Source organism: Neoroseomonas terrae, from assembly GCF_018129025.1.
In the GTDB taxonomy this organism is placed as follows: Bacteria; Pseudomonadota; Alphaproteobacteria; order Acetobacterales; family Acetobacteraceae; genus Neoroseomonas; species Neoroseomonas terrae.
Genome location: NZ_JAAEDI010000036.1, coordinates 1 through 54,057, shown reverse-complemented (window position 1 = coordinate 54,057; position 54,057 = coordinate 1). Strand labels below are relative to the sequence as shown.

At 70.4% G+C, this 54,057-nt stretch carries 51 protein-coding genes and 1 pseudogene; 28 read left to right on the top strand and 24 right to left on the bottom strand.

All coding sequences use genetic code 11. The features are described from left to right. Positions 1 to 605: pseudogene (locus GXW78_RS25015) on the bottom strand (thiol reductant ABC exporter subunit CydC); the annotation flags it as partial. After that, positions 602 to 2,284 (bottom strand): thiol reductant ABC exporter subunit CydD, encoded by a 1,683-nt coding sequence (gene cydD / locus GXW78_RS25010; RefSeq protein ID WP_211871638.1) that lies wholly within the window; start codon positions 2,282 to 2,284, stop codon positions 602 to 604. The pseudogene GXW78_RS25015 and the gene cydD, both read right to left, overlap by 4 nt. 104 nt (positions 2,285 to 2,388) lie before the next feature. Here cydD and GXW78_RS25005 point away from each other — a divergent pair, with 104 nt between their 5' ends. Both GXW78_RS25005 and GXW78_RS25000 read left to right on the top strand, forming a co-directional pair. Next, on the top strand, positions 2,389 to 3,282 hold the full coding sequence (locus tag GXW78_RS25005; protein WP_211871637.1) for a polysaccharide deacetylase family protein: 894 nt from the start codon (positions 2,389 to 2,391) through the stop codon (positions 3,280 to 3,282). A gap of 1 nt (position 3,283) precedes the next feature. Beyond that, positions 3,284 to 3,817, top strand: coding sequence for a lipocalin family protein (locus GXW78_RS25000; RefSeq protein ID WP_211871636.1), 534 nt, complete (start codon positions 3,284 to 3,286; stop codon positions 3,815 to 3,817). A 35-nt stretch (positions 3,818 to 3,852) separates the two neighbouring features. On the opposite strand, the gene GXW78_RS24995 is transcribed toward GXW78_RS25000, so the two are convergent. Together GXW78_RS24995 and GXW78_RS24990 are read right to left on the bottom strand one after the other, a co-directional pair. Continuing rightward, on the bottom strand, positions 3,853 to 5,361 hold the full coding sequence (locus GXW78_RS24995; protein WP_211871635.1) for a hypothetical protein: 1,509 nt from the start codon (positions 5,359 to 5,361) through the stop codon (positions 3,853 to 3,855). 93 nt (positions 5,362 to 5,454) lie between these two features. Next, on the bottom strand, positions 5,455 to 6,303 hold the full coding sequence (locus GXW78_RS24990; RefSeq protein ID WP_338147843.1) for a GNAT family N-acetyltransferase: 849 nt from the start codon (positions 6,301 to 6,303) through the stop codon (positions 5,455 to 5,457). A 79-nt stretch (positions 6,304 to 6,382) separates the two neighbouring features. Between GXW78_RS24990 and GXW78_RS24985 the strand changes: the two genes are divergently transcribed. Continuing rightward, on the top strand, positions 6,383 to 6,820 hold the full coding sequence (locus tag GXW78_RS24985) for a PaaI family thioesterase (RefSeq protein WP_211871634.1): 438 nt from the start codon (positions 6,383 to 6,385) through the stop codon (positions 6,818 to 6,820). Here the strand turns inward: GXW78_RS24985 and cysQ are convergent. Next, positions 6,792 to 7,565 (bottom strand): 3'(2'),5'-bisphosphate nucleotidase CysQ, encoded by a 774-nt coding sequence (gene cysQ / locus GXW78_RS24980; protein WP_211871633.1) that lies wholly within the window; start codon positions 7,563 to 7,565, stop codon positions 6,792 to 6,794. The genes GXW78_RS24985 and cysQ overlap by 29 nt on opposite strands. 123 nt (positions 7,566 to 7,688) lie before the next feature. On the opposite strand from cysQ, the gene cysD reads away from it, so the two are divergent. Next, positions 7,689 to 8,612, top strand: coding sequence for a sulfate adenylyltransferase subunit CysD (gene cysD / locus GXW78_RS24975; RefSeq protein WP_338147842.1), 924 nt, complete (start codon positions 7,689 to 7,691; stop codon positions 8,610 to 8,612). Position 8,613: 1 nt separating this feature from the next. Then, positions 8,614 to 10,479, top strand: a complete 1,866-nt coding sequence (gene cysN / locus GXW78_RS24970; protein WP_211871632.1) for a sulfate adenylyltransferase subunit CysN — start codon at positions 8,614 to 8,616, stop codon at positions 10,477 to 10,479. A gap of 252 nt (positions 10,480 to 10,731) precedes the next feature. Here cysN and GXW78_RS24965 read toward each other — a convergent pair whose 3' ends face one another. From GXW78_RS24965 to rpsD, 5 genes are all read right to left on the bottom strand, one after another. After that, complete coding sequence (locus GXW78_RS24965; protein ID WP_211871631.1) at positions 10,732 to 11,691, bottom strand: hypothetical protein; 960 nt, start codon at positions 11,689 to 11,691, stop codon at positions 10,732 to 10,734. Between the two features lie 10 nt (positions 11,692 to 11,701). Then, on the bottom strand, positions 11,702 to 12,550 hold the full coding sequence (locus GXW78_RS24960; protein ID WP_211871630.1) for a hypothetical protein: 849 nt from the start codon (positions 12,548 to 12,550) through the stop codon (positions 11,702 to 11,704). Then, positions 12,547 to 13,437, bottom strand: coding sequence for a DMT family transporter (locus GXW78_RS24955; protein ID WP_211871629.1), 891 nt, complete (start codon positions 13,435 to 13,437; stop codon positions 12,547 to 12,549). Before GXW78_RS24955 ends, GXW78_RS24960 begins: the two co-directional genes overlap by 4 nt. A 74-nt stretch (positions 13,438 to 13,511) precedes the next feature. Further along, positions 13,512 to 14,036, bottom strand: a complete 525-nt coding sequence (locus GXW78_RS24950; protein WP_211871628.1) for a cysteine dioxygenase family protein — start codon at positions 14,034 to 14,036, stop codon at positions 13,512 to 13,514. A gap of 198 nt (positions 14,037 to 14,234) precedes the next feature. Beyond that, positions 14,235 to 14,852 carry a 30S ribosomal protein S4 gene (rpsD, locus tag GXW78_RS24945; protein ID WP_211871627.1) on the bottom strand — a complete coding sequence of 206 codons (618 nt, stop codon included), beginning with the start codon at positions 14,850 to 14,852 and terminating at the stop codon, positions 14,235 to 14,237. A 201-nt stretch (positions 14,853 to 15,053) separates the two neighbouring features. On the opposite strand from rpsD, the gene GXW78_RS24940 reads away from it, so the two are divergent. Continuing rightward, a complete protein-coding gene (locus GXW78_RS24940; protein ID WP_211871626.1) occupies positions 15,054 to 15,254 on the top strand; it encodes a hypothetical protein in 201 nt (66 codons plus the stop codon). Here the strand turns inward: GXW78_RS24940 and GXW78_RS24935 are convergent. Further along, positions 15,251 to 16,141, bottom strand: coding sequence for a glycosyltransferase (locus GXW78_RS24935; protein WP_211871625.1), 891 nt, complete (start codon positions 16,139 to 16,141; stop codon positions 15,251 to 15,253). The genes GXW78_RS24940 and GXW78_RS24935 overlap by 4 nt on opposite strands. Before the next feature lie 133 nt (positions 16,142 to 16,274). On the opposite strand from GXW78_RS24935, the gene lexA reads away from it, so the two are divergent. Further along, on the top strand, positions 16,275 to 16,997 hold the full coding sequence (lexA, locus tag GXW78_RS24930; RefSeq protein WP_211871624.1) for a transcriptional repressor LexA: 723 nt from the start codon (positions 16,275 to 16,277) through the stop codon (positions 16,995 to 16,997). A gap of 15 nt (positions 16,998 to 17,012) precedes the next feature. Here the strand turns inward: lexA and GXW78_RS24925 are convergent, their stop codons facing one another. Continuing rightward, a complete protein-coding gene (locus GXW78_RS24925) occupies positions 17,013 to 19,178 on the bottom strand; it encodes a ComEC/Rec2 family competence protein (protein ID WP_246522615.1) in 2,166 nt (721 codons plus the stop codon). Positions 19,179 to 19,297: 119 nt separating this feature from the next. Between GXW78_RS24925 and gltX the strand changes: the two genes are divergently transcribed. Both gltX and GXW78_RS24915 read left to right on the top strand, forming a co-directional pair. After that, positions 19,298 to 20,707, top strand: a complete 1,410-nt coding sequence (gltX, locus tag GXW78_RS24920; RefSeq protein WP_211871623.1) for a glutamate--tRNA ligase — start codon at positions 19,298 to 19,300, stop codon at positions 20,705 to 20,707. Between the two features lie 16 nt (positions 20,708 to 20,723). Then, complete coding sequence (locus GXW78_RS24915) at positions 20,724 to 21,038, top strand: antibiotic biosynthesis monooxygenase family protein (RefSeq protein WP_211871622.1); 315 nt, start codon at positions 20,724 to 20,726, stop codon at positions 21,036 to 21,038. 271 nt (positions 21,039 to 21,309) lie between these two features. Here the strand turns inward: GXW78_RS24915 and GXW78_RS24910 are convergent, their stop codons facing one another. Beyond that, on the bottom strand, positions 21,310 to 22,275 hold the full coding sequence (locus GXW78_RS24910) for a Bug family tripartite tricarboxylate transporter substrate binding protein (RefSeq protein ID WP_211871621.1): 966 nt from the start codon (positions 22,273 to 22,275) through the stop codon (positions 21,310 to 21,312). 83 nt (positions 22,276 to 22,358) lie between these two features. Here GXW78_RS24910 and GXW78_RS24905 point away from each other — a divergent pair, with 83 nt between their 5' ends. Next, positions 22,359 to 23,435, top strand: a complete 1,077-nt coding sequence (locus GXW78_RS24905) for a mandelate racemase/muconate lactonizing enzyme family protein (RefSeq protein WP_211871620.1) — start codon at positions 22,359 to 22,361, stop codon at positions 23,433 to 23,435. A gap of 100 nt (positions 23,436 to 23,535) precedes the next feature. Here the strand turns inward: GXW78_RS24905 and urtE are convergent, their stop codons facing one another. The 7 genes from urtE to GXW78_RS24870 all read right to left on the bottom strand — a co-directional run bounded on the left by urtE (position 23,536) and on the right by GXW78_RS24870 (position 29,882). Beyond that, positions 23,536 to 24,228: an urea ABC transporter ATP-binding subunit UrtE gene (urtE, locus tag GXW78_RS24900; RefSeq protein ID WP_211871619.1), complete on the bottom strand. Its 693-nt coding sequence runs from the start codon at positions 24,226 to 24,228 to the stop codon at positions 23,536 to 23,538. A 1-nt stretch (position 24,229) separates the two neighbouring features. Next, the gene (gene urtD / locus GXW78_RS24895) at positions 24,230 to 24,967 is read right to left on the bottom strand and encodes an urea ABC transporter ATP-binding protein UrtD (protein WP_211871618.1); all 738 of its coding nucleotides are present in this window, start codon (positions 24,965 to 24,967) and stop codon (positions 24,230 to 24,232) included. Then, a complete protein-coding gene (gene urtC / locus GXW78_RS24890) occupies positions 24,964 to 25,995 on the bottom strand; it encodes an urea ABC transporter permease subunit UrtC (RefSeq protein ID WP_456307090.1) in 1,032 nt (343 codons plus the stop codon). Before urtC ends, urtD begins: the two co-directional genes overlap by 4 nt. Before the next feature lie 59 nt (positions 25,996 to 26,054). Beyond that, complete coding sequence (gene urtB / locus GXW78_RS24885) at positions 26,055 to 27,629, bottom strand: urea ABC transporter permease subunit UrtB (protein WP_211871616.1); 1,575 nt, start codon at positions 27,627 to 27,629, stop codon at positions 26,055 to 26,057. A gap of 39 nt (positions 27,630 to 27,668) precedes the next feature. After that, a complete protein-coding gene (gene urtA, locus GXW78_RS24880) occupies positions 27,669 to 28,913 on the bottom strand; it encodes an urea ABC transporter substrate-binding protein (protein ID WP_211871615.1) in 1,245 nt (414 codons plus the stop codon). Positions 28,914 to 29,161: 248 nt separating this feature from the next. Next, the gene (locus tag GXW78_RS24875; protein ID WP_211871614.1) at positions 29,162 to 29,551 is read right to left on the bottom strand and encodes a hypothetical protein; all 390 of its coding nucleotides are present in this window, start codon (positions 29,549 to 29,551) and stop codon (positions 29,162 to 29,164) included. 4 nt (positions 29,552 to 29,555) lie between these two features. Then, a complete protein-coding gene (locus tag GXW78_RS24870; RefSeq protein ID WP_211871613.1) occupies positions 29,556 to 29,882 on the bottom strand; it encodes an NIPSNAP family protein in 327 nt (108 codons plus the stop codon). A 144-nt stretch (positions 29,883 to 30,026) separates the two neighbouring features. Between GXW78_RS24870 and GXW78_RS24865 the strand changes: the two genes are divergently transcribed. Continuing rightward, positions 30,027 to 30,752, top strand: coding sequence for a transporter substrate-binding domain-containing protein (locus tag GXW78_RS24865; RefSeq protein WP_211871612.1), 726 nt, complete (start codon positions 30,027 to 30,029; stop codon positions 30,750 to 30,752). A gap of 320 nt (positions 30,753 to 31,072) precedes the next feature. Here GXW78_RS24865 and GXW78_RS24860 read toward each other — a convergent pair whose 3' ends face one another. After that, positions 31,073 to 31,666 (bottom strand): glutathione S-transferase C-terminal domain-containing protein, encoded by a 594-nt coding sequence (locus GXW78_RS24860; protein ID WP_211871611.1) that lies wholly within the window; start codon positions 31,664 to 31,666, stop codon positions 31,073 to 31,075. A 96-nt stretch (positions 31,667 to 31,762) separates the two neighbouring features. Here GXW78_RS24860 and GXW78_RS24855 point away from each other — a divergent pair, with 96 nt between their 5' ends. Both GXW78_RS24855 and GXW78_RS24850 read left to right on the top strand, forming a co-directional pair. Further along, the gene (locus tag GXW78_RS24855) at positions 31,763 to 32,503 is read left to right on the top strand and encodes a dienelactone hydrolase family protein (RefSeq protein WP_211871610.1); all 741 of its coding nucleotides are present in this window, start codon (positions 31,763 to 31,765) and stop codon (positions 32,501 to 32,503) included. 11 nt (positions 32,504 to 32,514) lie between these two features. Then, on the top strand, positions 32,515 to 33,672 hold the full coding sequence (locus GXW78_RS24850) for an MFS transporter (protein ID WP_211871609.1): 1,158 nt from the start codon (positions 32,515 to 32,517) through the stop codon (positions 33,670 to 33,672). Here the strand turns inward: GXW78_RS24850 and GXW78_RS24845 are convergent. Then, the gene (locus GXW78_RS24845; protein WP_211871608.1) at positions 33,660 to 34,424 is read right to left on the bottom strand and encodes a class II aldolase/adducin family protein; all 765 of its coding nucleotides are present in this window, start codon (positions 34,422 to 34,424) and stop codon (positions 33,660 to 33,662) included. The genes GXW78_RS24850 and GXW78_RS24845 overlap by 13 nt on opposite strands. A gap of 114 nt (positions 34,425 to 34,538) precedes the next feature. Here GXW78_RS24845 and GXW78_RS24840 point away from each other — a divergent pair, with 114 nt between their 5' ends. The 14 genes from GXW78_RS24840 to GXW78_RS24775 all read left to right on the top strand — a co-directional run bounded on the left by GXW78_RS24840 (position 34,539) and on the right by GXW78_RS24775 (position 49,891). After that, positions 34,539 to 36,710 (top strand): N,N-dimethylformamidase beta subunit family domain-containing protein, encoded by a 2,172-nt coding sequence (locus GXW78_RS24840; protein ID WP_211871607.1) that lies wholly within the window; start codon positions 34,539 to 34,541, stop codon positions 36,708 to 36,710. An 86-nt stretch (positions 36,711 to 36,796) separates the two neighbouring features. Further along, a complete protein-coding gene (locus GXW78_RS24835) occupies positions 36,797 to 38,368 on the top strand; it encodes an ABC transporter substrate-binding protein (RefSeq protein ID WP_211871606.1) in 1,572 nt (523 codons plus the stop codon). Positions 38,369 to 38,372: 4 nt separating this feature from the next. Next, complete coding sequence (locus GXW78_RS24830; protein ID WP_211871605.1) at positions 38,373 to 39,317, top strand: ABC transporter permease; 945 nt, start codon at positions 38,373 to 38,375, stop codon at positions 39,315 to 39,317. Next, positions 39,310 to 40,197: an ABC transporter permease gene (locus GXW78_RS24825; RefSeq protein WP_211871604.1), complete on the top strand. Its 888-nt coding sequence runs from the start codon at positions 39,310 to 39,312 to the stop codon at positions 40,195 to 40,197. Before GXW78_RS24830 ends, GXW78_RS24825 begins: the two co-directional genes overlap by 8 nt. Then, positions 40,194 to 41,165 carry an ABC transporter ATP-binding protein gene (locus GXW78_RS24820; protein WP_338147840.1) on the top strand — a complete coding sequence of 324 codons (972 nt, stop codon included), beginning with the start codon at positions 40,194 to 40,196 and terminating at the stop codon, positions 41,163 to 41,165. Before GXW78_RS24825 ends, GXW78_RS24820 begins: the two co-directional genes overlap by 4 nt. After that, positions 41,162 to 42,145 carry an ABC transporter ATP-binding protein gene (locus GXW78_RS24815; RefSeq protein ID WP_211871603.1) on the top strand — a complete coding sequence of 328 codons (984 nt, stop codon included), beginning with the start codon at positions 41,162 to 41,164 and terminating at the stop codon, positions 42,143 to 42,145. The genes GXW78_RS24820 and GXW78_RS24815 overlap by 4 nt, the downstream gene beginning before the upstream one ends. A gap of 8 nt (positions 42,146 to 42,153) precedes the next feature. Continuing rightward, positions 42,154 to 43,176 (top strand): succinylglutamate desuccinylase/aspartoacylase family protein, encoded by a 1,023-nt coding sequence (locus GXW78_RS24810; RefSeq protein ID WP_211871602.1) that lies wholly within the window; start codon positions 42,154 to 42,156, stop codon positions 43,174 to 43,176. Positions 43,177 to 43,316: 140 nt separating this feature from the next. Then, positions 43,317 to 43,610, top strand: a complete 294-nt coding sequence (locus tag GXW78_RS24805; RefSeq protein ID WP_211871601.1) for a 3-hydroxyacyl-ACP dehydratase FabZ family protein — start codon at positions 43,317 to 43,319, stop codon at positions 43,608 to 43,610. Continuing rightward, the gene (locus tag GXW78_RS24800; protein WP_211871600.1) at positions 43,607 to 44,512 is read left to right on the top strand and encodes an LpxL/LpxP family acyltransferase; all 906 of its coding nucleotides are present in this window, start codon (positions 43,607 to 43,609) and stop codon (positions 44,510 to 44,512) included. The genes GXW78_RS24805 and GXW78_RS24800 overlap by 4 nt, the downstream gene beginning before the upstream one ends. Next, the gene (locus GXW78_RS24795; RefSeq protein ID WP_211871599.1) at positions 44,509 to 45,072 is read left to right on the top strand and encodes a LolA family protein; all 564 of its coding nucleotides are present in this window, start codon (positions 44,509 to 44,511) and stop codon (positions 45,070 to 45,072) included. Before GXW78_RS24800 ends, GXW78_RS24795 begins: the two co-directional genes overlap by 4 nt. Further along, the gene (locus GXW78_RS24790; RefSeq protein ID WP_211871598.1) at positions 45,069 to 47,366 is read left to right on the top strand and encodes an MMPL family transporter; all 2,298 of its coding nucleotides are present in this window, start codon (positions 45,069 to 45,071) and stop codon (positions 47,364 to 47,366) included. Before GXW78_RS24795 ends, GXW78_RS24790 begins: the two co-directional genes overlap by 4 nt. Positions 47,367 to 47,502: 136 nt before the next feature. Next, positions 47,503 to 48,678, top strand: a complete 1,176-nt coding sequence (locus GXW78_RS24785; RefSeq protein WP_211871597.1) for a beta-ketoacyl-ACP synthase — start codon at positions 47,503 to 47,505, stop codon at positions 48,676 to 48,678. Next, entirely contained in the window at positions 48,675 to 49,466 is a 792-nt protein-coding gene (locus GXW78_RS24780; protein ID WP_211871596.1) for a beta-ketoacyl synthase chain length factor, read from the top strand. The genes GXW78_RS24785 and GXW78_RS24780 overlap by 4 nt, the downstream gene beginning before the upstream one ends. Beyond that, positions 49,463 to 49,891, top strand: coding sequence for a phosphotransferase (locus tag GXW78_RS24775; RefSeq protein ID WP_211871595.1), 429 nt, complete (start codon positions 49,463 to 49,465; stop codon positions 49,889 to 49,891). The genes GXW78_RS24780 and GXW78_RS24775 overlap by 4 nt, the downstream gene beginning before the upstream one ends. A 20-nt stretch (positions 49,892 to 49,911) precedes the next feature. On the opposite strand, the gene GXW78_RS24770 is transcribed toward GXW78_RS24775, so the two are convergent. Continuing rightward, on the bottom strand, positions 49,912 to 51,297 hold the full coding sequence (locus GXW78_RS24770; RefSeq protein WP_211871594.1) for a hypothetical protein: 1,386 nt from the start codon (positions 51,295 to 51,297) through the stop codon (positions 49,912 to 49,914). Next, positions 51,294 to 52,691 carry a hypothetical protein gene (locus tag GXW78_RS24765; RefSeq protein WP_211871593.1) on the bottom strand — a complete coding sequence of 466 codons (1,398 nt, stop codon included), beginning with the start codon at positions 52,689 to 52,691 and terminating at the stop codon, positions 51,294 to 51,296. Before GXW78_RS24765 ends, GXW78_RS24770 begins: the two co-directional genes overlap by 4 nt. Before the next feature lie 145 nt (positions 52,692 to 52,836). Between GXW78_RS24765 and GXW78_RS24760 the strand changes: the two genes are divergently transcribed. Next, on the top strand, positions 52,837 to 54,057 hold a 1,221-nt coding region (locus tag GXW78_RS24760; RefSeq protein ID WP_211871592.1), incomplete at its 3' end, for a DUF3300 domain-containing protein.

Genomic DNA, 54,057 nt, shown 5'->3' with positions numbered 1-54,057 from the left:
AGCGCGCCCTGCGCCTCGGCGGCGCGGGTGCCGGCGCGGGCGGCGGCGGGTGCGAGCAGCAGCGGCAGGATCAGGGCGGCGGTGAGCGGCAGAGCGAGGATGGCGGCGAGGCCCGGCTGCGCCACGCCCACCGCCAGCGCCGCGGTCAGCGCCACGGCGAGCGAGGCGGCGCCCGGCACGATGACGCGCAGGTAGAGCCCGTCCAGTGCCTCGACATCCGCGACCAGCCGGCCGAGCAGATCGCCCGCGCGACGCAGGCCGAGCCCGGCCGGCAGGCGCTCGGCGAGCCGCGTGAAGAACCAGACCCGCATGCCTGCCAGCGCGCGGAAGGTCGCTTCATGTGTCACCAGCCGCTCGAGGTAGCGGGCGACGGGGCGCACCAGCATCGTCGTGCGCAGCCACACCAGCGCGGCGAGGCCGGCGCCGGCAACCGCCACTGCCCCGGCCGGGTCCGGCGCCACGGCGGCGGCGATCACGCGCGCGGCCAGCACCAGCAACGCGACGCCCGCGAGCGCCGAGACCATCGCAACCGCGACGCCGGCCGCGAGCCACCCGGCATGGCCGCGCCAGAGACCGAGGATCCGCATCACGTCGCGCCGCATCACTCGCCCGCCATCCGGCTGCCGCCGCCGGCCGCACGGCCGGCCTGGAGTTCCAGCATCTGGCCAAAGGCCTTGCGCGCGGCCCGCGCATGCGTCGCCACGATCGCGGTGCGGCCGATGCAGAGGCGGCGGACCGCATCGAGCACCACCGCCTCCGTCCCCGGGTCGAGATGGGCGGTCGGCTCGTCCAGCAGCACCAGCGGCGTGTCGCGCAGGAAGGCGCGGGCCACGGCGACGCGCTGCGCTTGTCCACCCGACAGGCCAAAGCCGCCCTCCCCCACCTGGGTGTCGAGGCCCTGCGGCAGGGCGGCGGCGAACTCCATCACCTGCGCGGCGCGGGCGGCCGCCTCGACGGCGGCGTCGTCGGCCTCGGGCCGGGCGAAGCGGATGTTGTCGCGGATCGAAGCGCGGAAGATGAAGGCGCGTTGCCCGACATAGGAGCAGAGCCGGCGCAGCTCCGCCGGCTTCAGCAGCATGGCGTCCCGGCCGTTGATCGCGACGCGGCCGCCATCGGGCCGGCGGAAGCCCATCAGGATGCGCAGCACCGTGGACTTGCCTGCGCCGGATGCGCCGGTCAGCAGCAGTGTCTCCCCGGCCGTGACGCGGAGGGACAGGCCGTCCAGCGCAGGCGGCCGGTCAGGCGCATAGCGCAGCTTCACGTCCTGGAAGGTGATGGTGACCTTGGGCGGCACGTCCTCAAGCAGCAGCCCTTCGGCCTCCGGTGCGTCGAGGAGTGGTGCGAGGTCGGCCGCGGCGCCGCGGGCGGCGAGCTGTTCGTGATACGCCGCGGAGAAGGCGCGCAGCGGCGCGAAGAAGGCGGGCACCAGCAGCAGCGTGAACAGCGCCGTCACCGGCGCCGGGTGCGTGCCGCGCACCAGCGCGCCGTGCTGATAGGCGAGCGAGGCGAGCACCGCTGCGATGATCAGCTCCATCGCACCAGCCGAGACGAAGGCGACGCGGAGCACGCGCATGGTGCGCCGGCGCAGGTCGTTCGCGGCGACGCCCAGGCGCTCGGCTTCGGCCTGCTGCTGGTTGAACAGCACGAGTACCGGCAGGCCGCGCATGCGGTCGAGGAAACGGCCGGACAGGCGTTGCAGTGCCGCGAATTGCCGGCGGCTCGCCTGCGCGGCGCCGATGCCGGTGATGGCCTGCATGACAGGCACCAGCAGCCCGCCGGCGAACAGGATCAGGCCGCTGAGCGGATCGGCGATCGCCGCCGCCGCCGCGACCATCAGGGGTGCCAGCACCGCCAGCATCGCGGCGGGCAGCCAGCGGGCGAAATAGCCCTCCAGCGCCTCGATGCGTTCGACGACGAGGGCGCTTTTCTCCCCCACCGCTCGGTCATCGGCCGGGCCGGCGGCGAGCAGGCGGGCGAAGGCGGCGGCGCGGAGGCGCGCCTTCGCGTCTTCCCCGGCCGCGAGCTGAGCGCGTTCCTGGGCAATGCCAAGGGCGGCCATGAGAAGGGCGAGCGCGGCCGCAGCGGCGAGTTCCGCCCAGCCGGCATCGGCCCTGCCGAGCAGCGTTGCCAGCAGCCGAGCCAGCAGTATCGCCTGTGCGATGCCACAGGCGGCGATGCCAAGGCCGAGCAGCACGGGGGACATGAGGCGGGCGCGTTCCGACCGCGCCTCCCGCTTCAGCAGGGACGCGGCCGCGGCTTCCGCGCCCGACGAGGAGGACGCCATGGCGCGGGGGTATAGCCGGGAACGTCCCGCACGGGAATTCCGGCACGCGGCTTGCCCGGCATCCCGCCGCCCCTCATCACGGGCGCGCCGCAGAGGACGACACGATGCTGCCCACCCATGACCGCTACGATTATCACGCCTGGCCGCACCGGGCGGCCTATGCCTGGCCGGGCGGGGCGAGGCTCGCGGTCTATCTCGGCGTGAACCTGGAGCATTTCGCGTTCGGGGAGGGGCTCGGCGCGGAGTTGGCGCCGGGCGGGCCGCAGCCGGACGTGCTGAACTTCGCCTGGCGGGACTATGGCAACCGCGTCGGGGCCTGGCGGCTGATCGAGCTGCTGGAGGAGACCGGCTTCCCCGCGACCGTGCTGCTGAACAGCGCGATGTATGCCTATGCGCCCGCGCTGGTGGCCGCGCACCGCGCCCGCGGCGACGAGATCGCCGGCCACGGGCGAACCAATTCCGAACGCCAATCCGTGATGGCCGAGTGCGAGGAACACGCGCTGATCGCGGATTGCACGGCGGTGATGGCCGCCAATGAAGGGGCCGCGCCACGCGGCTGGCTGTCCCCCTGGATTGCCGAGTCGCGCGTTACGCCCGACCTGCTGGCGGAGGCCGGGTATCGCTACTCGCTGAACTGGTGCGCGGATGACGCGCCGGTGTGGAAGCGGACCCGGGCCGGGCGGCTGCTCGCCATTCCCTATCCGCAGGAGGTCAACGACATCCCCTCCATCGTCGCCCGCAAGGACGCCGCTGCGCAGTTCGCCGACATGATCGTCGACGACTTCGAGGAGAGGCTGCACCAGACGCGAGACGGGCTGCCGCAGGTCATGGGCATCGCGCTGCATCCCTATCTGGTGGGCCAGCCCCATCGGCTGCGGCAGTTGCGGCGGGCGCTGTCGCATCTTTCGTCGCGGCGCGACGTTGTCTGGATCACCACCGCGGGCGGCATCCTGGACCACGTCCTTTCCCTGCCGGCGGGCACCGTTCCGGGGAGCTGACATGCGCCGATTGATCCTTGCCCTGCCGCTGCTGTTCGCCGCCTGCGCGCCGGAGCCCGGCCCCGGCACCCCGCGAACGGTCGGCACCGTGGACCTGCAGCGTTACGTCGGCACCTGGTACGAGGTGGCGCGCTTCCCGACATCCTTCCAGGACGGCGCTCGGCTGCGCTGCGAGGCGGTGACGGCGACCTACACCGCCCGCCCCGATGGCCGGATCGGCGTGGTCAACCGCTGCCGCAACGCGTTGGAGAATGGCGAGGAGAAGGTGGCGGAGGGCGTTGCGTACAGCGCCTCGCCAGGGAACGACCGGCTCCGGGTGTCGTTCTTCTGGCCGTTCTACGGGGATTACTGGGTGATCGGGTTGGACCCGGAGTACCGCTGGGCGGTCGTCGGCGCGCCGGGGCGCGACTACCTGTGGGTGCTCTCGCGGACGCCGCAGATGGCGCCCGCGGCATTCGACGCGGCGGTGGCGATCGCGGCGCGGGAAGGGTTCGATACCGGCAGGCTGCAACGCACGGCGCAGCCCGGCGGGTGATAGGACGGGAGGGGCCAAAGCCCCTCCCCCACAGGTTACCGCGGCGTCAGCACCAGTTCGAACTGCCCGCCCGTGTCGCCGAGGATACCGGCACGCACGAACAGCGGCCCCTTGCCCACTTCGGCGACCTCGATCCGCGAGGCGAAGCCGCCGCCGCCGTCGTCGTCTTCCGCCAGCATGCGGCCGTTGGGGTCGAGGATTTCCAGCACCGTATCCGTGCCGTCGCGCAGGTCGCGCGTCATGACCACCTGCTGGCCGGCCGGCAACATGAAGAACGCCGACTGCCCGCGGCGCAGCCGGATCGATACCGCCTGGCCAGGCTGGAGCATCGGTGCGGCGGCAGCCGCCTCGAGCGAGGTCGGGAAGGTCACGGCCTGCGGTGTGTCGGCCTCGACCGCGAGTTCGAAGGTGCCGGCGCTGTCGCCGAGCAGCCGGATTCGCACGAAGATCGGACGCGCCTCGCCGGCGCCGATTTCGAGGCGGGAGGCGAGGCCGCCGCCGCCGTCATCGTCCTCGCTCATCTCCTGGCCCTCGGCGTCGAGCAGCGTCAGCACGGTATCGACGCCGCGGCCGAGGTTGCGTGTGACGACGGCGATGTCGCCTTCCGGCAGGCGGAACAGCGCGGACTGGCCGCGACGCAGGCGCAGCGGCACCGTCTGACCGACGGTGAGCGCGGGCGCGGCCGTCGCCTCCCGCATCGAGCGAGGGAAGGTCGGGGTGGCGGCGGGGGCGTCGGGCTGGATCACGACGTCGAAGGTGCCGCCGCCGCCGCCAAGCGTGCCGATGCGCAGGAACAGCGGCCGGCGCTGCGCGGCCGGGATCTCGAGGCGGGAGGCGAGCTGCTCCTCCCCGCCATCGTCGTCGGAGGCGAGCTCACGGCCATTGGCGTCGACCAGGGTGAGCACGGTGTCGGTGCCCGGCGACAGCCCGCGGGTGACGGCGATCAGGTCCGGCGCATCGGCCGGTAGAGCGACATAGGCTTCCTGCCGGCCGCGCAGCGTCAGGCGCAGCGGCTCGCCGACCGTCAGGCCCGGGCGGCCGGCAGCCTCGGCGAGGGTACGCGGCGGCGCATCCGCGGCACGCGCCGGGGCGGCTTCGAGCATCACCTCGAAGCGGCCGGCGCCACCATCCAGCAGGCTCGCGCGCAGGATCAGCGGGCCGCGCTGGGTGGCGCTGATGTCGATGCGGGAGGCGAGCATTTCGTCGCCGCCATCGTCATCCTCCTCGAGCAGGCGTCCGTGCGAATCGTAGAGGGCCAGCACCGTGTCGGTGTCGCGCGCCAGGCGACGCGTCAGGGCGGCGATGTCGCCGACATTCTCCGGCAGGCGGAAGAAGGCGGCCTGGCCGCGATTGAGCCGGACCGCCACGGGCACGCCCAGGGCGAGCGGCGGCAGCGACAGAGCGTCGGCCAGCTCGCGCGCCGGTTCCGGGGGAGGCGCCGGCTGCGCGGCGCCTGGCAGAGGGAGGACGACGGCAAGAGCCAGAAGCCCCGCCGCTGCCATCGTGGTGGTGCGCACGGCGCGGCGGGCGGTCGGCCGAAGCATCGCGTTATCCCCTGTTCGGTGCGGGGACAGCGCTACCGCCTGCGGGGCGCGGGGGTCAACCTCGGGAGGCCAACGCTTCCGAAGGGCTTCACACTAACCCAGTTCGAAGCTGGTGATGCCGTAGATGGCGTCCAGCGGCAGGGATGGCGGCGCGCCCGCGTACATCCGGGCGGTCTCGAAGGCCGGCGCCATCCCGGCGTCCCGCGCCATGGCCAGGGCGTCGGCGTTGGGTTCCGGCAGGTCCAGGAAGACCGGGCCGGGCGGCGCGGCCGCGAGCATGTCGGCGAACAGCGCGCGGGCGGTGACGGGGTCCTGGGCGAAGAGCGGGCCGATCTTGGATCCTTCCCGGCAGGGCCGCAGCACGGCAAGGCCGCGCAGGCCGCCCAGGCCCGCCACGGCGCGGGCGACGTGGCCGGGCGCGCCGATCCAGGCGCGCAGGAAGGCGTCGCGCGGCGCGGGGAAGAAGCGCCGGTCGAAGGCCGCTATGGCGTCAAAGGGCTGGGTGCGGGCGTCGAGGACCGGTGGCGCATCGGGCTGGTGCGGCACGCGGGGCGCGGCGGCGGCAAAGCGGATGTTGCGATGCTGTAGGCCGAAGCCCGACCGGCGGTAATTCGCCTGCTGCGCCACCACGCCGTCGAGCCCGACCACCCCCGGCCGCAGCCGCGCCATAGCTGCCCGCCACAGCGCGATGCCATGGCCCCGCCCGCGATGCGCCGGGCGGACGATGTAGAAGCCGAGGAAGCCGAAGCCCTCGCCATAGCGCACCGCGGAGACGCAGCCGATCGGCTCGCCATCGAGTTCAGCGAGCAGGAACCCGTCCGGGTCGGCGGCGAGGAAGCATGCGGCGTCGGAGAGGCCGGGATTCCAGCCCTCCGCCGCCGCCCAGTCGAGGGCGAGCGACAGGTCTTCCGGCCGCATGGTGCGGATGGTGGCGGTGCTCACCGCGTCAGGCTACGCGGCGGCCGCGCCGCGCGCCATGCCGGCCTGTCAGGGGTGGGTTCGCCGCGCTACAGACCGGGACATGGATGACGAAGCTCCCTCCCCCGCGGCGATCGAGGCCATCATGCATCGCGGCGTGCCGCTCGCCGCTGCCTGGGGGATCGAGGTGATCTCGGCCGCCGGTGGCCTCGCCACCTGCCGGCTGCCTTGGCGGGAGGAGCTGCTGCGGCCGGGCGGCACCGTCTCAGGGCCTGCGCTGATGGGGCTGGCAGATGTCGCGATGTGGGCGGCGTTGTTCGGCGTGACCTGCGGGCGGGATGAGAGCCTGACCACCAGCCTGACGATCCACTTCATGCGCCGCCTCGCGCCCGGCCCGGTTATCGCCGAAGCGCGACTGCTCAAGCGCGGCCGCATCATCGTCGGCGAGGTGCTGATCCGCTCGGAGGCATCGGAGGAGGTCGCCGCGCATGTGACGACCTCCTGGGCTGCGGTCAGCGCGGCGCCGCGCCCCAGCCGATGAAGGGGCCGTTTCGCCAGCCGGGCTTGCCGTAGCGGAAGGGCGTGCCGTCGGGGCACAGCACCCGTCCGCCGGCGGCTTCCAGCACCGCCTGGCCTGCGGCGGTGTCCCATTCCATGGTCGGACCGAAGCGTGGATAGATGTCGGCCTCGCCTTCCGCAACGAGGCAGAACTTCAGCGAGGAGCCGACCGAGCGCAGGCCGGACACCGCCTGGGCGGCGAGGAACGCCTCGGTGTCCGCATCGCGATGCGACCGGCTGGCCACGCAGACAACGCCGTCGCCGGCCGGATGGCGACAGCCGATGGTCCGCCATGCGGCCTCCCCGGCGGCACGCATCCGTGCGCCGGCGCCAGCCGCACCGATCCACATCCTGTCGAGCGCGGGCGCCAGCACCACCCCGGCGACCGGGCAGCCTGCCTCGATCAGCGCGATGTTCACCGTGAACTCACCATTACGCGAGATGAATTCGCGCGTGCCATCCAGCGGATCGACCAGGATGAATGCCTCATGCGGATCGGGCGTGCGGTGCGCCGCATCTTCCTCCGACACGACGGGAATGCCGGGACAGTCGCGCGCCAGGCCTTCGAGAATCGTGGCGTGAGCAACGAGATCAGCCTCGGTCACCGGGCTGCCATCGATCTTCGCCGTTGCCTCCGCCGTGCCATACACCGCCATGACCCGCGCGCCGGCCGCGTCGGCGATGACGGCGAAACGCTCGGCGAGCTGAAGGCGAGCGTCGGGGTCCATGGGCACGTGGCGCGTCTCCTGGCGGGGAAAGGCCGGAAACTTGCGCGGAAGAATGCGCCATGGGAAGAGGCAACGCTGCGCCGCACAAGGATTTCGCTGCGCCGCCACCATGTCGAGGGACCCGTGCCGAGCACTTCCACGAAAGCGCCCCTGACGCCGCATCTGGCGCGGCTCGAAGCCGAATCGATCGGTATCATCCGCGAGGTCGCCGCTGCGTTTCGCAAGCCCGTGATGCTCTACAGCATCGGCAAGGATTCCGGCGTGATGCTGCATCTCGCGCTGAAGGCGTTCGCGCCCGGCAAGCCGCCCTTCCCGCTGATGCATGTCGATACGCTGTGGAAGTTCCGCGAGATGATCGCCTTCCGCGACATGATGGCGAAGCAGGTCGGCATGGAGCTGCTGGTCCATACGAACCCCGATGGCGTCGCGCGCGGCATCGGCCCGATCGCCTCGGGCTCCGCACTGCACACGCAGGTGATGAAGACGGACGCGCTGAAGCAGGCGCTCGACAAATTCGGCTTCGATGCCGCCTTCGGCGGCGCGCGGCGGGATGAGGAGAAGTCGCGCGCCAAGGAACGCATCTTCTCCTTCCGCGGCCCCGGCCATTCCTGGGACCCGCGCGCGCAGCGCCCCGAGCTGTGGTCGCTGTTCAACACGCGCATCCGCGACGGCGAGAGCATCCGCGTCTTCCCGCTGTCCAACTGGACCGAATACGACGTGTGGGACTACGTGCTCGCCGAGGACATCCCGGTCGTGCCGCTGTATTTCGCGAAGCAGCGGCCGGTGGTGAAGCGGTCCGGCACCTGGATCATGGTGGATGATGACCGCCTGCCGCTGAACGCGGGCGAGACGCCCGAGATGCGCATGGTCCGCTTCCGCACCCTCGGCTGCTACCCGCTGTCCGGCGCCGTCGAGAGCGAGGCGGCGACGCTGCCCGACATCATCGCCGAGATGCGCGCGGCCAGGACCAGCGAGCGGCAGGGGCGCCTGATCGACACCGACGAGGACGCGTCGATGGAGAAGAAGAAGCGCGAGGGGTATTTCTGAGATGACCCATCACCGCGCGCCGGAGAACCGCGAGCTTCTGCGTTTCCTCACCTGCGGGTCCGTCGATGACGGCAAGTCCACGCTGATCGGTCGCCTGCTCTACGACAGCCAGCTCATCTTCGAGGACACGCTGGCGGCGATCACCAAGGACAGCCGCAAGCACGGCACGACCGGCGACGACATCGACCTGGCGCTGCTGGTGGATGGGCTGGAGGCGGAACGCCAGCAGGGCATCACCATCGACGTCGCCTATCGCTTCTTCCAGACGCCGAAGCGCGCCTTCATCGTCGCCGACACGCCGGGCCATGAGCAGTACACGCGCAACATGGCGACGGGCGCGTCGGGCGCCTCGCTCGCCGTCATCCTGATCGATGCGCGCAAGGGCGTGTTGACGCAGACGCGCCGGCATTCCTACATCTGCTCGCTGCTCGGCATCCGCGACATCGTCGTGGCGGTGAACAAGATCGACCTCGTGAACTTCAGCGAGGACACCTTCGACCGCATCGTCGGCGACTACGTCACCTTCGCCTCCGAGCTCGGCTTCCGTTCCGTCATGCCGATCCCGATGAGCGCGCGGTATGGCGACAACGTCACGTCGAAATCGGGCAACACGCCCTGGTATCATGGGCCGACGCTGGTCGAGCATCTCGAAGGCGTCGACGTCTCGCAGGATCTCGGCGCGAAGCCCTTCCGCTTCCCCGTCCAGTGGGTGAACCGGCCGAACCTCGACTTCCGCGGTTTCGCCGGCACCATCGCCTCGGGGCGGATCGCGGCGGGGGACCAAGTGATCGTCGCGGCCTCCGGCAAGGCGTCGCGTATTGCGCGCATCGTCACCGCCGATGGCGACCTGCCGGTCGCGGAGGCCGGCCAGGCCGTGACGCTGACGCTGGAGGACGAGGTGGACGTCGCCCGCGGCGACATCATCGTCCGCCCCGCCGAACGCCCCGCGGTCGCCGACCAGTTCGCCGGTCACCTGCTGTGGATGGATGAGGAGGCGATGCTGCCGGGCCGCTCCTACCTCATGCGCATCGGCAATGTCTGGACGCCGTGCTCCGTCACCTCGATCCGGCACCGCGTGGATGTAAACACGCTCGAGGAGCATGCGGCACGGCGCCTGTCGCTGAACGAGATCGGCTTCTGCAACTTCTCCGCCGGCCAGCCGATCCCGATCGACCCCTATGCCGAGAACCGCACGACCGGCGCCTTCATCCTGGTGGACCGCTTCACCAACCGCACCGCCGGCGCCGGCATGGTCGCCTTCCCGCTGCGCCGGGCGTCGAACATCCACCACGAGCACTTCACCGTGGACAAGGCGGCGCGCGCCGCCCTGGTCGGCAACAAGCCGATGGTGCTGTGGTTCACCGGCCTGTCGGGTTCGGGCAAATCCACCATCGCGAACATCGTCGAGCTGGCGCTGCATCGCGCCGGGCGGCAGACCTACAGCCTGGATGGTGACAATGTCCGCCACGGGCTGTGCCGCGACCTCGGCTTCACCGCCGAGGACCGCGTCGAGAACATCCGCCGCGTGGGCGAGGTCGCGAAGCTGTTCGTCGATGCCGGGATGATCGTGCTGTGCTCCTTCATCTCGCCCTTCCGTGCGGAACGGCAGATGGTGCGGGGGCTACTGGCCGAAGGCGAGTTCGTCGAGGTGTTCGTCGACACGCCGATCGAGGCCTGCATCCAGCGCGACCCCAAGGGGCTGTATGCGAAGGCGCAAGCCGGGCAGATCAAGAACTTCACCGGCATCGACAGCCCGTATGAAGCGCCGGAAGACCCGGAGTTGCTGGTGCGAACGCCGGGGCGGACGCCGGAGGATTGCGCGGCGGAGGTGCTGGCACAGTTGCGGGCGCGGGGGATCGGCTGCTGAGGTGATGTTGGAGAGGGGCGTCGCCCCTCTCCAAGCCTCTCCCCACCAGGATGCTGGGCATCCTGGACCGCAGCTACCTGGTACCGGGCAGTTGTGTCGTGCAATCCCCCCTAGCGCGCTTCGAGCACGGGAGCGGGTCGAGGCATCGTTCTGCCCTCGGTGCCGGTCGCCAAGTCGAGGTTTGCAAAGGCCCTTCGGCCTTTGCTGGGGAGGCTTGGAGGGGCAACGCCCCTCCAATTCAACAGCGCCGCGTCACGCCGCCCTCGGCCACGCGAACGCCGCCCTCGGGTCCCCCGCAAACGGGTCCGGCCCATCCGCGATCAGCGCCGCCAACCTGGCTTCGGAACCCCGCGCCAGCTGCGCCAGGCTGCGCCGCCATGCCGCCAGCAGCGCCGCGTCCGGCGCCGCGCGCGCCATCGCCTCGTCGAGCCACGCGGCATAGGCATCCGGCAAGGCGGTGAGCAGGCGGGCAAGCAGCAGCGTGTCGCGCGGCGATAGCCCATCGGGAAGCGTGACATCGCCCGCCGCCGACATCGCTGCGCGCAAGGCGGGCAGGCCCGGCGAGGCGATGGCGAGTTCCAGCGCTTCCGCCTCCGCCCGCAGCGCGCAGGCGAGGTGCGCCTGCGGGGTCGGGCCGAGCCGCGCAGCCTCGAGCCGCATGTCGAGCAGGCGCGCCGTGCCATCGGCCAGAAAGGCAAGCCGCGCCCGCCCGGGGGTGACCGGCAGGCGTTCCTCCAGGAAACGCCGCCCGGCGATCAGCGCCAGCGCCCCGCCCGCCGACGCGGCGCCTTCCTGCCTGGGTTCGAGCACGAGCGACGACAGCCGGAAGCCGACCGCTCGCATGCCCTGCCCGGGTGCGGGCAACTGGCGCAGGGCGGCGGCGTGGAACCAGAACTCGGCCTGCCGCTCCCCGGCCATGGCTGCGGCGTCCCAGCCGAAGTCGAGCACCGCCATGGCGCCGAGCCGCCGCGGCGTGGCCACCAGGCGATGGCCGTTCAGGAAGATCGCGACCTCCGGGATCGGCTCGGGATCGACCAGTGCGATGTGGGCCTCGCCGCGGCCGGCGCCCTCTGGAAGCGGCACGCGAAGGATGGAGAAGCGCCCCGGTCCGCTCCAGCGGAAGCCGGTGGCGTCGCGCATGCTCGGCGGATGCCACCCGCTGCCTTCGATCCCGAACAGCATGTCGTGCACGTAGCGCCGGCGCCAGGTCACCGCGTTCCTCTCATTCCATCGTCCAGGCGTTGCGTTCGGCGAGGCGCACGACCTCGATGCCGAAGCGCGTGCCGGCCGTCTCGGCGAGCTGGTCGAGGGGATAGCTTTCCTCCGGTGCCGCCGCCACCGCGGCCAGGAGATCGACGACAGCCTCCGCGACACTGCCCATGCCGAGGCGCGACAGGGCGGCACGGCGGGGCACGACATGCGCCATCATGCCGCGCAGCGCGCCGAGCCATGCGGGTCGCTGCCAAGCGGCGCTATGGCTGAGGTGGCGGATGGCGGCGCATTGCACCACCTCGACCGGGATCCCCTGCATCAGGGCATCGAGCAGGATCCAATAATCCCACCACGGAACGCCGAGTGCGAAGCCACGCATGTCGATGGCGGCGGCGAGGTGGCGCGGCATCAGCACCAGGTCGTAGCCGTAGCGATAGAACGGGCCTTCCGCCTGGCTCGGATGGTCGATCTCCATCCGGTTGCAGGCAAGGATGCGGTCGCGGGCGCGTTCGACGAGCGCGGCGCGCTGCGCAGCGCTGAGGTCGAGCCGGATATCGGCGTTGACGATGCCCACGACCGGCGCGCCGGTCGCGAGCGCCTGCGCCAGCGCGTCGGACACCCAGGTGCCGGGGCGGCCGAAGGCCTCGGCCACGCCGGGCTCGGCGGGGATGGGTTCGATGCCTGCGGGAAGATCGAGGGTGGCAATCTCGGCGGCGGGATTGACCGTCAGAACGCGCCAGCCGGGCGCTGTCCAGGAGGCGGCGCAGGCGGCCCGCCAGCCGGGGCCGGCATCCTCGCCGCCGGGACCGGGACGTCGCATGACAGGCGGGATGGAGGTGGCGAGGGCGAGGTCCGTCACGCGGTCTTCCGGCCGGTGAACAGCACTGCGGCCAGCATGCCGCCGGCGGCAAGGGTCGCGCCGGACACCTGCAGCAGCGAGATCGGCTCGTTCAGCAGAAGGCCGGCAAGCAGCAGGGCGGTCACGGGCACCATGATGGACAGGGTGGCCGCACGCGTCGGGCCGAGCAACTCCACGGCCCGCGCATAAAGGAACATCGCGAGCGTGCCGAGGGCGATGCCCTGCGCCGCGAGTTGCACGAGCAGCGGACCGGTAGGGATCGCGGCCATCTCCGCTGCGCGCCAGGGCAGCCAGACCGGCAGCACGACGCTGGCGGAGATAATGGTGACGGCGGCGGTCGCCGGGATGGCGGGCACCTGCCAGCGGCGCAGCAGCACGGTGAAGACCGACCACGTCGCACCCGCGAGCAGCAGCAGGATGTCGCCGCGCCACGCGCCCGGATGGTCCCCGGCCACGCCGTCCCATCCGATCATCAGCACGCCCATGCCCATCACGGCCAGCGCGACGGCGCGGCCGCGGGACGGCCATTCGCCGATCAGCGGAATGGCGAGCAGGGCGCCGGCGATCGGCGTGACCATCGGCGCTATCGTCCCGCCGTGGGAGGCCGGTGCGTAAAGCAGCGCGCAGACGAACAGCAGCAGGTTCGGCGCCCCGCCGAAGAAGGCGAGCACCAGCAGCCGCCGCCAGCCGATGCGTGCCAGCGTCGCGCGCGCCCGCCAGGCGAACGGCGCCAGCAGCAGCGCGCCCGGGGCGTATCGGAAGGCGGCGAGGTCGAGCGGATGGAATCCCTGCCCGGCCAGCGCCGGACGCGCGACGACCGCATGCCCGCCCCAGATGATGGAACACGCGATACCGAGGGTGAGGCCGAGCAGAATGCCGGGATTCATCGCCCCGGAGACTGCCCTGCCCCGCCGCCGCTGGATACGCTGCGGCGGCGCGGATCAGTCATGCCGCGTGCTGCTCAGGTGGCGAACAGCCGGTTCAGGTCGGAGCAGAAGCGACCATAGGGCAGGCCGTAGGCGTGGATGGAGATGGCCGTCTCGGTACCGAGATTGGCGAGGCGGTGGATGGCGTCCGCACGGGCCGAACCGTGGCTGGTATCGCCCGGCCGGCGCAGAACGGTGCCGGAGAGGACGGGCGCGGCACCCGGCTCGGCCGGCGGGTCGTAGAAGGCCTCCGTCAGCACGCCGCGATGGACGCCGACGGCGCACCAGGCATTGTGGGCATGGACGGGCGACATCTGGCCCGGTCGCCAGACCAGCGCGGCCACGGCCCAGCCGTCCTCCGGATCCTCATGCAGCAGGTGGCGAATGTAGGTCTCGGCTCGGCAGGGGCAGTGGTGGCCGGCCAGGAGCGTCGGGTCGCCGGCATAGAGGCCGAGAACCACGGCAACGGCGGCGGCCGGGTCGGCGGGTGCTTCGCGCAGGGCCTCTGCGATGGAGCCGGCCATGGCATCGACGGTGCGGTGGGCGGCGATGATGTTCATCGGCAGGACCTAGAGAGATGATTGATGCTGCCGAAAGATAGAATGCGAGCATAAATTTCCGCAACGAAATTCTGGCGTGGAAATCATATCTCCTGTCGTCGGGCGAAGGGGATGATCCCTCCCCGCGCGGACCCCAAAAAAGCAGCGCGCCGCGGGATTGCTCCCGCGGCGCGCGTCAGGCTCGAATTGTCAGCCGGATCAGCGGCTGTAGAACTCGACCACCAGGTTCGGTTCCATCTGCACCGGGTACGGCACGTCCGACAGCTTCGGCGCGCGGAGGAACTTGCCGCGCATCGCGCGGTGATCGACCTCGACGTATTCCGGCACGTCGCGCTCGGCGGACTGGGTGGCGTCCAGCACGACGACGAGCTGCTTCGACTTTTCCTTCACCTCGATCTGGTCGCCATCCTTCACGAGGTACGAGGCGATGTTCACGCGCTTGCCGTTCACGGTGATGTGGCCGTGGTTGACGAACTGGCGCGCGGCGAAGGGGGTGACCGCCAGCTTCATGCGGTAGACCACGGCGTCGAGGCGGCGCTCCAGCAGCTCGATCAGGTTCTCCGAGGTGTCGCCCTTACGGCGCACGGCTTCCTCGTAGTACTTGCGGAACTGCTTCTCACCGATGTTGCCGTAGTAGCCCTTGAGCTTCTGCTTCGCCATCAGCTGCACGCCGAAGTCGGTCGGCTTCTGCTTGCGGCGCTGGCCGTGCTGGCCGGGGCCGTATTCGCGCTTGGCGATGGGGGACTTCGCGCGGCCCCAGAGATTGACGCCGAGGCGGCGGTTGATCTTGTACTTCGACTCTGCGCGCTTGGTCATGCGCTGCACCCCGCCGCTTTATGCGAGCGGGCCTCTTCTCTTGCGCCCCGAGGGGCTGTTGTCCCGGTAGGCCCAGCCGGAGAACCCGGCAGGGCGGGCGCGGACCCCGAAGGCCCGTCCACGTTCCCGGAAGGAAGGCGGCGACATAGGTGCCGCGGCGGGGCTTGTCAAACATCGGCCGCGGCGACTAACCGTTCGGCCATGGTATCGCGTTCGGACATCCTTGTGCTCGGCCTGACGGCAGGCGTGATCGGCAGCCTGGTGGGCGGGCTGATGCTCTATGCCGGGCTTGCGATGGTGCTGGGCGGCAACCATGCCGGCTGGATCCTGGCATTGCCGGCGGCGCCGGCAGGCGGCGGGATCGGGCTGCTGCTGGCGCGTAAGCTGGCCCGGAAGCTCTAACGGCGACGCCCCGCGGGCCAGGAGCCTTCGAGGTAGGCGACCACGGCACGATGATAGTCGCCGAGCGCCGGCCGCGAGCCGCCGCCGCCAACCAGCCGGTTCATCGCTCGCCAGCGCCGTAGCACGGCCGCGGCCGCCCCCGCATGGCGCCCGAAGCCAGCGCCGTCCGCGGCGATCAGCGCGAGTGCGCGCGCATATTCGGCATCGAAGCGTCCGCCGTCGGTGTCGGTCGCCTGGCCTGGCCGCAGCTGGTAGCGATAGGTCAGAGCATCCGCGACCGGCACCTCGCCGCCCGCCGCCGCGAGGGCTCCAAGGTCGAACAACACGTCGTCGATCAGCCGGAAAGGCCGGAAGGGCGTGGCGAGATCGCGCCGGGCGATCAAATGCAGGGATGCGAAGGCCGAAGCCCATCCGGAGAAACCAAAGCGCCGCGCGCGCTCGGCCGGAATGCGCCGTACGACCTGCCCGGCCGCATCGTACACGACGGATGGAACCAGGACGGCGCCTGCCTTCCCCATCGTCGCCAGCGCCTGCGCCATGGCATCCTGCGGCCCTTCCAGCGCGTCGTCGCCATCCAGCATCAGCAGATGCGCGCCACGCGCGACAGCCAGCGCCCTGTTGCGCGCGGCATGGGCGCCGCTCGCGACGGGTCCGACCGCCGTGAAGCGCAGCCGGGCATCGGGCGGCAGCAGCGGCGCATAGTCGGTGCCGTCATCGGAGGCGACGACCACCTCCACCGCCACGCCCGCCGCCCGGTCCAGCACCGACGCTACGGCAGCCGGCACCTCGGTCGGCAGGCGGAAGGCGGCGATCAGGACGGAGATGTCGGGGCGGCCCATCGGCCCTCTGTGCCAGAGGCCGGAGTATGGGGCGAGGCTGCCAGTCACGCTGATTTCATCCACAGAGTCATCCACAACCGAAAGCAATTGACTGTGACTGCGGAACCTAAATAGAACGCGGGTGACGTTGCCCATTTGTTCCGACCGAGTCGCGACGCTGGGCACGAGGAGGAGGACTGGAATGCTGACGCGCAAGCAGCACGAGTTGCTGATGTTCATCGACCGCCACCTGCGCGAGACCGGGTTCTCTCCTTCCTTCGAGGAGATGAAGGCGGCGCTGGCACTGAAGTCGAAGTCAGGTATCCACAGGCTGATCACCGCGCTTGAGGAGCGGGGCTTTCTCCGCCGCCGCGCCCATCGCGCCCGCGCACTCGAGGTCATTCGCCTGCCGGAGAATCTCGCGCCGCGCAGCGGGCGGAGCGCCGCCAAGGTCACGGAGGCGCCGCTCGGCCCCAACGTCATTCGTGGTCCTTTCGGCGCCCATGCCCCGGTCCGCCCGGCCGCCGAGACAACGGAGGCGGCGCCGGTCGCCCTGCCGCTCTATGGCCGAATCGCCGCGGGCCTGCCGATCGAGGCGCTGCGCGACAACGGCGCGAGCGTCGACGTGCCAGCCTCGCTGCTGGGCGGTGGCGACCACTATGCGCTGGAGGTAGCCGGCGATTCGATGATCGATGCCGGTATCCTCGACGGCGACACCGTCATCATCAGCCGTGCCGAGACCGCCGAGAATGGCAGCATCGTCGTCGCCCTGGTGGATGAGAACGAGGTCACGCTGAAGCGGATCCGCCGCCGCGGCAATTCCATCGCCCTGGAGCCCGCCAATCCGCGGCACGAGACGCGTATCTTCGGGCCCGACCGCGTGCGGGTGCAGGGAAGGCTTGTGGGATTGCTGCGGCGGTACTGAACGCGCGCCGCGCCATCACTCGACGGGCGCCGGCGGCAGTTCCTCCCGACCGCGCGGCAGGGGTACCGGCGGCACCCACGGTCGCGCGCCGCGCCACGTGCGATCGGAGACCACGCGCACGCCATCCGGCGTGAACCAGGCCGCGTGCGGGCCATCGCGCCAGACCGAAAAGCGATCGATCGCCTGGCTGCCCTCACAGCGCCGGCGCAGCGGCTCGGCCGAGACCACGAGGGCGGCGCGGCCGCAGGCCTCGTCCGGTGGATCGCCGCGCAGCAGGACCGCCTCCGGCCCGCCGGTCAGCGGGCGCAGGAAGCAGGCACCGGCGGTGCAGGCGACCGCGCCGCCGGCCGCCTCGCCGCGTGCCGGCATCGGCTGCCCTTCCGCCAGGGCATGGGCGCGCAGCCAGATGTCCCGGGTGAGGGCCGAGGCCCCCGACTGCCGCTGCAGCCACATCGCGTCCCCGGCGATGACGCCGATCAGCCGCGCATCGCCTGAGACGAACAGGTCGGGCGGCCGATGCAGCGCCGGGCTGGCCAACCCGATCACAATCAGCGGCACGCCGAGCCACCGCCAGCGCATCCGCCACAGGCACAGCCAAGCCATGCCGAAGCCGGTCGCGGCGAGCCCCCAGCCCGGAATGGGCCGCGCCGTCTGGGCCGCGCCCGGCCAGGAGGCGACTTCCCGCGCTACGGCGAGCACCGCCTCGCAGCCCCACCCCATCACCACCAGCGCCGGGCCTTCCAGCCCCAGCGGCATCAGCAGGGCCGCGATCATCCCCGCCGGCATGACGAGCACCGAGGTCAGTGGCACGGCCACCGCGTTCGCCGCCACGCCGTACCATTGCAGCCGGCCGAAATGGGCGAGGCCGAAGGGCGCCGTCGCCAACCCCGCGAGTACCGAGGTCATGATCAGCCCGGCCGCGAAGATCAGCCCGCGCCGCCACCACGCGCCGTCCCCGCGTAGGCGGGCCATCGGGGCCTTCAGCGCCTCCCACCCCGCGATCAGGGCCAGCACGGCGGCGAAGGACATCTGGAAGGACGGGCCGAGCACTGCTTCCGGCGCCAGCAGCATCACCGCGGCGGCGGCCAGGGCGAGGCTGCGCATCGAGATCGCCTGCCGGCCCGTCAGAAGGGCGAGTGTGACCAGCGCCGCCGTGGCGAAGGACCGCTGCATCGGCACCTGCGACCCCGTCAGCACCATGTAGAAGCCGCCGGCGGCGAGGGCGGCAATGCCGGCCCAGGCCTTGCCATCCACGCGCAGCGCCAGCCAGCGCCAGCACGCGATCAGCAGCCGCACCACCCAGAAGCTGGCGCCCATGACGATCGCGATGTGCAGGCCAGAGACGGAAAGCAGGTGTGCGAGGCCGGAATCGCGCATCGCCGCCAGGTCGTCGCGGGGGATCGCACTCTGCCCCCCGGTCAGCAGCGCGGCTGCAACAGCGCCCGACGCGCCCGGCACCACGGCGGCGACGCGCGCCTCCAGCGTCGTGCGCAGGCCCGACAGGGCTCCGCCGCTTCCGGCGGCCGGCGTCACCTCCGCCGGGCCAATGGCGAACCCGGCGCCACCCTGCCCCGCGAAGTATGCGGCGCGCTGGAAGTCCCATGCCCCGGGGAAGGCCGGGGCCATCGGCGCCCGCACCAGCGCGCGGACCGATATGCGGTCGCCCGGCACCGGCCGTGCCGGATCATTGGCGCGCAGCCGGATGCGGAAGGTGCGCGGCTGTTCCGGCTCCCCAGGACCGAAGCGTACCGCGGCGAGCGTCAGCCGCCTTCCCTGGGGCAGCAGATCGACGTCCTGGACGATGCCCGTGGCAATCACCGCGCGGACCGGCGGCGAGGCCGGTGGCGGCGCCGCCCAGGCATGCCATGCCGCCGCCCCGAAACCGAGTGCCGCCGCCCCTGCCAGCCCGATGCACCACCCCGCATGAGGCGCGCGGCGTGCCACCAGCACCGCCAGCAGGATCAGCGCAGGCGCGAGCCCGAGCGTCCAGGCCGGTGGCTCCGCCCGCAAACCGAAATAGCCGAGCACCCCCGCGCCCATCGCCACCGCGAGCCATGGCGCGAGCCGACCGCGTTCCCCCGCCAGCAGCACGCCCGCTTGGTCCGCAGCGGCACGCAGGGCGGTGACGGCGTTGGGCAGGCCAGTGCGCGCGATGGTGCTGGACAGGGGCGGCTTCCGCAACTTCTGCGTTCATACTAGGCCGACCAGCCCGCGTCCTGGGAGTGGGCCGCGCACCGACGGGTTCACCCGGGCCGGCCGATCTGGTCTAACGGGCGCCTTCGCCATCTGGCCCAGGTGACATGACCGTCCGCACCCGTTTCGCCCCCTCCCCCACCGGCTACCTGCATATCGGCGGGGCGCGCACAGCGCTGTTCAACTACCTGTTTGCCCGCCACCACGGCGGCACCTACCTGCTGCGCATCGAGGACACCGACAAGGAACGCTCGACCCAGGCAGCGGTGGACCAGATCCTGGAAAGCCTCGCCTGGCTCGGCCTCTCCCCGGATGAGGCGCCCGTGTTCCAGGCGAGCCGCGAGGCGCGCCATGCCGAGATCGCGCACGCCCTGCTCGCGATGGGCAAGGCGTATCGCTGCTGGGCGACGCCGGACGAACTGACGGAGATGCGCGAGAAGGCCATCGCCGAGGGCCGCCCGCCCCGCTACGACCGCCGCTGGCGCGATCGCGAGCCCGGCCCCGAGCAGGAGGGCAAGCCCTTCGCCATCCGCATCAAGGCGCCGCTCGAGGGCGAGACGGTGGTGGCCGACCTGGTGCAGGGCGAGGTCCGCGTGAACAACGCGGAACTCGACGACATGATCATCCTGCGGTCCGACGGCACGCCGACCTATCTGCATGCCGTGGTGGTGGACGACCGCGACATGGACATCACCCATGTCATCCGCGGCGACGACCATCTGACCAACACCTTCCGCCAGTGCATGGTCTATGACGCGATGGGTTGGCGGCGGCCGCATTTCGCGCACATCCCGCTGATCCACGGGGCCGACGGGGCGAAGCTGTCGAAGCGGCACGGCGCGGTGTCGGTGCTCGACTTCCGCGACCAGGGTTATCTGCCGGAGGCCGTCTGCAACTACCTGATGCGCCTCGGCTGGGGCCATGGCGACGAGGAGATCGTCCCCCGCGAGCGCGCCATCGAGCTGTTCGACCTGAAGGATGTCGGCCGCTCGGCGTCGCGGATGGACTACGCGAAGCTCGGGCATTTGAACGGCGTCTATCTGCGCCAGGCCGACGACGCGCGGCTGACGCGCGAGGTGCTTGAGATCCTGGGCAGGCGCGGCGTGCTGTTCGGCACGGAAGGCGCGGAGCGCGTTGGCATGCTGATGCCCGACCTCAAGGAGCGGGCGCGTACGCTCGAGGAACTGGCCGGTGCGGCCGCCTTTGCCGCGCATGAGGGGCTGCCGGCGATCGATGAGAAGGCGCTGGCCGCGCTGACGCCTGAGGCGCGCGCACGGCTGGTGGACCTCGCTGAGTTCCTCTCGGCCGCGCCGTGGGAGAAGGCGGATCTCGAGCAGTGGCTGCGCGACTACGCCGAGGTGAAGGCCGTGAAGCTGAAAGACGTGGCGCAGCCGCTGCGCGCCGCGCTGTGCGGCAGCCTGACCAGCCCGCCGATCAATTCGGTACTGTGGGCGCTGGGGCGTGACGAAAGCCTGTTCCGCATCCTCGGTGCGGCCAATGCGACGGAAGTGCAGTAGTCAGGGACACCGACCGATGTTCATCGCCACCAACCGCTTCCGCGTCATCCCTTCAGAGGCCGAGGCCTTCGAGCAGAAGTGGCTGACGCGCGACAGCCGGCTGAAGGAAGTGCCCGGCTTCGTCGCCTTCCATCTGCTGAAGGGGCCGCAGGCGGAGGACCATATCCTGTATTCCTCCTTCACTATCTGGGCGTCGAAGGAAGCGTTCGAGGGATGGACGCGCTCGGCGCAGTTCCGCCATGCGCATGCATCGGCGGGCGATGCGAAGCCGACGACGCTGGGGCATCCGCAGTTCGAGGGGTTCGAGGTGCTGCAGACGATCACGGCGTGATCGCGGCGTATGGATTCAGGAAGGGCGCTGGCCCTTCCCGAACCTTACGGCGGCACGGGGTACCCATTCACAGGTGCGAATGAGCCCGCATCGGCCGAAAGGCCGCACGACAGTTCGTCGCCGTGTCATGACGCGCTCCGATGCACAGCAGGACTTCGCGATCAGGGCATGACCTCCGCGCCCAACGCCAGGTAACGGCGGTCCAGGCCATCCATGGCCTGGCGGGGTGAGGTTCGGAGAGGGGCGGCGCCCCTCTCTGACGCTCCGCGCCTCAGTCCGCCTGGATATTGCCCCGCCGGATCACCTCGCCCCACTTGTCCAGTTCGGCCCGCATGAACGCGCCGAAGGCCGCGCGGGAATCGCCGCCCGGGATCGCGCCCTGCCCGTCCAGCGCGCGGCGAATCTCCGGGTCGTTCAGCGCGCCGGCGATCGCGGCGTGCAGTTTTTCCAGGATCGGTTCCGGGGTGCGGGCCGGTGCCACGAAGCCGTGCCAGTTGTTGGCGTCGACGGTGGGCAGGCCGACCTCGGTCATGGTCGGCACGTCCGGGATCCAGGGCAGGCGGCGTTCGGTGCCGACGGCGAGCGCACGGATCGTGCCGGCGCGCAGATGCGGCAGCAGGATCGGCAGGTCGGCGAAGCCGAGCTGCACCTCGTTCTGCAGGAGTGCCGTGGTGAGCGGGGCACCGCCGCGATAGGAGACGTGGGTGACGTCGATGCCGGCCGCGGTGCGGAACAGCTCGCCTGCCAGATGCGGCATGCTGCCCGACCCGGCGGAGCCGTAGTTCAGCTTGCCCGGCTGCGCCTTCGCCGCCGCGATCAGCTCGGCGACGGTGCGGTATGGCGTGGCGGCGGGCACGCAGAGCGGTTCCGGCACCAGAACGCCGAGCGTGATCGGCGCTAGGTCGCGCAGCGGGTCGTAGGGCGTGCCGCGGTCGAGGCGCGGGGAGATGGCAAGGCCGCCGGCGCTGCCGATGCCGATGGTGTAGCCATCGGGCGCGGCCTTCGCGACGACGTCGACCCCCGTGACGCCGCCGGCGCCCGCGCGATTATCCGCCACCACCGGCTGGCCCAGCACCGCCGTCATGCGCGGTGCAAGCAGGCGCACGACGATGTCGGAGGGGCCGCCGGCAGCGAAGGGCACGACGACGCGGATCGGCCGGTCCGGCCATTGGGGCTGCGCCAGTGCCGGCGTCGCGAGAGACGCGGCCGCGCCGCCGATGAATGTCCTGCGCTTCATGCGAATCCTCCGTAGCCGGCTTCTGCCCGCCGGCCCTTGCGGGCAGTATCGGCCGAACGCGCCAGCCGCGAAAGGGAACGCCGATGAAGATCACCAGGGTCACGACGCATCATCACCGCACGGACTTCACCTATGGCGCGGGCAGCGACGGCGTCGGCGGCAACCTGCATCTGAAGGCGATGGACACGCTGCTCGTGCGCGTTGAAACCGACGCCGGGATTCACGGCTGGGGCGAGGGTTTCGGCTTCACGCTGGTGGAGACGACGAAGGATGCGGTGGACCGGCTGATCGGGCCCGCCTGCATCGGCCAGGATGCGAGCGACATTCCGGCGCTGATGCGCATGCTGAACCGGCGGTTCCACAATTTCGGGCGCAACGGGCCCGTGACCTACGGGCTGTCGGCGATCGACATCGCGCTGTGGGACATCCGCGCGAAGGCGGCCGGCAAGCCGCTGCATGCGCTGCTCGGCGGTGCGGCGCGGCGGGAGGTGCCGGCCTATGCTTCCCTGCTGCGCTACGGCGTGCCGGAGGATGTGGCGCGCAACACGCGCGAAGCGATCTCGCGCGGCTATCGCCACATCAAGCTTCACGAATTCGACCTGCGCTGCATCCGCGCGGCGCGCGATGCCGCGCCGCGCGAGGTGCCGCTGATGCTCGACATCAACTGCGTCTGGAACACCGAGGACGAGGCGGTGCAGTTCTGCGAAGATGTGTCAGGCCACAACATCGCCTGGGTCGAGGAGCCGATCTGGCCGCCCGAGGACATTCCCGCCATCGCCCGCATCCGCGCCGCCGCGCCGACGCCGATCTCGGCCGGCGAGTGCAACGGCACGGTCGAGGATTTCTGCCGCATGTTCGAGATGCGCGCGGTGGACGTGGCGCAGCCTTCCGTCACGAAGATCGGCGGGCTGTCGGCGATGCTCGAGATCGCGGAGCTGGCGCGCGAGGCCGGCGTGCGGCTGGTCCCGCATTGCCCCTATTTCGGCCCGGGCTTGCTGGCGACGCTGCATTTCCTCGCCGCGGCGGAGGAGGCCGAGCCGATCGAGATCTACTTCGCGGACCTCATGCGCGCACCGTATGGCGAAGCGCTGGTGCCGAAGGGCGGCGCGATCGCGGTGCCGGACGCGCCGGGCCTGGGGTTGGAGCCCGTGCTCGACTGACCGACCGTCACGGGCCAGGTGAAGTCGTCGGAAGGCCGGCAATGCCCCCGGGCCGCTGCGGTGAGCCCGGGTGCATGAAAGCGGCGTCGTCGAGACGCCGTCATACCGTCAGCAATGGTCGCACCTGGTCTTCCGCGAGGCTTTCCGACGGCCCATGCAGGACCACCTCGCCGCGCACCATCACCGCGATGTCGTCAGCCAGTTCTCGGGCGAAGTCGTAGTATTGCTCGACGAGGATGATCGCCATGCCGCGGTCGCGCGACAGGTGGCGGATGACGCGGCCGATATCCTTGATGACGGAGGGCTGGATACCCTCGGTCGGTTCGTCGAGGATCAGCAGCCGCGGCTGCGCGCAGAGGGCACGGGCCAGGGCGAGCTGCTGCTGCTGGCCGCCTGACAGGTCACCGCCGCGGCGGCGGAGGAACTGCCGCAGAATCGGGAACAGGTCGAAGATGTCGCCCGGCACGCCCGCCCCGCGCGGCGCGGCGGCGAGCGCGGTCTCCATGTTCTCCTGCACGGTCAGGAAGGGGAAGATCTCGCGGCCCTGCGGGACGTAGCCGATGCCGGCGCGGGCCCGCTCGGCGGGGCCGAGGCGGGAGATGTCGCGACCCTCCCAGCCGATGCTGCCGGATTGGATGCGTTCCAACCCCATGATGGCGCGCAGCAGGGAGGATTTGCCGACGCCGTTGCGGCCGAGCACGGCGGTGACCTTGCCGGGCTGGGCCTGCAGGGAGACGCCCCGCAGGCAGCGGCTGGCGCCGTAGGAGAGGTCGATCTTGGCGACGTCGAGCATCTCAGCGCCCCAGATAGACTTCGACCACGCGCGGGTCGTTCTGCACGTGATCGATCGAGCCTTCGGACAGCAGCGTGCCTTCATGCAGCACGGTGACCTTGCAGCCGAGCGCGCGGACGAATTCCAGGTCGTGCTCCACGACGACGACGCTGTGACGCCCTGCGATGCGGGCGAGCAGCCTGGCGGTGTGCTCGGTCTCGGCATCCGTCATGCCGGCGACGGGTTCGTCGACCAGCATCAGGTCGGGGTCCTGCATGAGCATCATGCCGATCTCGAGCCACTGCTTCTGACCGTGGGAGAGGATGCCGGCGCGGTCGTGCGCGCGTTCGGTCAGGCCGATCTCGGCGGCGACTTCCTCGATGCGCGTGCGGCCGGCGCCGGCCAGGTGCCAGCGCAGGCAGGCGACGGGGCCGCGCGGCGCCTTCAACGCGAGTTCGAGATTCTCGAAGACCGTCAGCGCGTCGAAGACGGTGGGCTTCTGGAACTTGCGGCCGATGCCGAGATTGGCGATCGAGGCCTCATCCATGCGCGTCAGGTCGAGATCGCCGAAGGTGACGACACCGGAGGTGGGCCGCGTCTTGCCGGTGATGACGTCCATCATCGTCGTCTTGCCGGCGCCGTTGGGGCCGATGACGGCACGCATCTCGCCCGGCTCGACCACCAAAGCGAGGTTGTTCAGGGCGCGGAAGCCGTCGAAGACGACCGAGACGCCGTCGAGATAGAGGCGACGTCCCCTCATTTGCCGCGCCCCTGGATCAGGCCGACCAATCCCTTCGGTAGGAACAGCGTGACGGCGACGAAGAGCGCGCCGAGCACGAACAGCCAGAGATCGGGCGCTGCGCTGGTCAGCCAGGTCTTGAGGCCGTTCACGCTGAAAGCACCGAGCACCGCGCCGACCAACGTGCCGCGGCCGCCGACGGCGACCCAGATCACGGCCTCGATGGAGTTGCCGGGGCTGAACTCGCCGGGGTTGATGATGCCGACCTGCGGGACGTACAGCGCGCCGGCCAATCCCGCCATCATCGCCGAGGCGACGAAGGCGAACAGCTTGTGGCTGGTGGTGTCGTAGCCGAGGAAGCGGACGCGGTTCTCCGCATCGCGGATCGCGGTGAGCACCCGGCCATACTTCGTGCCGGTCATCCACAGGCAGAACAGGTAACAGCCGACCAGCGTGAGCAGGGATGCATAGAACAGCGTTGCGCGGGCCGCGCCTGTGTTCAGCGGCATGCCCAGCAGCTCCTTGAAGTCCGTGAAGCCGTTGTTGCCGCCGAAGCCCATGTCGTTGCGGAAGAAGGCGAGCATCAGCGCGTATGTCATGGCCTGGGTGATGATCGAGAGGTAGACGCCGGTGATGCGGCTGCGGAAGCACAGCCAGCCGAGCACGAGCGCCAGCACGCCGGGCACCAGCAGCACCATCAGCATGGCGAAGGGGAAGCTCTGGAAGCCCAGCCAGTACCAGGGCAGCTCCTGGTAGCCGAGGAAGACCATGAAGTCCGGGAGCGTCGGATGGCCATAGACCCCGCGCGGCCCGATCAGCCGCATCAGGTGCATGCCCATCGCATAGCCGCCGAGCGCGAAGAACGCGCCGTGGCCAAGCGAGAGAATGCCCGCATAGCCCCAGGCGAGGTCGAGCGACAGCGCCAGGATTGCGTAGCAGATCCATTTGCCGGAGACCGAGACGAGGAAGTCCGACACATGCAGGACATTGTCCTGCGGCAGCATGTTGAGCAGCGGGAAGGCGGCGAGGATCACCACCGCCGCGCCCATCAGGGCACGCAGGCCCAGGCGGGTGCGCGACAGGGGTGGCGCGTGGAGGGTTGTCGCGCTCATGCCTCGGCCGCCCTGCCCTTCTGCGGGAACAGGCCGCGCGGGCGGCGTTGGATGAAGACCATCACCGCGACCAGCACGAAAACCTTGGCGAGCACCGCGCCCGCCCAGGGTTCCAGCATCTTGTTGATGACACCAAGGCCGAAGGCGGCGATCAGCGTGCCGGCCAGGCTGCCCACGCCGCCGAAGACGACGACGAGGAAGCTGTCGATGATGTAGCCGGTGCCGAGATTCGGCGAGACGTTGTCGATCTGCGACAGCGCCACGCCGGCGATGCCGGCGATGCCGGAGCCGAACGCGAAGGTGAGCGCGTCGACGCGGCCGGTGCGGATGCCCATGGCTGCGGCGATCGGCCGGCGCTGCGTGACGGCGCGCATCTCCAGCCCGAAACGGGTGAAGCGGATGGCGGCGACGATCAGCAGGAAGACGACGAGCGAGAAGCAGAGAATCCAGAGCCGGTTCGCAGTGACCGGGATGTCGAAGGGCAGCAGCATCGTGCCCTGCATCCAGGGCGGGGAGATCACCTCCCGGTTCTGCGCGCCGAAGACGAGGCGCACCGCCTGCTGGATCATCATGCCTACGCCGAAGGTCATCAGCAGGGTTTCCAGCGGCCTTCCATAGAGATGGCGCACCAGCCCGCGTTCCATCGCCGCGCCGATCGCCGCCGTGACCAGGAACGCCGCCGGGATCGCGAGCGGCAGCGACCAGGGTGCAAGCGTCGGATGGCCGCGCAGCAGGTCCTGCACGATCACGGTGGTGTAGGCACCGAGCATGACGAATTCGCCATGCGCCATGTTGATCACGCCCATCACGCCGAAGGTGACGGCAAGACCCAGCGCGGCGAGCAGCAGCACGGAGCCCAGCGAGAGACCCTGGAAGGCGGTCTCCGCCACGCGGCGAATGGCGAGGCGCCGGTCGATATCGGCGATGGCGGCGTCGATCTGCCCGGCGAGGTCGGGATTCGCCGCTCGGGATTCGAGCAGCAGGGAGCGCGCCTCGGGCGATGCGCTGCCACCCAGCGCCGTGATGCCCGCCATCTTCGCCGCAGGGTCAGCCGAGACAAGGCGCGACACTGCCAGGGCAAGCGCTATCTGGTCACGGATGCGCGGCACCGTCTCGCGCGCCAGCGCAGTTTCGAGCAGCCCGACATTGTCGGCGCTGCGACTGCGGAAGATGCCCTCGGCGGCAGCAAGGCGCTCGCCGGCATCGGGGGAGATGATCTGCAGCCGGCCCAGCGCGCCGCGTAGCGCCACGCGAACGCGGTTGTTGATGCTGATGCGTTGCGTGTCGGCTTCCGCCGGCGTGGCCGCCGCGCCGGTCGCGGCATTGGTGAAGGCCGCGCCATCGCGGACCAACAGCGTGCCGTCGGACAGCTTGACCAGCCGCCCATCCGACAGCGCGCGCAGCACCGGCAGCGCGCGCGGGTCCCCCGCCGCACCGAGGCGATCGACCGCTTCCGCCTGCGCGGTGAAATTGCCGCCGAGGCCCGGCAGCGCATCAAGGAAGGCATCCTGCGCGCGTGCCGGCAGGGCGGCCGCGGCCATCAGGAGGAGGAGGGCGATGATCCTGGTCATGGTGAGGCGGGCGGGGCGCGTCTGCCCCGCCCCATCCGCTCAGCCGCGGCGACGGTTGGCGTTCTCGGGAATGAAGCGCGACCAGTTCTCGGCCGGCACAGCCTCCGCCGTCTTGTAGACGATGTTGAACTGGCCGTCGGCCTGTATCTCCCCGATCATCACTGGCTTCGACAGGTGATGGTTGGGCAGCATCTTCTCGGTGTAGCCGGCCGGCGCGGCGAACTCCTGGCCGATGACCGCCGTGCGCACCGCATCGACGGCGGTCGTGCGCGCGGCGGCCACCGCCTGGGCCCACATGTTGAAGCCGGTGTAGGTGGCCTCCATCGGGTCGTTGGTCACGCGGCGCGGGTTCTTGATGTAGGCCTGCCAGAGGTTCTTGAACTCGGTGTTGGCCGGCGACTGCACGGACATGAAGTAGTTCCAGGCCGCCAGGTGGCCGACCAGCGGGCGGGTGTCGATGCCGGCGAGTTCTTCCTCACCGACCGAGAAGGCCACGCAGGGAATGTCCTCGGCCCTGATGCCCTGGTTGCCGAGCTCGCGGTAGAAGGGAACGTTCGCGTCGCCATTGATGGTCGAGACGATCGCGGTCTTCTTGCCCTGGTTGGCGAAGGTCTTCACGCGGGTAACGATGCCCTGCCAGTCGCTGTGACCGAAGGGCGTGTATTCCTCCATGATGTCGGCGTCGGCGATGCCCTTGGAGTTGAGGAAGCCGCGCAGGATGCGGTTCGTCGTCCGCGGATAGACATAGTCGGTGCCGAGCAGGACGATGCGCTTCGCGCTGCCGCCGTCATCCGACATGAGGTATTCCACCGCCGGGATCGCCTGCTGGTTCGGCGCGGCGCCGGTGTAGAAGATGTTCTTGCTCTCCTCCTCGCCCTCATACTGGACGGGGTAGAAGAGCATGCCGTTCAGCTCCTCGAAGACCGGCAGCACGGATTTGCGGGACACCGAGGTCCAGCAGCCGAAGGTCACGTCCACGCGGTGGACCTGCAGCAGCTCGCGCGCCTTCTCGGCGAAGAGCGGCCAGTTCGAGGCCGGGTCGACGACCACCGCTTCCAGCCGGCGGCCGAGGATGCCGCCCTTGCTGTTCTGGTGCTCGACCATCATCAGCACGGTGTCGCGCAGCGCGGTCTCGGAGATCGCCATCGTGCCGGACAGCGAATGCAGCACGCCCACCTTGATGGGCGCCGCCTGCGCGAAGGACGGGCGGAAGGCCGGGGCGGCCAGCGCCGTGGACAGGCCCAGGAGCGCCGCGCGGCGCGTGATCTTGTTCGTTTCGGTCATCTGTTCGGACCCTCACCCGTTGGACGGCGCGGAGACGGTCATCGCCGGAGCCCCCGGCGCGCCGCCGCGATGCGCACGAGGTTGCGAGTAGCGAAAGCCGTGCCAGCGCCATGCGCGGGCAATTGGCTGAGGAGCGGGCAGTGGCCGTGCCTCCGCTATCACCCGCATGAGCAAAGGTTAGGCAGTAAGTGCACAGCGCTACGGCTGAGGCTGCCGGAAAGGGCCAGGGCCCCTCCCCCGCGCGTCACTCACGCCACGTCGTACGCCGCCAGCTCCGGCCGCATCGCTTCGATCACGAAGTCCACGAAGGCCTCGGGCACGTCGAGGTAGAATTCCCGGTCCGAGTAGGCGCCAACCGATGCGGCCAGACCGCGCGCCCCGAACCACGTCCTCAGCGCCTCCAGATCCTCCCGCGGCGTCTCGCTAAGGAAGGACACCTGCGACCGCAACTTGTCCGCGTCCCGCCCGGCCGTCGTGCTGCGGCTGAACTGGAGGTCGACGTTGGCGCCCGGCTGGCGCAGCCAAATCGCGCGCTCGGTACGTCGCAGCTCGATGAAGCCGAGCTGCGTGCGCAGCATCTCGACCACCGCCTCGAAATGCCGGGCATCGAGGCGGTTGGCGACGTGGTTGAAGCGCAAGTTGCTACTTCACGGAGGAGAAGGCGGTCGGCTGCAGGAAGGCGTTCGTCACATTGGCGACGATAGCGCCGTCCTTCTCGGTCTCGGCGCGCTTCGCGATCCATTCCGGGTCACTCTGGAAGGCCGTCCACTTCTGCTCGCGCTCAGCCATGGAGTTCCATTCGAGGAGGTAGAACAGATCCTGGCTCGACTCGCCGACGATCGTCGTCCAGAAACCGGCTTGGCGGATGCCGTGGCGCTCCCAGATCTTCAGCGTGATGGTGTCGAAGCGCTTCAACAGCGCCGGCAGCCGGCCGGGCACGCAGCGATAGACGCGCAGCTCGTGGATCATGCAGGGTTTCCTTCCTTGGCTCGGCCGTTGCGCCGATGGGATGAAGGATTGCATGCGCGCCACAGGCTGTCACAGGCGGCGGTGGCCGGCTTGCCGTCCGCGCGCCTGCGCCTTCTACTGCGGCGAACGGAAATGGAATCGCCTATGTCGCCCGAGATCATCGCCCAACTGGCCCCGCGCGGGATGCTGCGCGCGGGCATCAACCTCAGCAACTTCCTGCTCGTCACCGGGCGCGACGAGCATGGCAGCCCGCAGGGCGTGGCGCCGGACATGGCGCGCGCGGTGGCGGAACGGCTCGGCGTGTCGCTGCGGCTCGTGCCCTATTCCTCACCCGGGCTGCTGGCAGACGCGGCCGGCACGGATGCGTGGGATATCGGGCTTATCGGCGCGGAACCCCAGCGCGCGGAAAAGATCGCCTTCACCGCGGCCTATACCGAGATCGAGGCGACCTACCTCGTGCCGGCAGGGTCCACCATCAGCTCCATCGCCGAGGTCGACCGGCCCGGCGTGCGCATCGCGAGCACGGCTCGCGCAGCCTACGACCTCTGGCTGGAGCGCAACATCAAACAGGCGACGCTGCTGCGGGCCGAAGGGCTGGACGGCGCGCTGACGCTGTTCACCGGGGAGAAGCTGGAAGCCCTCGCCGGGCTGCGGCCGCGGTTGCTGAAGGACGTCGAGGCGCTGCCGGGGGCGCGCATCCTGGATGGCCAGTTCAGCGCCGTGCAGCAGGCGATCGGGACGGGGCGGGCGAACGAAGCCGGTGCGGCGTTCCTGCGCGACTTCGTCGAGGAAGCGAAGGCGTCAGGGCTGGTCGCGCGGCTGATCGAGAAGCACAAGGTGCGCGGGCTGTCGGTAGCGCCAGCGGCGTGATGCGCTGATCGAGACGGGACCGAGAGGGGCGCCGCCCCTCTCGGGCTCTCCCCGCCAAAGGCCGAAGGGCCTTTGGAAACCTTCACCTGGCGTCGGGCGCGGCCGTTGAGCCGAGAGCGCAATGTCTGCTCTTGTGCCCCATGGCCCGGGTTTCCTGGGCGGCGGAGCGAAGGGCGTTCTAGCTGGCGCCGAAAGCGCGCCGACGCAACGCGGGAGCGCCAGTACCGCCAGGTACCAGGTCGAGGTTTCCAAAGGCCCTTCGGCCTTTGGTGGGGAGAGGTCCGGAGAGGGGCAAAGCCCCGCTCCGGCAGCAACCGCCCTCACCCCGCCGGCGGCATCGTCCGCGCCATCGGCGGGAGTGCCACCACGCGCTCGTACCACGCGGTCAGCTTCGGGTGCCCCGGCCGCCAGGGCTCGTGCGGGTAGCGAAAGTCGAGATAGCCGAGCGCGCAGGCAACGGTGATCTCGCCGATCGTCTCGAGGTCGCCGAGCGTCTCCTTCTCCAGCGCGTCGAGTGCGCGCGCCACCTTCCCCTGCTGGATGGCGATGTATTCCTTGCGGCCGTCGTCCAGCGGCAGGGCGGCTTCCCGGCGGCGCGGCTGCGTCGCGTCGAGGATGCCGTCGCCGAGCGCGGCCAGCGTCAGCGCCTTCCAGCGTGCCGGGCCGGCGGGCGGGATGGTCGGCGGCGCGTCGCCCAGGCTGTCGATGTATTCGCAGACGACGGGGCTGTCGTAGAGCGCCTGGCCGTCATCGGTGACGAAGGTCGGGATCTTCGACAGCGGGTTCAGCGCGGCGACTTCGGGTGAGGCGGCGCCGATCTTCCACATCTCGATCTGGCTATCGACGCCGCGCTTGATGGCGAGCGCCAGGCACTTCCGGACATAGGGGCTGGCGGGCGAATGGGTGATCTTCATGCGGCATTCCCTTCCTTGGGGGCGCGACTGTCCCCTGCCCATCGCCATCCGTCCAGCCGGGGGCTAGCCTCCCGCCCGCCAGGCGGAGGAAGCGGCATGATCGAGGTCATCGAGGACATTCCGACGCGCGGCGGCGCGATGGAGACCTTCATCGTCCGGCCTGAACGCGACGGGCTGCATCCCGCGGTCCTGATGCTGATGGACGCGCCCGGCATCCGGGAGGAGCTGCACGACATGGCACGGCGGCTCGCTACCGCCGGCTACTGCGTGCTGCTGCCGAACCTGTATTACCGCACGGGGCGGGATACGAAGTTCGGCCCGGGCGTGCTGGTGATGGGCGACCCGGAACGCGACCGCATGCGAGCCATCCGCACGAAGATGACGATCCCGCCGGTGATGGAGGACGTTGCCGACATGATCGCTCATCTGGACCGCAGCGGCATCGCGGCAGCCGGCCCGATCGGCGTGCACGGGTACTGCATGAGCGGACCCTACGCGCTCGCCGCTGCCGCGCGCTATCCGGGGCGCGTCGCCGCGGCGGCGTCCTTCTATGGCACCTGGCTGGTCAGCGAGGCAGAGGAGAGCCCGCATCTGACGCTGGGGCGTGGCCGGGCCGAGCTCTACATCTCCTGCGCCGAGCATGACGAGCTGGCGCCGCTGCCTATGGTCGAGGAGCTGCGCAAGCTGTTCGAGGCATCCGGCGCCGCGGGCCAGCTCGAAGTCCACCCGGCCGTGCATCACGGCTTCGCCTTCCCGCAGCGTCACTGCTACGACAGGCCGGCGGCGGAACGGCACTGGGAAAGGCTGATCGCGCTGTATCGCCGGCGGCTGGGCTGAGGTCGCCCCCCATGCCGCCGATGCCCTGGGCGCTGCTGGCGGCGGCGTGCCTCGGCATGTTCGCCGCGTCCTCCTCGGGCACAACGCGCGCGCCGTTCCTGATCGACATGTCGCGGGACCTTTCGGTCAGCCTGGCGATGGTCGCGAACCTCATGGCGGCGACCTCGATCGCCTGGGGGGTCGCGTCGGTTGTCGCGGGGGCGGCGTCGGATCGCTGGGGACGGCGGCCGCTGATGATCGGCGGGCCGATCGGCCTCGCGGCCGGGCTGGTATGGCTGTCGCTGGCGGGCAGCTTCGTCGAGGTCGCCCTGGCAGCGACGGCGGCGGGCGCCTGCGCCGGCGCCTTCACCGGCGTGATCATGGCGGAGGCTTCGGCGCGCACGGTGGACCGGCAACGGGGGCGCGCGCTGGGCTGGGTGATGGCGGGGCAGTCCTTCGCACTGCTGGTGGGCGTGCCGGTGGCGGCCTGGATCGGAACCTCGATCGGCTGGCGTGGAGTGAACCAAGTGGTCGCCGGGGTAGCGCTGCTGGCCGCGCTGGGGCTGTTCGCGACCACGTTGCGGCCGGCCCAGGGTGCCGCCGCCGCGGCAAAGCAGGTCAGCATGCGCGGTGCGATGACCGGGCCGGTGATGCGGCTGCTCTGGATGGGTGTGGCGGAACGCGTCTGCTACGGGCTGACGGTCGTCTACTACGCGACATTCCTGCAGACGATCTACGGGCTGACGCCGGCGGGTGTCGCCATCCCGCTCGGCATCATGGCGCTGGGCAATATCCTCGGCACCATCCTGGGTGGGCAGGCGGCGGATAGGCTCGCGGACCGGCTGCGCACCTTTGCCCTGACCATGGTCGCCTCGGGCAGTGCGGCATTGATCCTGTTCGGCTGGACCCCCGGACTGTGGGAGACGACGGCGCTCGGCTTCGCCTATGCGACCTTCGGCGCGATGTCGCGGCCGAGCCTGATGGCCGCGCTGGCCAACGTGCCGGATGAGGTGCGGGGCACGGTGCTCGGGCTGAACGTGACGGCGGCGAGCCTCGGCTGGCTCGGCGCGGCGTCCATCGGCGGCTGGATCATGGCAGAGATCGGCTTCGGCGCTTTCGGTCCCTTCGCGCTGGCGGTCGCGCTCGTCGCGGCGATGTTGGCGCTGACAGGGCGCCGTCAGGTCCTGTAGTCGGGCTCCTCCCGGTCGAGCACCCGGCGCCAGGCATCGAGGTGCAGCCGCGCATCGAGCTTCTCGCCCCAGGCGCCGGTGTGGTTGCGGCGAAGCTTCTCCGGCAGCTTGTGCAGCGGCTGGCCGGTCTGCATCGCCGTCATTTGGTACATAGCGGTGCGCTCGGCCATGTAGGTTTCGTCGAAGGCGTCGTGCACGGTGGGGCCAACGACCGTCACGCCGTGGCCGCGCATGACCATGATGGTCTTGTCGCCCATCAGCCGCGCAATGCGGTCGCCTTCCTCGTTGGAATGCACGGGCTCGTCGCCTTCGGGGTCGTAGACGGTGCGGTCGTTCAGCAGCAGCGAGTTGTGGTGGGACAGCGAGAATTCCGCGCCCTCGATCATCGACAGCGCCGTGAGCCAGCGCGGATGGACGTGAACGACGCAGGTCGCCTTGGGGTTCGCCAGGTGGATGCGGCAATGGATGTGGAAGGCGACCTTGCGAAGCTCGCCGTTGCCACGCAGCACCTTACCGTCGAGGTTGCAGACGATCAGGTCCGACGCGCGCAGTTCCTGGAACAGGTAGCCGCGCGGATTGATGAGAAAGAGTGGCTCCTCGCTGTCGGGCAGCATCAGCGAATTGTGGTTGCCGATATGCTCGTTCCAGCCGAGCCGCGCCCCGATGCGAAACACGGCTGCCATGTCACAGCGCAGCGCCCATTCGCGTTCCTCGGCGCGGCTGTCGGTGAGGTTGCGGATCACGTTGGACATGATGGCCCTCCTGCGCTGGAAAGGCTGGCACGTTCGCGCCGCGGCCGCCAGACGGATTGACGCGCTGCCGTGCGCATCGGAGGCTTCGTAGCGTTCCCTGTCGAGGAGCCCTGCATGCCGCCGCCCGCAGAACTTCCGATCACCGGCTATCTCGACCGCTTCTCGCACCGGCCCGGCGAGCATTTCGCCGCCCATGTCAGCGTGCGGGATGGCGGGGAGGCGCGGGCGAGGCTGGTGCGGGTGATCTCGGGCGATCCTAACCCGGCCGGGCCAGGGTTGCGCTTCGAGGATCTGTCGCATCGCTTCGACATCACCTTCGCTGGGCGGCGGCAGGAGATCCGGCTCGGGTCGCATGCGGTGGTACCGCGCGCGCCGCGGCGCGGGCCGGGGCCGCTCACCTGGACGGCGCTGATGTGGCTGGGCGCGCTGCCGCAGGAGGAGGCGGTGGTGATCGCGGAGGTCGCGGACGGCGTCGCCGCGAGGCTGTCGATCGGTCCGGCCGGCGTGACCGGCACCGTGGCGGATGGCGTTGTCGCGACGCCGCAAACACCGGCGCTGCGTGCGTGGCATCGGCTGTGGCTCAGTGCGGACGCGGGGTCGGGCCGCGTCACGGTTGGCATGGTGGCGTTGGATGGTGGGGCGGAGAGCGTCGCGACGGCGGTGATGCCGGGCCTTCGCCTGCCGCCCGGTGGCGGGCGGCTTGTCATTGCGGCGGATGCGGCCGGCGGCCGGCACCTGACGGCGAAGATCGAGGACCCTGCGCTGCTGGAGGGGTATCGCGACAGCTTTCCGCAGCCGGGAGCGACGCTGGCTGAACTGGCGCCGGTCGCCGGCTGGGATTTCGCGCGCGACACGCCGACACAGCGCATCCTCGACATCGGCGGCCAGCATTGCGACGGGTATCTGGTGAATGTGCCGACCCGCGCCATGGTGGGCGCGCGCTGGTCGGGACGCGAGATGTGCTGGCGGCATGCGCCGGAGGACTACGCCGCCATCCACTTCCACGCGGACGACCTTGGCGATTGCGGCTGGCAGGCGGACTTCCATTTCACGGTGCCGGAGGACCTGCCGAGCGGCGCCTATGCGCTGCATCTGACCTGCGCGGGCGGGGAGGACTGGCTGCCGCTCTATGTCTTGCCCCCCAAGGGCAGCGCACGGGCGCCGGTGGCCTTCCTGGCCTCCACCTTCACCTATCAGGCCTATGCCAATCACGCGCGCGGGAATGCCGATGCCGCATACAAGGCGCGCGTCGCCGCCTGGGGCGCCTACCCGCATAATCCGGATGATTTCCCCGTCTATGGGCGGTCCACCTACAACAAGCACCCTGATGGCAGCGGCTTCGCGTTTTCCTCGCGGCTGCGGCCGATCCTGACGATGCGGCCGGGTTTCCTGACCTTCGACGATGCCCGCGGGTCGGGGCTGCGGCACTATCCGGCGGATACGCATCTGCTCGCCTGGCTGGAAGCCAAGGGCATCGCCTTCGACGTGATCACCGATGAGGACCTGCACGAGGAAGGCGTCGATCTGCTGAAGCCCTATCGCGTCGTGCTGACGGGGTCGCATCCCGAGTACCACACGCTCCAGACGCTGGATGCGCTGATGGACTACGCGCATCGGGGGCCGGGGCGGCTGATGTATCTGGGGGGCAATGGCTTCTACTGGCGCATCGCGGTGACGCAGACGCTGCCGGGGATGATGGAACTGCGCCGGTCGGAGGGTGGCATCCGCGCCTGGGCGGCCGAGCCCGGCGAATACTGGCACCAGACCGACGGCGCCTACGGGGGGCTATGGCGTCGCAGTCGGCGGCCGCCGCAGATGCTGGGTGGCGTCGGGTTCTCCGGCCAGGGCAAGTTCGAGGGCACGCATTACCGCCTCCGGCCCGAGGCGCACGACCCGCAGCACGCCTGGATCTTCGAGGGCATCGAAAGCGAGGTGTTCGGCGACTATGGCCTGTCGGGCGGGGGTGCGGCGGGATTCGAACTGGACCGTGCGGATTTCGCCTTGGGTACGCCGGCAAACACCGCGGTCCTCGCGCGATCGGAAGATCCGCCGGCATCCTTCGTGACCGTGCCGGAGGAGCTGCTGTCGCATCTTTCGACCGTCACCGGCGAGAGCCCCGATGCGCTGAAGCGCGCCGAGATCGTGCACTTCAGTACCCCCGGCGGTGGCGCCGTCTTCGCCACGGGATCGATCACCTGGTGCGGCAGCCTGTGGCAGGAGGGCGCTTTCCAGGGCGATGTCAGCCGCATCATGGAGAACGTGCTGTCGCGTTTCTCGATGCCCTGATCATCATCCCCGTTGACATGCCGCGTCGCGCGTCGGACGCTTCGTGAAAATCGGGTGGCACCGCGGTACTTCGGGAGATTGGGCTCATGAAGCGCTCTCATCTTGCGTACTCGATCCTGGCGGTGGGCCTCGGCCTGCCAATGGCGGCGCAGGCGGCGCCGTTCGAATGTCCGTCGCGCGGTGGCGACATCGTGTTCGGCCAGGAAGCCAATGTGAATTCGTTGGACCAGATGACGTCCAACACCATCTCGACCCGCAACATCGCGATGAACATCTACGAATCGCTGATGACGCGCGACGAGAACAACGCGCCCATCCTCGAGCTCGCCGAGAGCATGGAGGAATCGGGCGACGGGATGACCTACACATTCCGTCTGCGGCAGGGCATCACCTTCCACAACGGGAAGCCGATGACGTCGGCGGATGTCGCGGCTTCCTTCAACCGCTACAACCGGATCGGGTTGCAGCGCAGCACGCTCGACAACGTCGCGAGCTGGGAAACGCCGGACCCGCACACCTTCATCATCCGCATGAAGCAGGCGCAGCCGACCTTCATCGAGGCGCTGTCCAGCTTCTCGGTGCCCATCGTCATCATCCCGTCGGAGCACGAGAATGACGAGCGGCAGCAGCTGCGGACCGTCGGCACCGGGCCGTTCCGGCTGCTGGAATTCACCCCGGGCAGCCATGCGCGGCTTGGCCGCTTCGACGGCTACAAGCCCAACACCGCCTTCGAGCAGCGGACCGGCTTCGGCGGGTATCGCGTGGCCTGCGTGGATACCGTCACCTTCCGCATCGTGACCGAGGCTTCCGCGCGTGTCGCAGGGCTTGAGACGGGTGCGCTCCAGGCCGTGGAGGACGTGCCAACGCGGTCGCTCGACACGCTGCGGCGCAACAACGCGATCACGCTGGTGCCGCTGCAGAACTGGTGGATTCAGATCGCGCTGCCGAACACCTCCACGCCGCCGACCAACAACATCGCCTTCCGCCGCGCGGTGCAGGCCGCGCTCGGCATGGAAGACATCATGGATGCGGCGACGGACGGCAATTACCGCCTGAATGTCGGCTTCCAGTTCCCGAACCAGCCCAGCTACACCGATGCCGGGCGCGAGACCTACAACATCAACGACCAGGCGCGGGCCCGGGCGCTGCTGCGTGAATCCGGGTATCGCAACGAGCCGATCATCCTGCTGACCAACCGCGACTACCCGCCGATGTACAATGCGGCGCTGGTCATGCAGCAGCAGCTTCGCGCGGTCGGCATCAATGCCAATCTTCGCGTCGTGGACTGGCCGACCTCCGTGCAGATGTCACAGCGGCTGAACAGCGACGAATGGCATTTCTACCATACGGGCTGGGGCACGCAGCCGGCGCTAGGCGCGCTGGCGACGATGCAGTTCCTGGTCTCGCCCAACGCCGCCTATCGCCCGCGCGACAACAATGACGACCCGGACGTGATGGCGGCCTGGAACAGGATGAACAACGAACGCACCGCCGACGCCCGCCAGCAGGGTTTCGCGGACATGCAGCGGCTGATCCTGGAGCGGGCCTATGCCTATCCCTTCGGGGCGCTGACCAAGGTGCAGGCGGTGCGGTCCAACGTGCAGGGCTTCGTACCCTTCCGCATCCCGCGCTTCTCCAACGTGTGGATCCAGCGATAACACCATGATCGGGGTCGCCTTCCGCAGACTGCTGAGCGCGATCCCGGTCCTTCTCATTGTTAGCCTGATCTCCTTCGGGCTGATGCGGCTGATCCCCGGCGACCCTGCGGCGGCGATCGCCGGGGTGTCCGCCACGCCGGCGCAGATCGAGCAGTTGCGTCGCGACCTCGGGTTGGACGAGCCGATCTACCTGCAACTGATCGACTACTACCGCGGACTCGCGCAGGGGGATCTTGGGCGGTCGCTGCTACTGGGAACGGGCGTGTTCGCCGCGACGATGGAACGCCTGCCGGTGACGATCGGCCTGTCGCTCTACGCCATGGTCTTCACGCTGCTGATCGGCATCGCGAGCGGCATCATCGCCGCGCTCCGGCAGAACACATGGATCGATCAGGCGGCCATGATGTTCGCCATGATCGGGATCAGTGTACCGAACTTCTTCCTTGGCCTGCTGATGATCATCCTGTTCGCGGTGCATCTCGGCTGGTTGCCCTCGGGCGGCTATGTGCCTTTCAGCGACGATCCCGTCGGCTGGCTGCGCAGCCTGGCGATGCCGGCCTTCTCGCTCGCCCTGCTCCAGGCGGGTCTGCTCGCACGCATCACGCGGTCGTCGATGCTGGAGGTGCTGCGGCAGGACTACATCCGGACCGCGCGCGCCAAGGGGCTGTCGCAGCGCAAGGTCGTGCTGAAGCATGCGCTGTCCAACGCGCTGATCCCGATCGTGACCGTGGTTGGCATCATCGTATCCCTGCTGCTGTCGGGCGCGGTGGTGACGGAGGCGCTGTTCTCCATTCCCGGCATGGGGCAGCTGCTGACCCAGGCCGTGCTGAACCGCGACTATCCGATGGTGCAGGGCGGGTTGCTGCTGGTGACGACCTTCCTGGTCATGGTGAACATCACGGTGGACGTGCTCTACGCCGTGCTCGACCCACGGGTGCGCTATGAGTGAGGCGGTGCTGGACGCGGAGGCGATCGCCCACAAGCGCGAGCACCCAGCGCGTGCGGCTGTGCGGCGGCTGCTTCACCACAAGCTGTTCATGACCGGGCTGTTGCTGTTCGGGGTGGTGGCGGGCATCGGCATCGCGGCGCCGTGGATCACGGATATCGACCCACAGCGCCTGTCGATGCGCAACAAGTTCCTACCACCCGACGAGAACTGGGTGTTCGGCACCGATAATTTCGGGCGATCGCTGTGGTCGCGCGTGGTGTGGGGGGCGCAGCTATCGATGATCATCGGCGCGTCGGTCGTCGCGCTGAACGCGGTGTTCGGCACGCTGATCGGCGCGGCGGCAGGATATTTCCGGCGGCTCGACAACGCGCTGATGCGGGTGAACGACGCGCTGATGGCCTTCCCGGCCATCCTGCTCGCGATTGCCGTGACCTCGGTGCTGGGGCCGTCGACGCTGAACGTCATCCTGGCGCTGTCCATCGTCTACATCCCCCGCACCGCGCGCATCGTGCGGTCATCCGTCATCGTGCTGCGGGAGATGGAGTATGTGCAGGCTGCCGTCGCCGCCGGTGCGGGGCATTGGCGCATCCTGCGCCACCACATCCTGCCCAACGCCATGGCGCCGATGATCGTGCAGCTTTCCTTCCTGTTCGCCTATGCGGTGCTGTCGGAGGCGACGCTGTCCTTCCTCGGCGTCGGCGCTGTGCCGCCCACCCCCACCTGGGGGAACATCATGGCAGAGGGCCGCGACTTCCTGCGGGAGGCGCCCTGGATCATCACCATTCCCGGCGTGATGCTGATGATCACCGTGATGGGGCTGAACCTGCTCGGTGACGGGCTGCGCGACGTCCTCGACCCCCGGCTCAGGATCCAGCAGTGACGCTCTTGGACGTGCGCGGCCTGACCACCGCCTTCATGACCGGGCGCGGCGAGGTGAATGCTATCGAGGATGTCTCCTTCTCGCTGAAGGAAGGCGAGATCCTTGGCATCGTCGGCGAATCCGGCTCGGGCAAATCGGTCACGGCGCTGACCATCATGGATCTGCTGCCGAAGCCGCCCGCGCGCATCGCGGCCGGAGACGTCCACTTCAACGGTCAGCGCCTGACCGGCCTCAACGACCGCGCCATGCAGGCCATTCGCGGCCCGGGGATCTCGATGATCTTCCAGGAGCCGATGACGTCGCTGAACCCGGTCTTCTCCATCGGCGACCAGATCATGGAGACGATCGCGGCGCATGAACGCCTGTCCAAGTCGGATCTCCGCAAGCGCGCCATCGACATGCTCGACAAGGTCGGCATCCCCTCGGCCTCGCGGCGGCTCGACGATTACCCGCACCAAATGTCGGGCGGGCAGCGCCAGCGCGTGATGATCGCCATGGCGCTCGCCTGCAATCCGAAGCTGCTGATCGCGGATGAGCCCACCACCGCGCTCGACGTGACGATCCAGGCGCAGATCCTCGACCTGCTGATGGACCTTCGCGACGAGTACGGCATGGCCATCATGATCATCACCCACAACATGGGCGTGATCGCGGAGACGGCCGACCGCGTGCTGGTCATGTATGCCGGCCGCGTCATCGAGGAAGCGCCGGTCGCGACCATCTTCGACCACCCGATGCATCCGTATACACGCGGGCTGCTGGAGTGCGTGCCGTCGCTGACGGAAGACAGGCCGCGCCTCGTCGCGATTCCCGGCACGCTGCCGGAACCAGCGCGTCGCCCGCCCGGTTGCCGCTTCAGCCCGCGCTGTACTTACGCTGTCGCCTCCTGCTCGGCGGCGATCCCGCCGCTTGAGGCGCTGGAGACTGCCCACACCGCCGCCTGCTTCCGGGCACGCGAACTCGCATGACGACGCCGCTGATCGCCGCCACAGCGCTGTCGAAGCATTTCGAGGTCGGCGCGCGCGGCATGTTCGGCCTCGGCCGGACGGCGACGCTCAAGGCCGTGGACGATGTCTCATTCACGATCAATGCTGGGGAGACGCTCGGCCTGGTCGGTGAATCCGGCTGCGGCAAATCCACGCTCGGCCGGCTGCTGCTGCGGCTGATCGAACCCACCGCCGGCAGCATCGCGTTCGACGGCAATGAGATCACGCGCATCGGCCGCATGGAGATGCGCGGCTTCCGCCGCTCCATGCAGATCATCTTCCAGGACCCCTATGGCGCGCTGAACCCGCGCATGTCGGTCGAGGACATCATCGCCGAGCCACTGGTGATCCATGGCGCGCGACCGGGCGCCGAGACGCGCGCCAAGGTGACGGAAATGCTCGGCAAGGTCGGCCTGCCGGCGCGCGCGATGGACCGCTTCCCGCATGAATTCTCGGGTGGGCAGCGGCAGCGCATCGGTATCGCCCGCGCGCTGATCCTGCATCCTCGGCTGATCGTCTGCGATGAGGCGGTCTCGGCGCTCGACGTCTCCGTCCAGGCGCAGATCGTCAACCTGCTGCAGGACCTGCAGCGGGAAATGGGGCTGACCTATCTGTTCATCGCGCATGACCTGTCGGTCGTGCGCCACATCTCCGACCGCGTCGCAGTGATGTATCTCGGCAAGGTGGTCGAGGTCGCGGACAAGGCGACGATCTACGCGGCACCCCGCCACCCCTATACCCAGGCGCTGATCGCCGCGGTGCCGGCGCAGCACCCGGCGCAGCGATCGCGCGGCAAGCGGGAGCGGATCACCGGCGACATCCCCTCCGCGCTGAACCCGCCTTCCGGCTGCCGTTTCCACACGCGCTGCCCGCATGTGATGCCGGTCTGCCGCGAACGCGCGCCCGACCTGCGCGAGACCGCGACCGGCCACCAGGTCGCCTGCCACCTGACCGACAGCTAAGGAACGCCATGCCAGAAGCAAGAAAGTCCCGCCTGGTCCCGGAGGTGGACTTCGCGAAGGACGGCAAGCAGACCGGCTTCCTCCGCCTGTTCCATTCGACCCATGACAGTGCCTACGGGTTCCTGCCCATCCCGATCGTGGTGGTGAAGAACGGCGAGGGACCGACGGCCTTCTTCTCCTCCGGCAACCATGGCGACGAATACGAGGGCCAGGTGGCGCTGGCCAACCTCATCAAGTTCCTCGAACCGGGCATGATCCGCGGCCGCGTCATCATGCTGCCCATGGCCAACTATCCGGCCGCGCTGATCGGCCGGCGCGTCTCGCCGATCGACGACCTCAACATGAACCGCATCTTCCCCGGCGATCCGGACGGCACCGTCACGCGGCAGATCGCGCATTACATCGACAGCGAGATCATCCCGCTCGCGGATCTCGTCATCGACCTGCATTCAGGCGGATCGTCGCTGAACTACATCCCGACGGCCCTCGCCAAGCAGTCGGGCGACCCGGCGATGTACCGGAAGCAGCTCGCCGCGCTTCGGGCGTTCGGCGCGCCCTACACCTACATCCAGGGCGGCGCGCAGGGTCAGGGTGGGGACCAGACGCTGGGGAGCGGGGCGGACCGGCGCGGCAAGATCGCGCTCGGCACCGAACTCGGCGGGGCCGGCGCGGTGAACGCCTCGGGGCTCGCCATCGCCGAGCGAGGGCTGCGCAACCTGCTGGTTCACCTTGGCATCCTGGGAAAGGAGCACTGGGTCGAGCCGCCGATCCCGACGCGCTTCCTCGATGTCCGCGGGCCGGACATGTACGTCTATGCGCCGGAGAATGGCGTCTTCGAACCCTTGGTTGAATTGGGCGACACTGTTGCGCCCGGGACCCCGGCCGCGCGTATTCACATCCCCGAGACACCCTGGCTGCCGCCGGTCGACATCGCCTTCAAGGCCGCGGGCATCGTGATGTGCAAGCGCGTCCCCGCCCGCACCAAGCGGGGCGACTGCCTGTTCCACCTGGCCGGCGATCTGGCCGTGTGAGCAGGTCGCGTTCGGACGGGCTCATCCGCGGCGTGACGATGACCCCGAAACGAAAGACTGCGGCAGCCGGCGTGAGCGCAGGCCGGCCGCGTGCTCTAGGCCCCTTGCGGGACCGCCGCTGGGCGTGTTGAAGCCCCGGCGTGACCACGCGCCACTTCACCATCAGCCCTGACCACCCCGCCCTGCCCGGCCATTTCCCGGGCCGGCCGGTCGTGCCTGGCGTGGTGTTGCTGGACCAGGTGATCACCGCCGCCCGTCGCGCGTTCGCGCTTACGCCCGCCACGGTATTGCCTCGCGCGAAATTCGCCGCCCCCGTGCTGCCCGGGGAGCGCGTCGACGTCGCGCTCATCCGGCTGGACGTCGCCCGCATCGGCTTCACCTGCACCGTCGAAGGCCACACCGTCGCGACCGGCGAGCTGCGATTCGCCGCGTGACCGAAGCCGCCGCCTGGACGCGCGTGCCGGAACGCGGCGGTGGCGCCGTGATGCGGCTGATGGTGCGCATCGCGCTCGGCCTCGGCTGGCATGTCGGTCATGCGCTGCTCTACCCGATCACGCTGTTCTTCATGACGACCTCGCCGGCGCCGCAGAAGCGGGCGCTGCGTCGCTATCTCGCCCGCGCGCTGGGCCGGCAACCTGCCTGGCGGGACCTGTGGCGGCTGTACTTCTGCTTCGCCGCGACCATGCTCGACCGCATCTTCCTTCTGACCGGTCGGACGGCGGGGTACCGCGTCGAGGTCCAGGGCCTCGACCTGCTGCTGGGCCACGCCGCGGCGGGACAGGGGGTCGTGCTGCTCAGCGCCCATATGGGGTCCTTCGAAGCGTTGCGCGTCATCACCGCGCCCGACGCACCGGTCGAGGTCCGCATGCTGATGCATGCCGGCGCTGGCACGGCCGCGGATGCGCTTTTCGATAGCCTGGACCCGACGCGCGCGGCCTCGATCATCCAGCTTGGCGATCCCGGCGCGATGCTCGCGGCGCGGGAGGTGATCGCCCGTGGTGGCGTGGTGGGCATGCTGGCGGATCGCGCACCGCGCAGCGAACGCGTGATCCCGGTGCCTTTCCTGGGCCGCGAGGCCCCCCTCCCCGGCGGCCCGATGGCCCTCGCCGCCCTTCTGCACGCGCCGGTGGTCCTCGGCTTCGGGCTGTGGCTGGGGCCCCGCCGGTACCTGCTGCGATTCGAGCCATTCACCGAGGCGCTGGACCTTCCGCGCGAAACGCGAGCCGAGGCGTTGCGTTCCTGGCTTGAACGATATGCTGCGCGACTGAGCGAGGTGTGCCGGGCGCATCCGTATAACTGGTTCAACTTCTACGATTTCTGGCAGGAGGATCCTTGAAGCGCCGCGTTGTCCTGACCGCTTGTCTCCTGCTGCCGGTGGCGGCGCGGGCGCAGGATGCGATGGCCCCCGTAATGGCTGCGCTGGCCGCGCGGCGGACCAGCCGCGCGACCTTCGTCGAGGAGAAGGAACTCCAGGAACTCGACCGTCCGCTGACCGCGCGCGGCGTCCTGGTCTGGCGCGCCCCCGATCGGCTGGAGAAGCTGACCACGGAGCCCTTTGAGGAACGCCTTCTGGTCGAGGGCGACCGGCTGCTACTGGAACGCCCGGACCGCGGCATCCGGCAGGAGATCGACTTCGACACCGCCCCCGAGGTCCGGCCGCTGGTCGAAGCCGTCCGTGCCACCCATGCGGGGGATGCGGCGACGCTGCGGCGCCATTTCCGCGTCGAGTTCTCGGGCGCTCTCCCGCACTGGCGCCTGCTGCTGGTGCCGCTGTCGAATCGCGTGCTGGCGGCGGTGCAGCGCATCACGCTGGAAGGCGAAGGCGGCGCCATTCGCCTGATGGAGATTCATGGCCGCGACGGCCATAGCCGCATGGTGGTGACGCCCACCCCATGACGCGCCTGCTGGGCTTCCTGCCGCTGCTGCTGGCACTGGCGGTGCTCAGCGCCGCCTTCCCGCTGGCGCTGCGGGAGGTGACGCTGCGCAGCGACATCGCGGATTTTCTGCCGCAGTCGCGCACGCCCGAAGCGGCCTTTTTGCTGCGCGAGCTGCGCGACGGCGCGGCGACCCGGCTGCTGATCGCCGGCGTCGAGGGCGCGCCGGCCGCGGAACTCGCCCAGGTCTCGCGCAGCATGGCGGAGACGCTTCGCGGCAGCGGGCTGTTCGCTGTCGTCGCCAATGGCGTCCCACTGCTCAGCGATGCCGAGATCGATCTGCTGTTCGCGCATCGATATGCGCTCTCGCCCACCACGACGCCCAACGCCTTCACCGAGGCGGCGCTCCGCGCATCCTTCGAGACGCAGCTCGACGGGTTGCGCTCCTCCGCCGAGCGGATCTTTCGCCGCTTCGGCTTCGCCGACCCGACCGGCAGCTTCCTGGGGCTGGTGCGCGGATGGTCCTCGGCGTCGCGCGTCACGACCGAGAACGGCGTGTGGATGGCGGCCGGGCCGCGTGCGCTGATCCTGGCCGAGACGCGCGCGGCCGGGCTCGACATCACCGCGCAGCAGACAGCGGTGGATGCCTTCCGCCACGCCTTCCAGACCGCCGGCCCGCCGGAAGGGGCGCGGCTGCTCGTCTCCGGCCCCGGCGTCTTCGCCGCTGAGGCCGCCGCGGCGGTGCGGGCGGATGTGAAGCTGGTCTCGACCTTGTCCTTCGTGCTGGTCGCGGCCTTCCTGCTCTGGCGCTACCGCTCGCCCATGATGCTGGCGGTGGTCGCGGTGCCGCTCGCGCTCGGGACGCTGGCCGGGCTGCTCGTGGTGGACCTGACCTTCGGCCATGTGCATGGCGCGGCACTCGGCTTCGGCATGACGATGCTTGGCGTCAGCGACGACTATCCGATCCTGCTGGTCACCAACCGCGCGCCGGGTGAGGCGCTGCGCGACACGGCGCGGCGCATCTGGCCGACGCTGCGCCTGGCGGTGGCCGCCGCGGTGGCGGGGCTGGTGCCCATGCTGGCGTCAGGCTTTCCGGGGCTGGCGCAGCTGGGGCTGTTCGCGGCGACCGGGCTCGCGGTGTCCGCCCTCGCCACGCGGTTCCTGCTGCCGGCGCTGCTGCGGGCGGAAGGGCTTCCGGTGCGCCCGCTGCCGGAACGCGCCGCGCATCTGTTGCTGCGCCTGCCGTCGCTGCGCGTGCCGGTGCTGGCCGGGCTGGTGCTCGTCGCCGTCGCGCTGGCGCTGTCGGGCGGCCCGCGTCTGGCGCGCGACATCGCCGAGCTGTCGCCGGTGCCGGAGCCTGTCCGGATGCTGGATGGGGAACTGCGCGCGCAGATCGGCGCGCCCGACGTGCGCGTGCTGCTGTCGGTCGAAGGCCCCAACGCTGAAGCAGCGCTGCGCGCATCGGAACAGGCCGCCGCGGCACTGCTCGCCGCAGGCGTCGTCACCGGCGTCGATCACCCGGCGCGCTACCTGCCCAGCATCGAGACGCAGCGCGCGCGTCTTGCCCTGCTGCCGGATGACGCGACCCTCGCCGCCCGGGTCGAGGCCGCGCGCACCGACCTGCCCTTCCGCGCCACGGCTTTCCAGCCCTTCCTCACCGGCGTCGCCGAGGCGCGCGGCCTGCCGCCGCTGACGCCGGGTGGCCTTGTCGAGGCACCGCTGCTGGCCGCCCGGCTCTCCCCGTTGCTGCGGGAGGAAGGTGGGCGCTGGCGCGCCCTGCTGTTGCCCGAGGGTGTCGGCGACCCCACCGCCCTGCGCGCTGCCGCGGCCGGGGTGCCGGGCCTGATGCTGGTGGACATCAAGGGGGAGACGGAGGCGCTGCTCGACCAGGGCATCGGCACCGCCCTGCGATGGGGCGCCGTCGGCGGGGTGCTGGTCCTGCTGCTGCTGGGCGCCGGGCGGGGCGTCGCGGGCGCGCTGCGCATCGCTCTGTCGCTGGCCGGCGCGCTGCTGCTGACCTTCGCCGCCCTCCATGCGCTGGGCGAACGGATTACCGTGTTCCACCTGACTGCGGCGCTCTTGCTGGCCGGCGTCGGCATGGACTATGCCCTGTTCGTTTCCCGGACGGGCCGGGAGGACATTGAGGACGCCGCCCGCGCGCTCGGCGCCGTCATCACCTGCATGATCACGACCCTGCTCACCTTCGGCCTGCTCGCCCTGTGCCGCACCCCCGTGCTGCACGCGACGGGACTGACCGTGTGCATCGGGGTGGCGAGCGCGTTCCTGCTCGCCTGCACGCTGGCGCCGCGGCGATGAGTGCGATGGTGCAGCCGGCGGGGCTTGGCCTCCCCAATCCACCCCGTCAGGGGCCGAAGGGCGTTCCGGCTTGCCCTGATCCTGACGCGGTTGAGGTTGACGGGGCGTCGTCCCTCCAGTTCCGGACCATGGCACCGTGACCCCCTTCCGCATCACCGCGATGACCGCCATCAGCGCCATGGGCGTCGGCCTGGCCGAGACGCGAGATGCCCTGCGGAACCGGCGCGGCGGGCTCCGCCCCTGCGACCTGCCCTGCATGCCGGACGGCGTCTGGATCGGCCGGGTGCCGGCGGCCGAGGCCATCGAACCGGCCGCTGCCTTCGCCTGCCGCAACGCGCGGCTGGCTGAGCTCGCGCTGCGCCAGGACGGGTTCGTGGCGGCGGTGGAGGAGGCGAAGGGGCGCATCGGCGCCGGCCGCATTGCGGTGGTGCTCGGCACCTCCACCTCCGGCATCGAGGAGACGGAGCGCGCCTGGGCGCGCCGCGGCGCGGATGGCGCGCTGCCGCCCTACGATTTCGCGCGGACCCACGATCTGCACGCGCTGCCGCGCTACCTGCGGGAAAGGCTGGGGCTGGCCGGGCCTTGCGTGTCGATCTCGACGGCCTGCACCTCTGGCGCGCGTTCCTTCCTGGATGCGGCGGCGCTGATCGATGCGGGCTTCGCCGATGCCGCGGTGGTGGGCGGCGCGGACAGCCTGTGCCGGCTGACGCTGCACGGCTTCGCCTCGCTGGAATTGTTGTCTCGCGGCCCGACGCGGCCCTGCGCCGAGGATAGGGACGGCATCACCATCGGCGAAGCCGCATCCTTCGCGTTGATCGAGCGGGCGTCGCCGGAAGATGCGGGGCGGATCGGCCTGCTCGGCGCGGGCGCTTCCGCCGACGGGCACCACATGTCCTCGCCGCACCCCGAGGGGCATGGGGCAGTCGCGGCGATGCGCGCGGCGCTGGGCGCGGCGGGGCTGGCGCCGGCGGCGATCGACTACGTCAACATGCATGGCACGGGCACGCGGGCGAATGACGCCATGGAGGACCGCGCCATCGCGCGCATCTTCGGCGACGCCGTGCCGTGTTCATCCACCAAGGGCTGGACAGGACATGCGCTGGGCGCATCGGGGGCGCTGGAGGCGGCGATCGCGGCGATCTGCATCGAGGATGGGCTGGTCCCGGGTTGCCTCGGCGTCGATCGCGTGGACCCGGGTTTCACCGCGGGAATTGTGGTGGAGAACCGGGCGGCGCGGGTCGACCGGGTGCTGTCCAACTCCTTCGGCTTCGGCGGCAGCAACTGCGCGCTCGTGATCGGGCGAATCCCGTGACGCCGGCCGTAGGGATCGCGGGAATCGGCTTGCTGGGGCCGGGGCTCGCCGGCTGGGCGGCGGCGCGGCCGGTGCTGGCGGGGCACACGTCCTTCGCCCCGGCGCCGGTCACGCCCCCCGTCCCGGCGATGCTTCCGGCCACCGAGCGGCGGCGCACCGGGCCATCCGTGCGGCTGGCCCTCGCCGTCGCCGCGGAGGCGGTGCAGGCGAGCGGCTTGCCGCCAGAGGAATTGGACAGCGTCTTCGCCAGCGCGAATGGCGAAGGACAGGTGATCGTCTCCATCCTCGAGGCGCTGCATGAGCCGGACGGCGCGATCTCCCCGACGCAGTTCCACAATTCCGTGCACAACGCCGCGGCGGGGTATTGGGGCATCGCGGCGGGGTCGGCGCGGCCGTCGGTCAGCCTCGGCGGGCATGACTTCGTCTTCGCAACGGGGCTGATGACGGCGGTGGCTCAGGTGACCGCTCAGAAGGCGCCGGTGCTGCTGGTGGTGCATGACGTGCCGCTGCCGCCGCCGCTGGCGGCGCTGAATCCTGGAGAGGGCAGCTTCGCTGCCGCGCTGTTGCTGGTGCCGGAGGGTGCGGCGCTCGGTAGCCTGCGGGTGGGATACCGTGCCGGCGGGCCCTTGACGGAGCCGGCACTTCCGGCGGGCCTTGATGCGGTCCGCGCGGGCAATCCCGCGGCACGCGCCCTGCCCCTGCTGGTCGCGCTGGCGGCAGGCCAGCCCGCGACGCTGTCCTTCGCCCTGCCGGAGGCGGCTGCGCTTGACGTCGCCGTGGCGCCGTGACGGGCCTGCCGGCCGATCGCGCGGCGATCGCGCGGCTGGTGCCACATCAGGGCGCGATGTGCCTGCTGGATCGCGTCGTGTCCTGCGACGAGGAGCGGTTGGCCTGCACCGCCGCGGGGCATCGCGACCCTGACCACCCGTTGCGGCGCGACGGCATGCTGCCCGCCGTGTGCGGGCTGGAATACGCGCTGCAGGCGATGGCGCTGCACGGTGCGCTGACGGCGGGCGCGGCGCAGGGCGCGGGGTTTCTCGCGGCACTGTCGGGCGTGACGATGGCAACGGAGCGGCTGGACGATGTCGCCGGGGAACTGGCGATCGCGGTGACGGCGCTGGCGCGCGAGAGCCGCGGCTTCATCTACGCCTTCGAGGTAGCCGGGGATGGGCGCCTGCTGCTGTCGGGGCGCGCGACGGTCGTGCTGGGGTGATCGCGCCCGCCGCGCGCGAGTCAGGATGGTGCCGATGACGCCTGCCACTCGTTCAGCCGCGCCCGGACCCGCTCGGCATCCGTCAGCCCGATGCCGAAGCGTGGCGCCAGGCCGAGCACGGCGGCCAGCGGCAGCAGCCAGACGATGCGGGCCTGATAGCGGTCCACAGGCGCCGACAGCGCGCCGGTGGCGAAGGCATTGACCACCACGGCGATGACCACGCCCCCGAGGAGACCCGCCACCGCGCGTTCACGGCGCCACGCCGCACGCAGCAGCGCCACCAGCAGCAGGGCGGCGGAAGCGAGCACCACCGGCATCTGAAGCGCCGCCCAGGGGCGCGCGATAGCCGGCAGTTCCCCGCGCATCTGCGCGCCGGCGTCAAAGGCTTCGAGCTCCGGCAGCGGCATCCGCGACACCGCGCGCCGTGCGGACTCCGCCAGATAACGGTCGCCCAGCGTATCGCCGATCTGGAAGCGCCAGAGTTGCAGCAGGCCGTTGCGTGCCATCGCCTCGGCGACCTCGGCCGGCTGCTCTCGCAAGGTGGCCGCGATGATGGCGGCCGCCTCGGGCGCGAGGCGACGGCCGCCCATCGGGATCGGCTGCCCATCGACGGTGCGGTTGGGCGGCGATTGCGGGTCCCACAGGAAGGTGTCGCTGTCCATCGGCAACCGGTCGACGAAGCCGCAGAGATGCCAGCCGGCGCCCGGGCACCGGGCACGGATGGTCCGCGCGGCGGGGCCATCCGCCTGCAGCCGTGCGAGCAGGAAGACCGCGCCGTTCGGCGACAGCGTGGGTTGGCCCAGGGTCCAGGCATTGGCGGCGACCAGCCCGGCCGCGGCCAGCGCGACCGGCAGCGCCGCCCGCAGCGCGGGAACGACGCCGCGCGCCACGATGGCGATGAAGACGACGAGGGCCAGCGCCGTCGGCAGGTGCGACAGATGCGTGGCAATGGCGAAGGCGCCGAGCAGCGTCAGCCAGACCGTCTCGGCCGTTGCCAGCCGGTCCCGTGCAAAGCCGATCAGGAGCAGGCAGAGCGGACCGATGGCGGCGAAGACGTCGGGCATCAGCATCGCGGCGAACCACGGCGCCGATGTGAAGGCGGCGAGAGCGGCGCAAAGCGTGACGTGCAGCATCCACGAGGTCTCGCCGCGAATGCCACGCTGCGCGAGCCAAAGCAGGTGCGACAGGATCAGCCCCTGTGCCGCCGCCGGCAGCCACAGCGTCCAGCCCCAATGGGCAAACGCCAGAAAGGCGCCATAGGCGGGCGTCTTGTCCCACGGCCATTCGGGGAACAGGGCCTGGCCGAGGTAGGAGACACTGTCGATGAACACCAGCGGGTAGCCATTGACCAGCGCCGGCCACAGAAGCATCGCCGCGCCGGCGAGAATGGCAGGGAACGCGATCAAGCGGGCCTCCCGGATGGCGGTTCGACCGGCGCGACGGCATCCGGCGCCGTCGCAGCGTGGCGCCGTCGCAACGGCGCACGCAACAGCAATAGCGCGGCGACCGGCAGCAGCCAGGCGACGCGTGCCTGGTATCGCGGGAAGACGCCCGAGAGACCCCCCGTCGCAGCGGCGTTCGCCACCACACCGACGACGATCATCGCCAGGAAGGCGAGCGCGAGCGCGTCGCGCGCGCACCACGCCCGCCAGCCGGCCCATGCCAGCAGCGGCAGTGCCAGTAGCAGGGCGGCGACGTGCAGCGGCGCCAGCCAGGCGACGGCGGCGGCCAGCCCGCCCCGCGCCTGCATCCCGGCATCGAAGGCGGCGAGTTCGCGGGGCGGGAAGCCCTCGGCGATGCGCGGCCGCAACGCAATAGTCAGGATCTCTGCGCCCAGCGTGTCGCCGGCCCTGGCGGTGACGAGTTGCCGCAGCGTGTTCCGCAGCGTGGACATGGCGATTGCGAAGGGGTGTGCGCGCAGCGTCTCGGCGACGATCTGGCCGGCTTCGGCCGAAATCAGTGCGCCGCCGAGGAAGCGCGGCACGCCCTGCGGGTCGCGGTTCACCGGGCTGTCGGCGTCCCACAGGAAGTCGTTCGCATCCATCGGCAGGCGGTCGGCGAAGGCGCAGAGATACCAGCCCGAGGCCGGGCAGTGGGCGCGGATCACCTCGGCGGCGGGGCCGTCAGCCTGTAGCCGCGCCAGCATGAAGGTGGCGCCGTGCGGCGACAGGGTAGCACGGCCATGCCCCACGAGGTTGGTCCCCAGCAGCAGCGCCATCGCGGCGGCGAGCGGCAGCGCGGTCCAGGCGGCGTCGCGAATGCCGCGACGGCGCGGCAGGCCGGCGAGGAATGCGACCCCTGCCATCGCCGCGGCGAGCGGCACATGCGACAGGTGCGACGCGATGCCGATGGTGGCGAGCAGCAGCAGCCAGCCGCGCTCGACCGCGCCGAGTGCGTCCCGTGCCGGGCCGAGCAGGAAGACCGCGAGCACCACGACCGGCGCGAAGATGTCCGGCATCAGCATCGCCACGGTGAACGGTGCCGTGGTCAGCGCCGCGGCAAGCAGGCACACCCCGACGTGCAGCCCCGGCGACGCGCGCCCGGCCACCCCGCGCTGCACCAGCCACAGCAGGTGGGAGACGAGAAGCCCCTGCGCCGCCAGCGGCAGCCAAAGCGAGATCCGCCAGTGGAACAGGTGCAGCACCGGCCCATAGACCCAGGGCTTGTCCCACAGCATCAGCGGCCCGAGGGTCTGGTGCAGGAAGCCGCCGGTATCGCTGAACACCAGCGGATAGCCGTTCAGGACGGCCGGCCAGAGCAGCATCGTGGCGCCGGCGAGGATGGCGGCGAAGGCGGTCACGTCGGGGGCGCCATACGGCCGGCGGTCATCTCCCCATCATCTCCATGTGAAGCCTCGGCCATCATCCGCGTGCATCCTCCCGCGATCCGCGACATCGTCCTAGGCTTGCGCCTGATCGGCGCGGCGCCGATGGAGAGAAGATGGCATGGACAGACCCGGATCGTCCGCGGGGCGCAACCACCGTCACGGGTTGCTGACATCGGTTGCCCTGTTCATCGGCGCCGCGGCCGTGATCGCCGCGACGGCGCTGCCGCCGCGCGCCCTGGGGCAGACGGCACCGGCCGCCGCGCCGCAGGCGGTCGCGACGACTGGCCAGCAGGACCGGCTGACCCAGGCGCAGCTCGAACAGCTTCTGGCACCGGTCGCGCTGTATCCCGACGACCTGCTGATGCAGATGCTGATGGCCGCAACCTATCCGCTCGAGATCGTGCAGGCGAAGCGGTGGCTCGGACAGGGCCAGAACGCGGCGCTCCGCGGGGATGCGCTGGCGCAGGCGCTGACGGCACAGAGCTGGGACCCGTCGGTGAAGTCGCTGCTGCCCTTCCCCGACGTGCTGACGATGATGAACGACCAGCTCGACTGGACGCAGCAGCTGGGCGATGCGGTGCTGGGCCAGCAACAGGATGTGATGAACGCCGTTCAGGTGCTGCGTGGTCGCGCGCAGACGGCGGGCACACTGCAATCCGGGCCGCAGCAGACGGTGACGGTGACGCAGACGGTGAACGTGCCGCCGCCGGCACCCGGCGCGCCGCCGCCGGCTGTCGCGCCGCCGCCGCAGGTCATCACCATCGCACCGGCGCAGCCGGACACCGTCTATGTGCCGGCCTACAACCCGAATGTCGTCTACGGCACCTGGCCGTATCCCGCGAGCCCGCCCGTCTACTACCCGCCGCCGGTGGGCTGGAATGTCGGCAATGCGCTGCTGACGGGCATGGCCTTCGCCGGCGGGGCCGCGATCGTCGGGTCGCTGTGGGGCTGGGCGAGCCCTGGCTGGGGCCGCGGCGACGTGGATGTGAACGTCAATCGCTACAACAACATCAACGCCAATCGCGCGCAGATCAGCAACAACACCTGGCGTCACGATTCGAGCCACCGGCACGGCGTCGCCTACAGCAACAACGATGTGCGCAACCGCTTCGCGGGCAACCGCGGCGGCGCGGCCGGCAGCGGGGATCGCGCGCAGGCGCGCGACCAGATGCGTGGGCGGATCGACCAGGCGGAACGTGGCGGCGGGATCGGCGATCGCCGGGCGGGCGCCGGCGGTGGGGACAGGCCGGGCCTGGGCGGCGGCAACCGACCCGGCGGGGGCGATCGCCCTGGCCTGGATGGCGGGCGCCCTGGCGGCGGCGATCGTCCCGGGCTGAGC

What these genes read in the sequence shown, in the direction of transcription:
- cydD (WP_211871638.1), bottom strand. Translation starts at nt 2,284, where the DNA reads ATGGCGTCCTCCTCGTCGGGCGCGGAAGCCGCGGCCGCGTCCCTGCTG.
- GXW78_RS25005 (WP_211871637.1), top strand. Translation starts at nt 2,389, where the DNA reads ATGCTGCCCACCCATGACCGCTACGATTATCACGCCTGGCCGCACCGG.
- GXW78_RS25000 (WP_211871636.1), top strand. Translation starts at nt 3,284, where the DNA reads ATGCGCCGATTGATCCTTGCCCTGCCGCTGCTGTTCGCCGCCTGCGCG.
- GXW78_RS24995 (WP_211871635.1), bottom strand. Translation starts at nt 5,361, where the DNA reads ATGCTTCGGCCGACCGCCCGCCGCGCCGTGCGCACCACCACGATGGCA.
- GXW78_RS24985 (WP_211871634.1), top strand. Translation starts at nt 6,383, where the DNA reads ATGGATGACGAAGCTCCCTCCCCCGCGGCGATCGAGGCCATCATGCAT.
- cysQ (WP_211871633.1), bottom strand. Translation starts at nt 7,565, where the DNA reads ATGGACCCCGACGCTCGCCTTCAGCTCGCCGAGCGTTTCGCCGTCATC.
- cysN (WP_211871632.1), top strand. Translation starts at nt 8,614, where the DNA reads ATGACCCATCACCGCGCGCCGGAGAACCGCGAGCTTCTGCGTTTCCTC.
- GXW78_RS24955 (WP_211871629.1), bottom strand. Translation starts at nt 13,437, where the DNA reads ATGAATCCCGGCATTCTGCTCGGCCTCACCCTCGGTATCGCGTGTTCC.
- GXW78_RS24950 (WP_211871628.1), bottom strand. Translation starts at nt 14,036, where the DNA reads ATGAACATCATCGCCGCCCACCGCACCGTCGATGCCATGGCCGGCTCC.
- rpsD (WP_211871627.1), bottom strand. Translation starts at nt 14,852, where the DNA reads ATGACCAAGCGCGCAGAGTCGAAGTACAAGATCAACCGCCGCCTCGGC.
- GXW78_RS24940 (WP_211871626.1), top strand. Translation starts at nt 15,054, where the DNA reads ATGGTATCGCGTTCGGACATCCTTGTGCTCGGCCTGACGGCAGGCGTG.
- lexA (WP_211871624.1), top strand. Translation starts at nt 16,275, where the DNA reads ATGCTGACGCGCAAGCAGCACGAGTTGCTGATGTTCATCGACCGCCAC.
- gltX (WP_211871623.1), top strand. Translation starts at nt 19,298, where the DNA reads ATGACCGTCCGCACCCGTTTCGCCCCCTCCCCCACCGGCTACCTGCAT.
- GXW78_RS24915 (WP_211871622.1), top strand. Translation starts at nt 20,724, where the DNA reads ATGTTCATCGCCACCAACCGCTTCCGCGTCATCCCTTCAGAGGCCGAG.
- GXW78_RS24910 (WP_211871621.1), bottom strand. Translation starts at nt 22,275, where the DNA reads ATGAAGCGCAGGACATTCATCGGCGGCGCGGCCGCGTCTCTCGCGACG.
- GXW78_RS24905 (WP_211871620.1), top strand. Translation starts at nt 22,359, where the DNA reads ATGAAGATCACCAGGGTCACGACGCATCATCACCGCACGGACTTCACC.
- urtE (WP_211871619.1), bottom strand. Translation starts at nt 24,228, where the DNA reads ATGCTCGACGTCGCCAAGATCGACCTCTCCTACGGCGCCAGCCGCTGC.
- urtD (WP_211871618.1), bottom strand. Translation starts at nt 24,967, where the DNA reads ATGAGGGGACGTCGCCTCTATCTCGACGGCGTCTCGGTCGTCTTCGAC.
- urtC (WP_456307090.1), bottom strand. Translation starts at nt 25,995, where the DNA reads ATGGGCGCGGCGGTGGTGATCCTCGCCGCCTTCCCGCTGCTCAACATG.
- urtB (WP_211871616.1), bottom strand. Translation starts at nt 27,629, where the DNA reads ATGACCAGGATCATCGCCCTCCTCCTCCTGATGGCCGCGGCCGCCCTG.
- urtA (WP_211871615.1), bottom strand. Translation starts at nt 28,913, where the DNA reads ATGACCGAAACGAACAAGATCACGCGCCGCGCGGCGCTCCTGGGCCTG.
- GXW78_RS24870 (WP_211871613.1), bottom strand. Translation starts at nt 29,882, where the DNA reads ATGATCCACGAGCTGCGCGTCTATCGCTGCGTGCCCGGCCGGCTGCCG.
- GXW78_RS24865 (WP_211871612.1), top strand. Translation starts at nt 30,027, where the DNA reads ATGTCGCCCGAGATCATCGCCCAACTGGCCCCGCGCGGGATGCTGCGC.
- GXW78_RS24860 (WP_211871611.1), bottom strand. Translation starts at nt 31,666, where the DNA reads ATGAAGATCACCCATTCGCCCGCCAGCCCCTATGTCCGGAAGTGCCTG.
- GXW78_RS24855 (WP_211871610.1), top strand. Translation starts at nt 31,763, where the DNA reads ATGATCGAGGTCATCGAGGACATTCCGACGCGCGGCGGCGCGATGGAG.
- GXW78_RS24850 (WP_211871609.1), top strand. Translation starts at nt 32,515, where the DNA reads ATGCCGCCGATGCCCTGGGCGCTGCTGGCGGCGGCGTGCCTCGGCATG.
- GXW78_RS24845 (WP_211871608.1), bottom strand. Translation starts at nt 34,424, where the DNA reads ATGTCCAACGTGATCCGCAACCTCACCGACAGCCGCGCCGAGGAACGC.
- GXW78_RS24840 (WP_211871607.1), top strand. Translation starts at nt 34,539, where the DNA reads ATGCCGCCGCCCGCAGAACTTCCGATCACCGGCTATCTCGACCGCTTC.
- GXW78_RS24835 (WP_211871606.1), top strand. Translation starts at nt 36,797, where the DNA reads ATGAAGCGCTCTCATCTTGCGTACTCGATCCTGGCGGTGGGCCTCGGC.
- GXW78_RS24830 (WP_211871605.1), top strand. Translation starts at nt 38,373, where the DNA reads ATGATCGGGGTCGCCTTCCGCAGACTGCTGAGCGCGATCCCGGTCCTT.
- GXW78_RS24825 (WP_211871604.1), top strand. Translation starts at nt 39,310, where the DNA reads ATGAGTGAGGCGGTGCTGGACGCGGAGGCGATCGCCCACAAGCGCGAG.
- GXW78_RS24815 (WP_211871603.1), top strand. Translation starts at nt 41,162, where the DNA reads ATGACGACGCCGCTGATCGCCGCCACAGCGCTGTCGAAGCATTTCGAG.
- GXW78_RS24810 (WP_211871602.1), top strand. Translation starts at nt 42,154, where the DNA reads ATGCCAGAAGCAAGAAAGTCCCGCCTGGTCCCGGAGGTGGACTTCGCG.
- GXW78_RS24790 (WP_211871598.1), top strand. Translation starts at nt 45,069, where the DNA reads ATGACGCGCCTGCTGGGCTTCCTGCCGCTGCTGCTGGCACTGGCGGTG.